The sequence below is a fragment of the Bacteroides sp. MSK.20.82 genome (genome assembly GCF_019052485.1).
Lineage (GTDB): Bacteria > Bacteroidota > Bacteroidia > Bacteroidales > Bacteroidaceae > Bacteroides > Bacteroides thetaiotaomicron.
This window is the reverse complement of sequence record NZ_JAHQUN010000031.1, coordinates 1-57,671: the sequence shown is the minus strand read 5'-3', so window position 1 is coordinate 57,671 and position 57,671 is coordinate 1. Positions and strand designations below refer to the sequence as shown.

The 57,671-nt window shown below is 45.2% G+C and carries 37 protein-coding genes (1 of these 37 running past the window's edge); 24 read left to right on the top strand and 13 right to left on the bottom strand.

The window, feature by feature from the left end:
• From KTR07_RS19825 to KTR07_RS19795, 7 genes are all read left to right on the top strand, one after another.
• Positions 1–928 carry the end of a hybrid sensor histidine kinase/response regulator transcription factor gene (locus KTR07_RS19825; protein WP_117981089.1) on the top strand. It extends 3,110 nt beyond the left edge of the window, so only the last 928 of its 4,038 coding nucleotides appear in the window; the start codon falls outside the window, past its left edge; it ends in the stop codon at positions 926–928.
• A gap of 472 nt (positions 929–1,400) precedes the next feature.
• The gene (locus tag KTR07_RS19820) at positions 1,401–2,765 is read left to right on the top strand and encodes an IPT/TIG domain-containing protein (RefSeq protein WP_022470864.1); all 1,365 of its coding nucleotides are present in this window, start codon (positions 1,401–1,403) and stop codon (positions 2,763–2,765) included.
• A 23-nt stretch (positions 2,766–2,788) separates the two neighbouring features.
• Positions 2,789–5,914 (top strand): TonB-dependent receptor, encoded by a 3,126-nt coding sequence (locus KTR07_RS19815; protein ID WP_022470863.1) that lies wholly within the window; start codon positions 2,789–2,791, stop codon positions 5,912–5,914.
• A gap of 17 nt (positions 5,915–5,931) precedes the next feature.
• The gene (locus KTR07_RS19810) at positions 5,932–7,920 is read left to right on the top strand and encodes a RagB/SusD family nutrient uptake outer membrane protein (protein ID WP_022470862.1); all 1,989 of its coding nucleotides are present in this window, start codon (positions 5,932–5,934) and stop codon (positions 7,918–7,920) included.
• A 22-nt stretch (positions 7,921–7,942) separates the two neighbouring features.
• Positions 7,943–8,911, top strand: coding sequence for a BT_3987 domain-containing protein (locus KTR07_RS19805; protein WP_008766942.1), 969 nt, complete (start codon positions 7,943–7,945; stop codon positions 8,909–8,911).
• A gap of 30 nt (positions 8,912–8,941) precedes the next feature.
• Positions 8,942–10,588: a LamG-like jellyroll fold domain-containing protein gene (locus KTR07_RS19800; RefSeq protein WP_008766941.1), complete on the top strand. Its 1,647-nt coding sequence runs from the start codon at positions 8,942–8,944 to the stop codon at positions 10,586–10,588.
• Positions 10,589–10,607: 19 nt separating this feature from the next.
• Complete coding sequence (locus KTR07_RS19795) at positions 10,608–12,185, top strand: glycoside hydrolase family 76 protein (protein ID WP_008766940.1); 1,578 nt, start codon at positions 10,608–10,610, stop codon at positions 12,183–12,185.
• 131 nt (positions 12,186–12,316) lie between these two features.
• Here KTR07_RS19795 and KTR07_RS19790 read toward each other — a convergent pair whose 3' ends face one another.
• The 5 genes from KTR07_RS19790 to KTR07_RS19770 all read right to left on the bottom strand — a co-directional run bounded on the left by KTR07_RS19790 (position 12,317) and on the right by KTR07_RS19770 (position 19,780).
• Positions 12,317–12,586 carry a hypothetical protein gene (locus tag KTR07_RS19790; RefSeq protein ID WP_008762730.1) on the bottom strand — a complete coding sequence of 90 codons (270 nt, stop codon included), beginning with the start codon at positions 12,584–12,586 and terminating at the stop codon, positions 12,317–12,319.
• Between the two features lie 670 nt (positions 12,587–13,256).
• Positions 13,257–14,813, bottom strand: a complete 1,557-nt coding sequence (locus KTR07_RS19785; RefSeq protein ID WP_117981088.1) for a sulfatase — start codon at positions 14,811–14,813, stop codon at positions 13,257–13,259.
• 17 nt (positions 14,814–14,830) lie between these two features.
• Positions 14,831–16,912 (bottom strand): Sip1-related alpha-galactosidase, encoded by a 2,082-nt coding sequence (locus tag KTR07_RS19780; RefSeq protein WP_117981087.1) that lies wholly within the window; start codon positions 16,910–16,912, stop codon positions 14,831–14,833.
• Between the two features lie 10 nt (positions 16,913–16,922).
• Positions 16,923–18,305 carry an alpha-L-fucosidase gene (locus tag KTR07_RS19775; RefSeq protein ID WP_217315482.1) on the bottom strand — a complete coding sequence of 461 codons (1,383 nt, stop codon included), beginning with the start codon at positions 18,303–18,305 and terminating at the stop codon, positions 16,923–16,925.
• A gap of 5 nt (positions 18,306–18,310) precedes the next feature.
• Complete coding sequence (locus tag KTR07_RS19770; RefSeq protein WP_080979867.1) at positions 18,311–19,780, bottom strand: sulfatase; 1,470 nt, start codon at positions 19,778–19,780, stop codon at positions 18,311–18,313.
• Between the two features lie 233 nt (positions 19,781–20,013).
• Between KTR07_RS19770 and KTR07_RS19765 the strand changes: the two genes are divergently transcribed.
• On the top strand, positions 20,014–24,114 hold the full coding sequence (locus KTR07_RS19765) for a two-component regulator propeller domain-containing protein (RefSeq protein WP_181981918.1): 4,101 nt from the start codon (positions 20,014–20,016) through the stop codon (positions 24,112–24,114).
• Between the two features lies 1 nt (position 24,115).
• Here KTR07_RS19765 and KTR07_RS19760 read toward each other — a convergent pair whose 3' ends face one another.
• Positions 24,116–25,489 (bottom strand): sigma-54 dependent transcriptional regulator, encoded by a 1,374-nt coding sequence (locus tag KTR07_RS19760; RefSeq protein WP_008762735.1) that lies wholly within the window; start codon positions 25,487–25,489, stop codon positions 24,116–24,118.
• Between the two features lie 88 nt (positions 25,490–25,577).
• On the opposite strand from KTR07_RS19760, the gene KTR07_RS19755 reads away from it, so the two are divergent.
• From KTR07_RS19755 to KTR07_RS19740, 4 genes are all read left to right on the top strand, one after another.
• On the top strand, positions 25,578–26,417 hold the full coding sequence (locus KTR07_RS19755) for a peptidylprolyl isomerase (protein ID WP_072066777.1): 840 nt from the start codon (positions 25,578–25,580) through the stop codon (positions 26,415–26,417).
• 5 nt (positions 26,418–26,422) lie between these two features.
• The gene (locus tag KTR07_RS19750) at positions 26,423–27,661 is read left to right on the top strand and encodes a pitrilysin family protein (protein WP_008766931.1); all 1,239 of its coding nucleotides are present in this window, start codon (positions 26,423–26,425) and stop codon (positions 27,659–27,661) included.
• A gap of 84 nt (positions 27,662–27,745) precedes the next feature.
• A complete protein-coding gene (locus tag KTR07_RS19745) occupies positions 27,746–29,104 on the top strand; it encodes an MATE family efflux transporter (RefSeq protein WP_008762738.1) in 1,359 nt (452 codons plus the stop codon).
• Between the two features lie 19 nt (positions 29,105–29,123).
• Positions 29,124–31,481: an ATP-binding protein gene (locus tag KTR07_RS19740; protein ID WP_070750723.1), complete on the top strand. Its 2,358-nt coding sequence runs from the start codon at positions 29,124–29,126 to the stop codon at positions 31,479–31,481.
• On the opposite strand, the gene KTR07_RS19735 is transcribed toward KTR07_RS19740, so the two are convergent.
• Positions 31,473–31,631 carry a hypothetical protein gene (locus KTR07_RS19735; protein WP_155727930.1) on the bottom strand — a complete coding sequence of 53 codons (159 nt, stop codon included), beginning with the start codon at positions 31,629–31,631 and terminating at the stop codon, positions 31,473–31,475. The genes KTR07_RS19740 and KTR07_RS19735 overlap by 9 nt on opposite strands.
• A gap of 176 nt (positions 31,632–31,807) precedes the next feature.
• Between KTR07_RS19735 and KTR07_RS19730 the strand changes: the two genes are divergently transcribed.
• The 11 genes from KTR07_RS19730 to rodA all read left to right on the top strand — a co-directional run bounded on the left by KTR07_RS19730 (position 31,808) and on the right by rodA (position 51,341).
• A complete protein-coding gene (locus KTR07_RS19730) occupies positions 31,808–36,316 on the top strand; it encodes a translocation/assembly module TamB domain-containing protein (protein ID WP_173664680.1) in 4,509 nt (1,502 codons plus the stop codon).
• 2 nt (positions 36,317–36,318) lie between these two features.
• Complete coding sequence (locus KTR07_RS19725; RefSeq protein WP_008766928.1) at positions 36,319–38,685, top strand: BamA/TamA family outer membrane protein; 2,367 nt, start codon at positions 36,319–36,321, stop codon at positions 38,683–38,685.
• Between the two features lie 128 nt (positions 38,686–38,813).
• Entirely contained in the window at positions 38,814–39,725 is a 912-nt protein-coding gene (locus KTR07_RS19720; RefSeq protein ID WP_008762743.1) for a nucleotidyltransferase, read from the top strand.
• 143 nt (positions 39,726–39,868) lie between these two features.
• Positions 39,869–41,824 carry an ABC-F family ATP-binding cassette domain-containing protein gene (locus KTR07_RS19715; RefSeq protein ID WP_117981114.1) on the top strand — a complete coding sequence of 652 codons (1,956 nt, stop codon included), beginning with the start codon at positions 39,869–39,871 and terminating at the stop codon, positions 41,822–41,824.
• 13 nt (positions 41,825–41,837) lie between these two features.
• Positions 41,838–43,874: a M13 family metallopeptidase gene (locus KTR07_RS19710; protein ID WP_008762745.1), complete on the top strand. Its 2,037-nt coding sequence runs from the start codon at positions 41,838–41,840 to the stop codon at positions 43,872–43,874.
• A 151-nt stretch (positions 43,875–44,025) separates the two neighbouring features.
• Positions 44,026–45,549: a bifunctional phosphoribosylaminoimidazolecarboxamide formyltransferase/IMP cyclohydrolase gene (gene purH / locus KTR07_RS19705; protein ID WP_008762746.1), complete on the top strand. Its 1,524-nt coding sequence runs from the start codon at positions 44,026–44,028 to the stop codon at positions 45,547–45,549.
• A gap of 107 nt (positions 45,550–45,656) precedes the next feature.
• Entirely contained in the window at positions 45,657–46,679 is a 1,023-nt protein-coding gene (locus tag KTR07_RS19700) for a rod shape-determining protein (RefSeq protein WP_008762747.1), read from the top strand.
• Between the two features lie 19 nt (positions 46,680–46,698).
• Positions 46,699–47,541: a rod shape-determining protein MreC gene (mreC, locus tag KTR07_RS19695; protein WP_055300351.1), complete on the top strand. Its 843-nt coding sequence runs from the start codon at positions 46,699–46,701 to the stop codon at positions 47,539–47,541.
• Entirely contained in the window at positions 47,541–48,038 is a 498-nt protein-coding gene (gene mreD / locus KTR07_RS19690) for a rod shape-determining protein MreD (protein ID WP_008762749.1), read from the top strand. Before mreC ends, mreD begins: the two co-directional genes overlap by 1 nt.
• Positions 48,039–48,040: 2 nt before the next feature.
• On the top strand, positions 48,041–49,903 hold the full coding sequence (gene mrdA, locus KTR07_RS19685) for a penicillin-binding protein 2 (RefSeq protein ID WP_008762750.1): 1,863 nt from the start codon (positions 48,041–48,043) through the stop codon (positions 49,901–49,903).
• The gene (gene rodA, locus KTR07_RS19680) at positions 49,884–51,341 is read left to right on the top strand and encodes a rod shape-determining protein RodA (RefSeq protein WP_048696106.1); all 1,458 of its coding nucleotides are present in this window, start codon (positions 49,884–49,886) and stop codon (positions 51,339–51,341) included. Before mrdA ends, rodA begins: the two co-directional genes overlap by 20 nt.
• Before the next feature lies 1 nt (position 51,342).
• On the opposite strand, the gene gldH is transcribed toward rodA, so the two are convergent.
• The 6 genes from gldH to KTR07_RS19650 form a co-directional block, all read right to left on the bottom strand.
• Entirely contained in the window at positions 51,343–51,822 is a 480-nt protein-coding gene (gene gldH, locus KTR07_RS19675) for a gliding motility lipoprotein GldH (RefSeq protein ID WP_008766923.1), read from the bottom strand.
• On the bottom strand, positions 51,800–53,335 hold the full coding sequence (gene ricT / locus KTR07_RS19670) for a regulatory iron-sulfur-containing complex subunit RicT (RefSeq protein WP_008762753.1): 1,536 nt from the start codon (positions 53,333–53,335) through the stop codon (positions 51,800–51,802). The genes gldH and ricT overlap by 23 nt, the downstream gene beginning before the upstream one ends.
• Before the next feature lie 14 nt (positions 53,336–53,349).
• Positions 53,350–54,474, bottom strand: coding sequence for a DNA polymerase III subunit (locus KTR07_RS19665; RefSeq protein WP_008766921.1), 1,125 nt, complete (start codon positions 54,472–54,474; stop codon positions 53,350–53,352).
• Position 54,475: 1 nt separating this feature from the next.
• Positions 54,476–55,429, bottom strand: coding sequence for a methylenetetrahydrofolate reductase [NAD(P)H] (gene metF / locus KTR07_RS19660; RefSeq protein ID WP_008762755.1), 954 nt, complete (start codon positions 55,427–55,429; stop codon positions 54,476–54,478).
• A gap of 156 nt (positions 55,430–55,585) precedes the next feature.
• Entirely contained in the window at positions 55,586–56,116 is a 531-nt protein-coding gene (locus KTR07_RS19655) for a hypothetical protein (protein ID WP_008762756.1), read from the bottom strand.
• Between the two features lie 253 nt (positions 56,117–56,369).
• Positions 56,370–56,882 (bottom strand): ferritin-like domain-containing protein, encoded by a 513-nt coding sequence (locus KTR07_RS19650; RefSeq protein ID WP_008762757.1) that lies wholly within the window; start codon positions 56,880–56,882, stop codon positions 56,370–56,372.
• A gap of 164 nt (positions 56,883–57,046) precedes the next feature.
• On the opposite strand from KTR07_RS19650, the gene KTR07_RS19645 reads away from it, so the two are divergent.
• Positions 57,047–57,202 (top strand): hypothetical protein, encoded by a 156-nt coding sequence (locus KTR07_RS19645; RefSeq protein WP_008766918.1) that lies wholly within the window; start codon positions 57,047–57,049, stop codon positions 57,200–57,202.
• Positions 57,203–57,671 lie beyond the last annotated feature (469 nt).

Here is a 57,671-nt window from a genome sequence, read left to right as displayed (position 1 = left end):
TACGCCTGACGGCTGGGTATTGTTTACTTTATCATTGCCTCCGCTGGAAGTGACTACCGGCGTATCGTCTTCTAAACGAATCACTTCGGAATACATTCCAAAAATAGAGTCGCAACTGGTGCTGAAACTTCCTCACTATGAATTTGACAAGATGCGGCCTACATTGCTGGTGATTGATGATGAACTGGAAATGTTGTGGTTCATCGGGGAAATCTTCTCTAACGATTTTAATGTGGTCACCCTGCAGGAGCCGGAACGGGTGGAGCAGGTATTGAATGAAGTTTATCCGAATGTGATCATTTGCGATATCATGATGCCGGGAATTGGCGGTATCGAATTGACGAAACGGATTAAGTCGGTGAAGGAAACGGCACATATACCTATTATTATGGTTTCCGGCCGGCATGAAATGGAACAGCAGATGGCTGCACTTTCTGCAGGAGCCGAGATGTATATCACCAAACCGTTTAATGCGGAATATCTCCGTATCTCTGTTTGTCAGATGTTGGAACGTAAGGAAGTACTGAAGGATTATTTCAGTTCAGCAATCAGCTCTTTTGAAAAGACAGATGGTAAACTGACACATAAGGAATCGAAAAAGTTCCAGCAATCTGTTCTGAAGATTATCAATGACCATATTCAGGAGAAGGAACTGACTCCCCGTTTCATAGCCGATCATTTGGCTATCAGCGTTCGCAGCCTTTACCGGAAAATGGAGGAGATGGGGGAAGAAAGCCCTACGATTATGATTAAGGAGTGTCGTTTGCATGTAGCGAAAGATTTGCTGCTGAAAACGAAAAAGACGATTGATGAAATTGTATTCGAAGCCGGATTCTCTAATAAGGTCACTTTCTTTAAGGTATTCCGTGAAAAGTACGGATGCACGCCAAAAGAATTCCGGACCAAACACTTGGAAGAAGTACAATAATCAGTCCCTTCTATTGACTGTCTGTATAGCATAACGAGAGTTTTCCCTGGAGGTGAAGAGTCTGATTACACTGAGAGAATATGCTCTATAGCAGGTTTGTAAGCGAGTAAATGTCTATGCCAAAAAAGTAAATAAGAAGTTCGTTTTCCTGTTATCGATATTCTGAATCTTATCTCAGTCTTCATTGCGGGGAATTTAACTTTTAAAGAAAACCGGAATATTATCAAATCATGCCAAAATAGTAAATATCCCTGCCGTGTGGCATAAAACACGAAGAAGGAAAACTCAGAATTTTGGCAAACACGCTAATTTTGCTGATGCAATAAAGAAGCAGGAATATATATAATATGTTTAACTAAATATCTCATGAAACTATGAATCAACAACACGATCCTCCGCTTAATTTATTTAAGTATGCAATGATTCCTTTTTACCTTTTATTTCATTTTGTTTGAATTAAATTTAATATCTTATGAAATCCAATTTATTTATGAAGCGTAAGCTTGAAATCGGACTTACCTTATTAATAGGAATGTCTGCCTTTTGGGGTTGCAACAATGACTTGGCTCCGATACGCCAAAATCAAGCCTTACCTCCCGATTTGAGTAAACACTCTGTTTTCGAAAGTTTCTCTCCCGACAGTGGTGGTATCGGAACACAGTTAATCATCCGTGGAAAAAATTTCGGTTCCGATCCAAGTTATGTGAAGGTCACTGTAAATAACAAGGAAGCAGCTATTGTAGGAATGGACGATGAGGTAATCTATGCCATCGTTCCCGCACGTGCAGATACAGGTTATGTTCGTCTGTTTATAGGTAAAGACGAAAATATAGAAGAGTATGCTTCCGAGACAAAATTCCGTTATCAGTTTAAGCGTAATGTGACGACGATGGTGGGACAACATGGTATGAAGGGTCGTGAGGACGGCAGCTATGCTGCTTCCAAGCTGCAAAGAACCTGGTTCTTGCTGACTGATAAAGACGGTTCGGTATTCTTTATAGATGAAGGACGTGGTCAGACACAGAATGGTGCTTTGCGCCGTGCACGTAATGGTGAAGTGGAAACTTTGGTGCAGTGCTCCAGCGGTCCGTTTCAGTCACCTACCTGTCTGGCATTCAGTCCGGCTCAGGACACTCTTTATATCTCTCAGTATTCCTATACGGATGAGAGTAATACCAAGACTGACTTCAATATTATTTATGTAACGCGCGAAGGTGGATTCGTGGATGTAAGAGGACTTTGCAGAGCGAAGAAAGTCGGCACTACAGGACTGGCAGTACATCCCAAAACAGGGGAAGTGTTCTTCTGTAATAAAGGTACTGGCTATGTGTATCGTTTTGACGGACCGAGCTACGAAGACTTTACCCCTCTCTTCCGAATTAACAATGCAACGGAAATTGAAACCCGTATGACTTTCAATACCGAAGGTACGATCCTTTATGTAGCGGTATGTAACCGCCATTGTATCTATCAGGTTCCTTATGATGCTGCTACACACACTTTTGGGAATCCGGTTCTTTTTGTCGGCGCATGGGATGAAAGTGGCTATATCAATGGTACAGGTGCGACTGTCCGTCTGAATAAGCCGGAGCAGATGGCATTTGATGAAGACGGAAATATGTTTGTTCCCGAACGTAATAACCACATTATTCGTAAAATCACACCGGCAGGTTCCGCTTCTCTGTACGCCGGTCAACCCGAGCAGAGTGGATTTGGTGACGGTTTGCCCGAAGAAGCAAAATTCAATCAGCCCGAATGTGTGACGGTTTATCCGGACAACTCGGTCTATGTGGCTGACCGCGATAACCATGTTATTCGTCGTGTGACAGTAGAATAAATAATCTATAAAAAGAATTATCCATGAATAATATTCAAAAATATATCGTATTACTCTTGACGGTAATGCTGCTCGTGCCTGATAGTGCATGGGCACAGGAGAACAAGCAGGAATTTGTAATCAAGGGGGTAGTGGAAGATAATCTTGGTCCTGTTGCCGGTGCGTCGATTGTTGCTAAAAATCAGCCGGGCGTCGGTACAATTACCAACTTAGATGGAGAGTTTACCATAAAGGTGGGAGCTTATGATGTACTTCAAGTGACTTTTATTGGTTATCAGACAGTTGAAATTCCTGTGTTATCGATCAAAGACCGGAATAATCTGAAAGTGAAAATTGTAGAAGATAACCGTAAGATTGATGAGGTGGTGATTACTGCCAGTGGTATCCAGAAGAAAAAGACCTTGACCGGTGCCATTACCAATGTTGATATCAAACAGTTGAATGCTCCGGGAGCTAATCTTTCGAATGCATTGGCAGGTGTTGTACCGGGTATCATAGCGATGCAAACCAGCGGTGAACCGGGTGAAAATATGTCAGAGTTCTGGATCCGTGGTATGAGTACATTTGGTGCCAAGTCAGGAGCTTTAATACTGGTGGATGGGGTAGAACGTAGCTTTAATGAGATTCCGGTAGAAGATATTGAATCATTCTCCGTGTTGAAGGATGCGTCGGCAACTGCCATTTACGGACAACGTGGTGCAAATGGTGTTGTCCTGATTACTACCAAACGTGGTGAAAAAGGGAAAGTGAAGATTAATGTGAAAACCGGTTTCAGCTGGAATACTCCGGTGAAGGTTCCTGAATATGCAAATGCTTATGATTGGGCGAGTTTGGCTAATGAGGCTTTGGAGGGACGTTATGAAAGCCCTCTGTATACAAGTGAAGAGATGAATATTATCCGGTATGGACTGGACTCTGATCTTTATCCGAATGTAGACTGGAGAGACTTGATGCTGAAAAGTGGAGCTCCCAGCTATTATGCCAATATTAATTTCTCCGGTGGTAGCGATAATGTACGTTATTTCGTATCGGGACAGTATACCAGTGAAGACGGACGTTACCGTACTTCCAGTTCTGAAAATAAATACAATACAAATACGACGTATGAACGTTGGAACTATCGTGCGAATGTAGATATGAACTTAACCCGTTCAACGATATTGAAAGTGAGTGTAGGCGGATGGTTGGTTAACCGCAATTCTCCACAGAGCGATGCGGATGATATTTGGAAATCCTTTGCTTACTATACTCCGCTGTCTTCTCCGCGTAAATGGTCTACAGGTCAATGGCCGGTTGTTAATGGCATGACTACGCCTGAGTATCAGATGACTCAAACCGGATATCGCACTATTTGGGAAAGCAAAGTAGAAAGTAGCGTTGCTTTGGATCAGGACTTGTCGTTTATAACGAAAGGCTTGAAATTTTCCGGAGTCTTTGCTTTTGATACCTATAATAAGAATACTATCCGCCGTTCTAAAGCGCAAGAGTTGTGGTCTGCGGAATATTCTCGTGACGCAAACGGTAATCTGGTGTTGAAGAGAGTACAGAATGCTGCTGCAATGTCTCAGAAGAAAATAGTGGAAGGTGATAAACGTTATTATTTGCAAGCTTCTTTGGATTATAGCCGATTGTTCGCTCAGAAACATCGCGTTGGAGTGTTTGCTATGGTCTATCAGCAAGAGACTACTGACGTCAATTTTGATGAGAGTGATTTGATGGGATCTATTCCTCATCGTAACTTGGCTTATTCGGGACGTTTTACTTATGCTTTCCAAGATAAGTATATGGCAGAATTTAACTGGGGTTATACAGGTTCCGAGAATTTTGAACATGGAAAGCAATTTGGCTTTTTCCCGGCCGTATCTGCCGGATGGGTAGTTTCGGAAGAATCGTTTGTGAAGAAAGCGATGCCGTGGTTGGATCTGTTTAAGATTAGAGCTTCTTATGGTGAGGTGGGTAATGACCAGTTGAGAACTAGCTTGACCGATGATAAGACACGCCGCTTCCCTTATATATCTTTGGTAAGTACGGATGATGGAGGATCGTATACTTTTGGTGAATTTGGTACTAACAAAGTACAAGGTTATCGTATTAAAACACTGGGAACATCGAATTTGACCTGGGAGGTTGCCAAGAAGTATGATATCGGTGTGGATTTCAGTATCTTTAATGGGAAAGTCACCGGAACAGTAGATTACTTTGTTGATAAACGGGATGATATCTTTATGCAACGCAATCAAATGCCGCTGACAACCGGTCTTGCCGACCAAACGCCTATGGCCAATGTAGGTAAGATGAAATCAGTCGGATGGGATGGAAATATCGCTTTCACCCAGCAGATTGGACAGGTGAGCCTGCAACTACGTGGTAATTTTACTTATCAGAAAACTGATATTTTGGATATGGATGAGGCCGCCAATGAATTATGGTACAAGATGAATAAAGGTTTCCAATTGAATCAGAGCCGTGGTTTTATCGCCCTGGGTTTGTTTAAAGATCAGGAAGACATTGACAGAAGTCCTTCTCAGGCATCTTTGGCTAACAAAACAATACTTCCGGGAGATATTAAATATAAAGATGTGAATGGTGACGGAGTCATCACAACGGATGATGAGGTACCTTTGGGATATCGTCAGCAGCCGGGACTTCAGTATGGTATCGGCTTGAGCGCCAGTTGGAAGAACTGGAACTTTAGTATGCTTCTTCAAGGAACCGGTAAATGTGACTTTTTCGTAGGCGGCAGTGGACCTCATGCTTTCCATGACGGTCGTACGGGTAATATTCTGCAAGTAATGGTAGATGGTAATCGTTGGATTCCAAAGGAAATTTCGGGCACGGAAGCTACGGAAAATCCGAATGCCGACTGGCCTCGCCTGACTTATGGAAACAACAATATGAACAACCGGGCATCTACATTCTGGTTGAAGGACAGAAAATATCTGCGCTTAAGAAATGTGGAACTTTCTTATGACTTTCCTCAGGTATGGACACGCAAGTTCCTTGTGAGTAATCTGCGTCTTGGATTTATCGGACAGAACTTGTTTACTTGGGCACCGTTTGACTGGTGGGATCCGGAAGGTACAAATGAATCGGGAAGTAGCTATCCGATTAATAAAACTTTCTCCTGTTATCTTCAATTTAGCTTTTAAATCAAAAACTACGAATTATGAAAAGAATACTTTATACCATATTGCTGGCTATAGGTACATTGTCCTTCTCGTCATGTACCGATTATATCAATGTGGACAAATACTTTTATGATCAGGTATCTTTGGACTCCGCTTTCTCCAAACGTGTGTATGTGGAAGGATGGTTGTCGAGTGCATACAGTGTAATGGATTATATTGGTGAATATAGAGAGCCATTTCGCTGGGCTAGTGATGACCTTTACCATCCGGATATGAAGGATTATGTGGAAGGAAACTATAGTGCTGATAATCAGCTTGGAGACGAGGCAGAAGCGCGGAAGGGAGAATCACGTTTATGGAAATATTATGAGGGAATTCGAAAGGCTTCCACTTTCATCGTAAATGTAGATCGCTGTCCGGAACTGACGATGGATGAAATAGCCGATATGAAAGGACAGGCACGTTTCTTGCGTGCTTATTGTTACTGGGCTTTAATACGCGTCTATGGTCCCGTACCTTTGATTCCTTTGGAAGGACTGGATGTGAATCTTTCTTATGAAGAACTTTCCTTGCCACGAGAGCATTTTGATAATCTGGTTGATTTTATAGATCAGGAATTGGCTGAATCAGCCCGTTCACTACCGACTAAAAGAACGGTCAACAATCTTGGACGTCCGACTCGCGGAGCTGCATTAGGACTTCGTTCACGTGTGTTGCTTTATGCGGCCAGCCCGCTTTTCAACGGAAATACGGATTTCTTTAATGTGAAAGACTGCTATGGTAATCAATTAGTGTCTCAGACCTATGATGAAACAAAGTGGGCGAAAGCGGCGGCAGCTGCTAAGGATGTGATTGAATTGGCTAAGGCTTCCGGTCTGTATGAACTGTATGTTGTAGCGCCGAAAGCGACCGTTCTGCCTTCACAACGTCCTCCTCATAATGCACTTTATTCGGATAAGAACTATCCGGAAGGTTGGGCGGACGTAGACCCGTTACTTTCTTATAAGTCCAACTTTGACGGTACGATTCTGGGATCGAAAAATCCGGAACTTATATTTACCCGGACAAGAATTGGAACAGGACATATCAATGACTGGGCTTACCAATCTACGCCAAAGACTTTAAAAGGAAACAATCGGTTGGCTGTTACTCAGAAGCAGGTCGATGCGTATGCGATGAATGACGGACGTTCTATCACAGAGGCGGAAGCTACCGGTGATTACGTAACACAAGGTTTCACGACACAGGCGTATGCTGTGGCGAATCCTTTCCTGCCGGCTAAGGTGAATTTGATGTACAATAATCGTGAACCACGCTTCTATGCGTCCATCGCTTATAATGGTTCGGTTTGGGAAGCTTCCAGTGCTTCTGAATCTGAATTCCGCGATCAACAGATATTCTATTATCGTGGTCTGAACGATGGCAAACAGGGATTTAAGGAAGAATGTCCACTGACAGGAGTTACTTTAAAGAAGTTTTATAATTCGGAAGATTCACGGACTGAAGGCGGATATCTGGTTGATAAAACAGAGATGACCATTCGTTATGGTGAAATTCTTCTGATTTATGCCGAAGCGTTGAATGAGTTGACTTCGGGACAAGTTTACCATCTGACTACCTATACCGGAGCTGATGTAGAGATTCAGCGCAGTGTAGATGAAATGCGTTATGCTATCAAACGTATCCGTATGCGTGCCGGAGTACCTGACTATTCAGAGGAGACTTATAATAACCCGAACGATTTCCGTGTGAAATTGAAAAGAGAACGCCAGATAGAGTTATTGGGTGAGAATAGTATGCGCTACTTTGATTTACGCCGTTGGAAAGATGCTATGACAGAAGAAAACCAGTTATTGCAGGGGTGTAACATTAATATCAGTGATGATGAAACGCGTATTGCTGATTTTTATAAACAGACTATCATCACCTCGGTACACAAAGTGTTTGAACAGAAAATGTATTTGTGGCCTTTCCCGACTTACGAGCTGAAACGTAACGTGAATATGACGCAGAATCCTGAATGGTAAAACTAAATAAAATTGGCTTATTATGAAAAAAATAATATCTATATACGGAATAATGGGAAGTCTGCTGATCGCTATGCTGCCCGGAGTTTCTTCATGCGATAAATTGGAAGATGAATTATTCAAGAAGAATACATATATCATTCATAATGGTTGGCAGGATTACTCATTGGAGGTAGCTGACGATAATACCACCGTACTTCCTGTATATTTCGGAGTAAATGGAACATCGGGAAATGATAAGGAAATTCATATAACGATGGAAGTTGACCCGGATACGCTGGATGCGTATAATAAGGACAAGTATAAGAGTCAGACGGACTTATATTATAAGATATTGCCGGAAGGAACCTATACGTTTGATGCCGATTCATGGAATATTAAAAGTGGAGAATTGAATGCGGCGGCTTATATCCATATCGACCTGAACAAGATCAGAGAAGTAGGCAACTTGTATAATGATTATGTACTTCCCTTGCGCATCACTTCTTCTACAGGAGAAGAGATGGGAGCGAATAAATATACGAAAGTATTGGCACATATCGGTTTCAAGAACGATTATTCAGGTATTTATAGTGGTAAGGGCGTTGTGACACAACAGGGAACAACTTATACGACTGAAACGACCAGCACACAACTTTATGCAATTAATAATAATACCTGCTATATGTTTGTGGGCGAGAAGACACGTTCCAACACTACGGACTATCTGAATTATGTGGTTGAAATAGAACGTGATGATTTCGGAGACATAACGTTAACCAGCCATGTGGATGGATTGAAGTTTAAACCTTATAGTGCCAAACTCAGTCGTAAATATACGTATAACTATACAGACCAACGTTATTATACAGAAATTACTACCATTGAATTGGCTTATGAATATCAGGACTCTGCACAGGGCGAATCATTAATGATGTCGTTCGAAGGTACTTTCTCCATGTCAAGAGATGTATTGAGAGTAGACTATCCTAATGTAGACGTAGAAGAGTAATTTACCTTAGTTATAATATATATGAAAGTGATGAAATACTTCGTTCTCGCATCATTGCTTTGTCTTAGTGCATGCAGCGATGATAACGACAACAAAAATAATGAGACACCCCAGAATCTGGCAGAGCTAACCGTTGACGCCAGTGAAATCAGTATCGCACAGGGGGATACCAGAACCGTAAAAATTACGTCCGGTAATGGCGAATATGAGGTGACTTCGGCAAACGAAGAAGTGGTGACGGCAGAAGTCGATGGTGATATAGTGACACTGACAGCTGTAGAAGGACATAACAATGCTCAGGGTGTAGTATACGTGAAAGACAAGTACTACCAGCGCGCTAAGATTTTGGTTAACACGGCGGCAGAGTTTGATCTGAAGTTGAATAAGACGTTATTTACGCTTTATTCGCAGGTGGAAGGCGCCGATGAAGCTTTCGTTAAAATCTATACAGGAAACGGAGGTTATTCGCTCGAAGTGATAGATGAAAATAATTGTATCGAAGTCGATCAGTCTACACTTGAAGACTCGGAATCATTTACCGTGAAAGGTATCGCCCAGGGAAATGCCGAGGTCAAGATAACCGACCGGAAAGGAAAAGAAGCCTTTGTGAATCTGAATGTGATTGCTCCTAAACAGATTACGACCGACGCTGATGAAAAGGGTGTACTGATCAATGCTAATCAAGGTTCTCAGCAAGTAAAGATTTTGAGTGGTAACGGAGAGTATAAAATACTTGATGCCGGCGATACGAAAGTAGTCCGTCTCGAACTTTATGGTAACGTAGTGACAGTGACCGGAAGAAAAGCCGGCGAAACTTCCTTTACGCTGACTGACGCCAAGGGACAGGTATCGCAACCTATTCAGGTGAAGATTGCACCGGACAAACGTTGGTGTATGAATCTGGGAAGAGACTATGCCGTGTGGACGCATTTCGGAGAAATGACAGGCGAAGGAGTAGAAGCATTGAAAGCTGCGACCAACGATTTCAAATTGAAGAAGATGACCTGGGAGCTGACTTGCCGTATCGATAATACTTATTGGTTGCAGACCATTATGGGTAAAGAAGGTTACTTTATTCTCCGTGGCGGTGACGATGGTGAAAAAGGCAAAGAAGGCGGTAATCAGTGGAAAGTCATTGACCTGGTAGGTACAGGCGATAAATTACAACTGAGAACAGGGCATAATGCGATTAAGCTTGGCGAGTGGATGCATCTGGCTTTGGTGGTAGACTGTGACGTAGCACAAAGTAATCCGAGTGAAAAGTACAAGCTTTATATTAATGGCAGCAGAGTTGCCTGGGGAGAAATAAAGAGGAATGATCTCAATTTCTCAGAAATAGATCTTTGCACAGGAAATGACGGCGGAAAAATCTCCATTGGTAAGGCTAGTGATAATAATCGTTTCTTGGGCGGAGCTGTACTTGAAGCACGTATCTGGTCTGTATGCCGTACGGAAGCGCAACTGAAAGCCAACGCATGGGACTTTGTGGAAGAAAACCCGGACGGTTTGTTAGGACGCTGGGATTTCTCTGCCGGTGCACCGGTTGCTTACATTGAAGATGGTACTGACTCCGATCACGAGTTGTTGATGCATGTTTGTAAGTACGACAGCTTCAATGCTACAGAATTCCCAATGAGCAGATTTGAGGAAGCTCCCATAGTAGTACCTTTTAAGTAATCTCTAAATTCGAAGAAAAATGAAAGCAATATTCAAACTGTTTATATTGAACCTCTTGGCTTTGGCATTACTTCCGTCCTGTAGTGATGATGATCAGTCAAACTCAGAACAGAATGATCCCATCAGTGGAAATATTTCTCCGGTAGGTTCATTTGCGGTAGAAGCTACCAATAACGAGAATGAACTTCTGGTGAAATGGACCAATCCCAGTAATCGCGACGTGGATATGGTAGAACTCTCTTACAGGGACGTGGAAGCGAGCTTGTCTCGTGCTACCGACTTCTCGCCGGGACATATCATCATACAGGTAGAGCGTGATGTTACACAAGAATATCTCTTGAAAGTTCCTTATTTTGCTACTTACGAAGTTTCTGCCGTAGCTATCAGCAAAGCCGGCAAGCGATCGGTGCCCGAAAGCCGTATTATGATGCCTTATCATGAAAAGGTGGATGAGCCGGAACTGAAACTGCCGGAGATGCTGGACCGTGCACATTCTTACATGACTTCTGTCATTGGATATTATTTCGGCAAGAGTTCCAGGAGCTGCTGGCGTGGTAATTATCCATATGATGGAAAAGGTTATTGGGATGGTGATGCGTTGGTCTGGGGACAAGGCGGCGGTCTTTCGGCATTTGTCGCTATGCGTGATGCAACCAAAGAGAGCGAAGTGGAGAATATCTATGGCGCAATGGATGATATGATGTTCAAAGGAATACAGTATTTCTGTCAGCTGGATCGTGGAATCCTGGCTTATTCCTGCTACCCGGCTGCCGGTAACGAACGCTTTTACGATGATAACGTATGGATCGGGCTCGATATGGTCGACTGGTATACGGAAACGAAAGAGATGCGTTATCTGACACAGGCAAAGGTGGTATGGCGCTATCTGATCGATCACGGTTGGGATGAGACTTGCGGAGGAGGTGTACACTGGAGGGAGTTGAACGAACACACTACCAGCAAGCACTCTTGCTCTACCGGACCTACTGCTGTGATGGGCTGTAAGATGTATCTGGCAACTCAGGAACAGGAATATCTCGACTGGGCGATCAAATGTTACGACTATATGCTGGATGTATTGCAAGACAAGTCCGACCATTTATTCTATGACAATGTACGTCCGAATAAGGATGATCCCAATCTGCCGGGCGATCTTGAAAAGAACAAGTATTCTTACAATTCCGGACAGCCGTTGCAGGCAGCCTGTCTCTTATATAAGATTACCGGCGAACAGAAATATCTGGATGAAGCGTATGCGATTGCTGAAAGCTGTCATAAGAAATGGTTTATGCCCTATCGTTCCAAAGAGCTGAATCTTACTTTCAACATCCTTGCTCCGGGACACGCCTGGTTCAATACGATCATGTGTCGCGGATTCTTTGAACTTTATTCTATAGACAATGACCGTAAATATATCGATGACATTGAGAAGTCAATGATTCATGCGTGGAGCAGTAGCTGTCATCAGGGCAACAACTTGCTGAATGACGATGATCTGAGAGGGGGAACGACCAAGACCGGTTGGGAAATACTCCATCAGGGAGCATTGGTTGAATTGTATGCCCGGTTGGCAGTACTGGAACGTGAAAACCGATAGTTGAATGATTCCCGTTCAGGGAAAATAAGAACATAAAAAAGCCATCCCCGGAATAGACGAAGTAGGGATGGCTTTTTTTGTAGTGTGCTTACTATTGTTCGGCAGACTATGTTCCGTGAGTTTTTGGAAGGTTATTCCTTGACAGGCTCAGCCGGTTTGTCTTTGGATGCAGTGTCAGTAACGACTGTATCATTGACAATAGCGGTCGGTGCACTCAGTTCTGTCTTAACAGGTTCCTCGCTCTTGGTTACAGTATCTTTTACTACTGTATCATTAACGATAGCTGTTGCATTAACTTCTGCCAGGGCTGTCGCAGCTTCTGCAGAGTTCTGAGCCTTAACAAGGAATGAACCACCACAAACAAACATAAACATTGCTACTACTAATACTAATTTTTTCATAATCGTTTGCTTTAATGATTATTAAACATATATTTTCAATTCTCTCTTATGTGTTAAGGAATCGGTTGTTGCTTTATCTAACGGCTAATTAAAGATCAAAGTGCGTGCCAAAGACTGATGTACGCTATCAATGTATTGATTATAAGTGAGATATGTGAATGATGTACATTGTCTATTGTGTGGAAACGCATGGGGAATGTGTGGAAAATGGGGTGAGGAGTGTGGAATTATTCCACAATAGTCTGCTTTGTTACGTAAATAATAATAAGTAATGCAAGAATGGTTATGTTTCAATGAACCTATACTTAATGAGTAAAGAACTAAAGCATCTGAAAAACGAAAAGTAATGAACTAATTATCAGATTCCTGCAAAGTCTTTTATTCTCACCGCAATGAGAATAATTTCTCACTGCAATGAGAAAATTTTCTCAAAGGCATGAGAATTTTTTCTCATCGTGGTGAGAATTTTTTCTCAAAGGCATGAGAATACTTTGAGAATATAGTAAACTGTATTTGGCTGTGTATTAATATAATAATAGTTGTAGGCTTTCTGCTTTATACCAGTATTTGAGTAGCCTTAGAAACTATGTATTCGTAAAATGCATAGTTTTTGGTCTGTTTAGCTGGAATATCATGTTACTTGTTTGGAGCTGACTAAACTGGTGAATGATTACTCAATTTCGTCCGGCCAAAGACAAGGTTTACCCGTAGCTTTGACTGTAGGACGTTGGGCATCAACTTTTCTCAAATAGGTTCCTAATTCTTTAGAAAGCCGTTTCACAATATCCGGATGTTGTGCACTGAGATCATTACTTTCGCCTATATCATCGGGGATATTGAATAGTTCTTTTTTACCTGTACCATAGTAATAGATTAATTTCCAGTCACCCTTGCGTACGGCACAGTTAAAGTTGATTCCCGGACCGTCGTTACCCCAGTTGTTGGGCATATTCCAGAAGAGGCTGCGTCCTTTGGAAGGATTCCTGGTCTGTTTCAGTAAAGGCATGAAGCTGATGCCGTCGATAGGCTGAACTGTCTTGTATTTTTTGATGCCCGCCATTTCGAGGATAGTAGGATAGAAGTCTTCTATCAGCAGGTAATCATTGCATTTGCTGCCAGGGGCTACGACACCGGGCCAGCTGACGATCATCGGTTCACGGATGCCGCCTTCATAGGTGGAGCCTTTACCACTGTTGAGAGGATGATTCTGGGTGTGCAGTTTGCCGTCACGCCAATACGATTCGGCGGCAAGTCCTCCGTTGTCGCTCATGAAGATAATAATAGTGTTGTCGGCTTCTCCGCTTTTTTCCAGCCAGTCCATCAGATCGCCCAGACTCTTGTCCATGCCTTCGATCAGTGTGGCGTATGCGGCTTCATGGTCGGTCATGCCTTTTTTCTTGTATTTGTCGTAGAAACGTTTGTCCTTGTCCAAGGGGACGTGGATGGCGTATTGGGACATATACAGGTAGAAAGGCTGGTTGTACTTCTTAGCTTTGTTCAGAGCTTTGATGGCTTCCAGAGTTAATGCTTCGGTGACGAAGGTCTCCGTACCCCAGTACTTTTCAAGTCCGGGAACGGCCATGAGTGATATTGGCTTTCCGTCTTTGTTGTGACCGTAATTCTCTTCTCCCAGATAGCTGGCGAGTCCTCCGGCAGCATGTCCGGCTATGTTTACTTCGAAGCCCCAGTGGTGCGGGTCTTCTCCCGGAGTGTCTATGGCACCGAAATGTGCTTTTCCGCAATGAATCGTATGATAGCCGCTGTCTTTCAGTAGTTGTACGAAGGAGGTTCCTACGAATGTGTTGTTGGTGCCGGGCACTTGGCTTACTCCGTTGTAGTTCCAGTCCGGCACATCCAGTACTTTATCCTTGCGGTCTGTCTTTGTGTTCTTTTGCAGCGTCCAGTTGGTTACCCGGTGGCGTGCCGCGTTCGTTCCGGTGATGAGGCTGCATCGGGTGGGGGAACTGATACTGCTGGCATACGCTTGTGTGAACATCATGCCTTGTTTGGCAAGTCGTTCCATGTTGGGTGTTTCGTACAGCTTATTGTAATCTGTCTTTTGTGTCCAGAAGGGGAGTGAAGTGTCTTGCCATCCCATGTCGTCTACCATGAAAAGGATGATGTTGGGGCGTTTGTCCACACGCTGTGTCTGGGCAGACTTCTGTGTTTGCAGGCCGGTGGCAGCCAGTGGCACGAGTGCGAGGGGGAAAAGTATTTTTTTGTTCATGGATTAATTATTTAGTGTTATTTCATTATTTCAATTCTGCCGGCCTTTTTGATCGGTATGCTCCGTAATTCCTGTTTCCCGTGGGAGTCTGCCCATATTCTTAATGTACCGGTGCAGTGGACATCCAATATCAGCTTCTCGGTAGTACGTTTGAGTATCTGCACGGTAGCAGGCGAAAGGTATTTTTCTTGTATGCCGATCACTGCCCAGCCTTTACGGATGGGGCAAAGATGGAACAGACTATCTATAAATCCGGATAACTTTATTTTTCTTTCAGATGCATTCAATACTTCGGCGCTCTGTTTTTCCCAGTTGAATGCGAGAATGTTGTCGGAAGAAGAATCTGCGGATTTGCCGGTGCTTTCCCGTAACAGGTAATCTTCCTGTTTGACGAAACTTTCTACTTCCCGATAAGCGGGAGAAGTATTCAGATTGTAGCAAATGACTGAGAGCGCTTCGTCTCCTGTAGGGGCAAATACGCGGTAGGCTTTACCGCTTTGCAGGGGATTGGTCAGTATGGATTCCGGAGTCGGGATGGCGGGAGCCGCCGGACGGAATATCTTTCCGGTTTCATCAATCAGGGGGCGGATATTATCGGCAATAAATTCGCTTGGAGAGTCGGACAGGTAAACAGGTCCGCCGGAGATCGCTTTCGAACGTGCCATCAGACTGCCGCAAACGGTATCGCAGGAATGAAACATATCGTGGTCGGGCCAGACGGTCTGCCCCAGTATGAGTGTATTGGTATATGACTGGAACAGATGTGATTTAGCCATATTCTCGTCATATTTCTTATAGTCGATGCTGGCACGGGTTACGCTGCTGTACAAGGTATGGTCAATGTTCAGCACATTTTGTGCCATGCAGTTCATCAGTCCCATTTGCATTCGATGTGTCTGATGTTCCAGGGCAAGGTTGCAGTCTTTAGCCTGTCGGATAACCTGCGTTCCGCCCATATAGAGCGGGAGGGTGAAGGATTGATTGTCTATCTTCAAGAAGTCAAATCCATACTCCTTCATGGTACGGACATAATATTCGTACCATGTTTCTATCTTTTCTGTACTGGTGCCGGGCAGTAAACTGCCGTTGTAGGAGTGTAGAACTTGCCGGATTTCCGGCGGAAAGTCATTCTCGGCAGAGATTCCCATCCAATAGCCGGAAAGGCTGTACCATAGCCCTATCCATCGGATTTTATCTGCTTGTTTGCGCTTCATGATGCGGCTCCATCCGTTCGGAAAACGTTTTTTGTCGGGGACGAGACTGGTCAGTTGCCGGTTCTTGTTCGCTATGTGTCCGTCGTCAATTAATACGTAACGTACCGGTATGCCGGATGCTTCGATGGCATCGATATCGTTCAGTATTTTCGTTTCATCAATGTCATAATGATAATGTTCCCAAGTACACCATCCCAGATAGTCAAAGGCATTGAAATACTCTTTGTCCGCTCTTTTGCGGAGGGCAGATACGGCTTTCTTTGCGATTAACGAATCGTAGGCGTCACTGAATACATGGTAGACGGATGAAGATTTCCGGAAAATCAGGAGGGGGAGTCGGCCGGTCAGTGCATCTTCTCCTAGTGTGGAGACATACAACGTGAGCGTGCCGTCCTGATTAACCTGAAACCAGCTGAGGCTGTTGCTACCCGCAATGGCTTTGGCGAACAGATATTCTCCGTCTGCGAGTTCGAGGAGCAGTGCATCGCCCGATGCGGACGGCAGGGCATTGGAAGGAATGCCTGCATAATCGCTCCGTGTGAGGTCTTCGAGACGGTTGAACATCCAGGGGAGCAACCGATTGGTGTTATTCGGCCATTGATAGTCGCCGGGGCGGGAATCACGGCTGAAGAATATACCACGAACATACAAAGGAAGTGCAACTTTATACGAAAGAGTGCTTTGGTGTTCCGGCACTTGTTGTTCGCATAAGATGGGGGTGGATGGAGTATGGGTGTTCAGGTCGATGATTTCTTCCATCCGATAAGCTGCAACATCTTTGTATGTCTTCCCTTTATGGTAGATAAACGGGTTCTGTGCAGACAGCGATACTTCCGCAAAGATGCCCGTCAATAGCCATAAACAGATGTGGATTATTCTTTTCATACCTCTTGTGTTATTTTACGGAATAGGCGCTGAAGTTGATAATATCCGGCAGTGCGACAGATTCGGATACGGTCAGTCTTAATGCTGTGGCTTCTACCGGTTCAAACTTTTCGATCCGTTTGTGCCCTACAGATTCTCCTTTGCAGACTGTTTGCCATTTGCCGTTCACTTTGGCTTCTATCTGATATTGCCGGATGCGTTCTCCGTTTTTGATGTTTTCCTGGATGATGCAGTAATTGACAGACTGCTCCTTTCCAAGTTTCAGTGTCAGGCTTTTCTTTTGTCCCGAAATGCGGGCTATCGGGGAGGAGAACCGCCGATTGATTTCATCTCCCATTTCTTTCAGGCGCTGTGCGTCTCCGGCGGGGATTAATCCGGTCGGGTCAGGAGTTAATCCGAGAATGAGGGTGGCGTTTCTTCCTACTGACTTTTCATATTTGTCCATCAGCGTGTTTAGCGGATAGATGTTGTTCTCGTCATCCGGTTCCCAGAACCATTCGTGGCGGCCGTTTGCTCCCCGTAGCGGAGTGTCTGCCATTGCCGGTACCCAGTATTTGCCGTTCTTATCACCGTGTTTTAACAGTTCGAGCTGGTCGATACTGCTTTCAATGCGTTTATGGTGTGAGCAGGGGACGGGAAAGGTAGACCAGCAGGGATATTCCACTGTACCTGTCTCCGAACCTCCCCAACGGAAGTCGGCACGGTCGATGTTATGATAGAAAAGGCAGTTTGGCTGATACTTGTTGACAATCGGTTCCACGTCGGGGCCATCGGCACGGGGATCATCGGCTCCGCCGTCAAACCATATCATATATAAATCTCCGTAGCGGGTGCAGAGTTCTGTTACCATTTTCTCGCACAGGCGCTTGTACCATGCCTGGCGGTTGCGGGCGAACGCTCCTTCTCCTTCGGCCTTGAAGTTATGGATGCCCAGCAGGGAGTTCCATCGGATACCGATATAGATGCCCGGTTGCAGACCATATTTGCGGCAGGAGTTGACGAAGTCGCGGACAATGTCTCCTTTCCCGTCTCTCCATTTCACGGCTTTCAGGCAATAAGGGTTGACGTCGCTTTGCCAGAGTCCGAAACCTGTTTCGTGGGTAGCAGTCAGTACGGCAAATTTGCATCCGGCAGCTTTGGCGGCTTGTATCCATTGGTCAGTGTTCAGTTCGGTCGGGTTGAAGATGTTGTAATCTTCGATGGGATTGATACGGTTGTTGCCTTGTCCGTAGCGGATGCCGTCAAACACGTGCAGGTCATAATGGAAGACAGCTTCCATTTCTGCCTCATGCCATTTGAGTTGATGGGGCTTGGGGACGGGGATAGCCTGTTGTTGTGCGAAGCTGCAAACTGAGTATAGGATAAAAAGAGAGAGATAGCAAAGTTTCTTCATGGTGTTTATTTAGTTACGGTTTCGAGATAATGGGCAAATGAATCGTTGGTATGGAGTAGCCATGCCTTGAGTTGTTTGTTGAATTGCCGGACCAGACGGGGGGATTGTCCGGCAATATTATCCATTTGATATGGGTCTTTGGTTCGGTCGTAAAGAACTGTTTCGTCTATTTTTCCATTGGTTGCGTGGACTGCGAATGTGTGGGTTGACGTACGTAACCCGCGGTATCCGGTGGCATGATTGTCAAACTGTACATAATAATAAGGCTGTACCACTTCTTTTTTACTCTTGCCCAGAATATGGCGGGATAAGTCGAAAGTCTGTACCGTTTCGGGTATTTCCTTTTGGAATCCCATCAGGGAAAGGAGGGAAGGATATAAGTCGGCGAAGGCGATCATTAAATGGTCATCTTTGCGTGGCTTTATCTTTGCCGGCCATGAAATAATCATGGGGATGCGCATGGATTCTTCGTAGAAGATATCCTTTCCGGCATTGTTGTGAGCTCCCATGCAGATGCCATGATCGGAAGTAAATACAACGATGGTATTCTCAAAAAGTCCGTTGCTTTTGAGGGTTTCGATGATACGTCCTACCTGTTCGTCTACTCCTGTGATACAGGCGTAATAATTGCGTATGTTATTTCTGAAATAGTTTCCCATTTCGGTGCCTTTGGCAGGTATGTCGGGGCGGTGGGCGCAGAGGGCTTCCACGTCTATGTCCTTATACATGGCTTTGTATTTGTCGGGAACCAGTTCGTAACCGGTATGCGGAGGATTCATCGATACGACCAGTGCGAAAGGCTGTTTATTCTCTTTTTGTGTCTGGATGTATTCGATGGCTTTATCCGCTTCATAAGCAGGGCCCCATTGGTTGACGTAGTAGAAACTGTCACGTGGGGCAGTCGTGTCCCAATACATCGGTCTCAGATGATAATCGTATGTCCCGTAGGCTGTCCAGTATTCAAATCCGTGACGGCGTTCGGGCGGACACCATTCGTTCCACGCTACTTTGCCGCGATTGTTGTAAGTGTCTACATAAGGTTTGTAAGGAGAATCCAGATGCCATTTTCCTATGTATCCCGTACGGTAGTTCATGTCTTTTAGTACATCACTCCAACAGCGGGCCTCCTGTGGAAGCTCCACTCCGTAAGGCGCTGTTTGTGAATTGCAGTTGCCTGTTACTTTATTATGCAGGGGGTACATGCCCGTCATCAGCATGGCACGGGCGGGTGATGAAACAGGATAACTGCTGACTGCATTAGTGAATAAGACTCCTTCGGAAGCCAGATGATCCAGGCAAGGAGTCTTTACAGGTTCTTTGCCCAAACAACCTAGTGCGTCCCCCCGATACTGGTCTGCCATGATGAATACAAGATTCGGAGACGTCTGGGCGGTAAGCGGAAGAACCGGAACGACGAGTGTAGCTCCGATGAACCATTTATGATAATATGTAGTCTTTGGTATGCGTATTATCATAAAAATTTCTCCTTTGTGTCTGACAGGTTAAGATAAACTAAGGTCATTGTATATTATTTAAAAGGTGTACATCAGGTTGTTGTATGGCTGCAAATGTACGCAAACAATGTGGTTCCGAATATGCCTGTTTCTTTCATTCAACATACATGTTTAATTCATAAGTCCATTTCTTTATTCGTTTTTTTGTATGTTCTGACTTAATTTCGTTTATTTGCCCTAAATTATCTAATAGAATGAAGCACTTAAATCTAATCCTGATTATCCTGATTCTGAGTTGTTGCCCGCTGCATCCTGCCTATGCTTTTTTTGATAAAGATATTCGGCTGCTGACAATGAGGGATGGATTGGCGGATAACACGATTCCTTGCATCTATAAGGATGAAGACGGATTTATGTGGTTTGGGACGGATGACGGATTAAGCCGTTATGACGGAAAAACGATTCAGAATTTCAAGCCTGCGGATACGTATGCTTCGGTTGCTGCCATTGTGCGACTGTCAGATGACTTTTTAGGAATTGTATCCGATGGATACCTCTATTATTTCAACCGCAAGCAGGAAACTTTTCTTCCGATACATACTGAATCAGATACTGCCATAGGTGTATTTAATGTCCTGCCCGCCGACAATTCTTCTTTTTGGGGAATATCGGGAAACAGACTGATACTCTGTCAATGGGAGATACGGCAAGGCAAGGAAGAAGAAAAAACGGCTGTTCGGGTACGCATACAAAAGACCTTTCAGTTATTGGAAGAAAAAGGAGAAGTCTTTTCTTCTCTGTGCTATCATGAAAAAGCCGGGAACGGAATATGGCTGACAACTAACCGGGGCAATCTGATCCTGTTTCATCCGGATACTCCGGAGGCGTATCAGAAGATACCGCTGACAGACGGAAAACCATTACAAGTCACTTCCATCTTGAACAGAGACGGAGTTGTCTGGATTTCTACCATCGCCAAAGGCATTGTCCGTTATCACACGAAGTCGGGGCATATGGACCGGATTTCGTACGGCGGGACAGGAAAAGAGAATCTCCTTTCTCATACAGATGTTTATCAGACTATATTTATCGGCAATAACCGCTATCTGGCAGTGACATGGGGTGGCTATACACTGTTGATGCCGGATGAAAAGCAGCCGGAAGAACTGACGTCGGAGATATATAACAATACACATACACAGATTTACCGAAACCTCGAAACACGTATGATTTCTGCCTGTTACGATCCTAATGGCCTTCTTTGGATTGGTACTAACGGTGGAGGAGTGATGTATTCTGATTTGAGGTCACAGTTTTATGACCGTTACTATCAGGACAGGCATAACGAAATATGTGATATCCTCATGGATGATAGTCATCGGTTATGGTTGGCGACCTATCACAAAGGAATCATGCGAAGTGACATACCGTACGCAAAAGGGAAAAAACTTAGTTTCTCTAAAGTCGATACAGGTAGCGGGAAATCGGAAGAAACGATGTTGTGTGCCTTGAAAGATGTAGACGGCAATCTGTGGTTTGGAAATATAAATGGTACGTTGACTGTTTATCATGTCCGGACCGGTCGTTTCGTGACCCATTCGCTGTTGGTGGACGGTGTTGCCAACAGGGCTTCGGTGTGGGCTTTGTATATGGATGATAAGAACAGGCTCTATGTAGGTACGGGAGACGGGCTTTTATTGTATAACCGTCAGACAGGTGTATGCGCCAAATTATCAGCAGCACACTATTTAAATGAGAAAAGACAACCTTTCATCCGTGCGATTGCTCAGACAAAAGATGGAACGATATGGCTGGGGACCAGCAATATGGGAGTTTGCAGAGTGGTTGAATCCGCTTCCGGAGGTATCTCCGTAGAAAATGGATATGAGCGGAAGATGAATATGGAATATCGTTCGGTACGTTCGCTGCTGGCATCCTCGGATGGGAATTTATATATAGGTTATACGGACGGCTTTGCCATCCTGTCTCCACAACAAAACAGGATCAGTGCCCGTTATACCACGAATGACGGACTGTGCAGTAACTTCATCGGCTGCATAGCGGAAGACAGTGAAGGGCATATCTGGTTGGGAAGCAACTCCGGCATATCGCGGTATGGTCGTCGGCAGCATCTCTTTTACAATTACTACATAGCAGGTAGTAACCGCTCTGCCGTATTCAGTGACAAGACTTTGTTCTTCGGAAATAATCAGAGCCTGACTTATTTCAATCCGGAGGATATAAATGCCTATCCGACCAACGGACGGGTGTTGATAACCGGTTTGGAAGTGGATAACCATCCTGTCGGGACCGGAGAAAAGATTAATAATCAGATCATCCTCAATCGGGTCATCTCTTTTACGGATCACATTGTACTGGATAATGATAACAAAGATTTCTCCTTGACTTTCAATAACCTGTCCTACTCGGACGAACAACAAAAATATAATTACCGGCTTTTGCCTTATCAGGGGAATTGGCTGATTTCTGATGAGGGAGAGAAAGCCTCGTATACCAACCTCCCAGCCGGTGAGTATGTATTTGAAGTGAAGAATATACATCCGAACGGTCAGACAGGGGCGGTGACTTCTCTGAAGATCGTAATTCTTCCTCATTGGAGTCAGACTTTTGCTTTCCGGCTTTTCGTTTCCCTGTTATTGTTGGGAGGAGTGGCTTATGGAGTACGGTTGATCAGAATACGGCAGAAACGGATGGAACACGAAATGCAGATGAAACATGAACTGTTGACGGTCAGTATGGAGCGTGAGAAAGAACGTCAGATACGTGTGGAACGCGAGAACTTTTTCACGGGCGTTGCCCACGAACTGCGTACTCCGCTGACTTTGATCCTTGCCCCGTTACAGGAATTGATGAAACAGTGCAATCCATTGGAAGACTTTTATAAGAAATTGCAGGTCATGTATAAGAATGCGGCCTCACTGCATACCTTGGTCGATCAGTTGCTTTATGTACAAAAGATAGGGGCCGGGATGGTCAGACTTCAGTTATCCGAGATTGATTTGGTGCAGCTGGTCTGCAATGTGTCGGAACCGTTCCGGCAGATGGCCGAAATCAAAGGCTTGCAATTTGATGTTGATTTGCCCGAAGGGAAGTTCCTGTATTGGGTAGATGAGGGAAAGATCGCTTCGGCCGTGCAAAATCTTCTTTCAAATGCGTTTAAGTATACCCCATCGGGAGGTCGTGTCCTGCTTTCCGTCTCTCATCTGATGAAAAGTGGGCAGGGTTATTGCCGGATCACCGTTTCGGATACAGGCGCAGGGATTCCGGAATGGTTGCAGAAATATGCTTTTGAATCGTTCGTAACGGGAGATAATGTACCTGAGATGTCAACGAAGGCAGGAATTGGACTGCATATTGTGAAGAACACGATGGACTTGCATCATGGCTTGGTAACGCTGAAGAGTGTGCCGGACGAAGGAAGTACCTTTGCCCTTTATATTCCCGAAGGCAAAGCGCATTTTGCAAAAGATTCTTATGAACTTATTGACAGCCGTCAGGAAAAGACAAAGCAAAATGAAGAATTGAAACCGGAATCGTTTCTTTCGATAACGGAAAACAAAACACGGGAAACAGCGGCTAAAAAAAGTCTGCTGATTATCGAAGATAATGAGGATGTCCGCGAATATATTCGGAGCTTATTCATTTCCAGATATGTAGTCAGTGAAGCCTGCAATGGTGAGGAAGGGGTGCGGATAGCCAAAGAACAGTTGCCCGATCTTATTATCTCGGATGTAATGATGCCCGTAAAGGACGGCTTTACTTGTTGCAGGGAAATTCGTATGCAGCAGGAAACCGCGCATATTCCTATCTTGATACTGACTGCCAGAGCAGAAGATGCTGACATCCTGCAAGGCTGTAATAGCGGAGCGGATGATTATATGATGAAACCCTTTAATCCGGAGATATTAAAGACCAAAGTGGATAACCTGATTTTGCAGCGTGAGCGATTGAAGCGGATTTATACGAAAGCCCTGATGCTGAAACAGGAATCGGAAGAGGGGGAGAAAGAAGATGCCTTCTTGCAACAACTGATTCATATCATAGAAGCTAACCTTTCCAATGCGGACTTTAATGTAAAAATGTTGGCGGAGCAACTGAATATGAGTCAGCCTACCTTGTACCGGAAGGTGAAACAGCGCAGTGATTTGTCTGTTATAGATATGATTCGCAGTATACGTATAAGCAAGGCGGCGACATTGATTCTGGAGAATCGCTATTCTATTCAGGAAATTTCGGAAATGGTTGGTTATTCCGATACCCGTACTTTGCGCAAGCACTTCATGGAGCAGTTCGGCGTATCTCCTTCTAAATATATGGGTAGTACTGATCGATAACCTACAAGTCGATATTATATAGTTTCAGCTTATTATATAATGTCTTCCGGTCGATATTCAGTAATTGTGCCGCTTTGCTCTTGTTATTTCCGGTTTGGCGCAATGCCTCCAGAATGTGTTCTTTCTCTGTTTCTTCGTTGCGTAGCGCCATGCTTGCGGAACAAACGGTACTTGTTTCCAGTAATTCGGTCCCTAATTCAAGAAGAGTGATGAAACTTCCTTGTGCCAGTAAAGTCGCTCTTTTTACGATATTCTTCATTTGGCGTAAGTTGCCCGGCCAGTGATAATTGAGTAAGGCTTGTGAGGCTTTCGAGTCAAAACCGATCAGATGCTTGTCCAGTTCCTTGTTTGCCTGATCGAGGAAGAAGTTGGCAAACAACAGGATATCCTCTTTCCGTTCTTTCAGGTCGGGCATCCGCAGGGTAAATTCATTGATGCGATGGAAAAGGTCTTCACGGAAAGTACCTTTCTCGATAGCCTGTTCCAGATTCTCGTTGGTGGCGGATACCAGACGGATATCAACCGATACCTCTTGCGTGGAACCGACCGGACGAATCTTTCTCTCTTGCAAGGCACGGAGAAGTTGTATCTGTACCTCGTAACTGAGATTTCCTATTTCATCCAGGAAGATAGTGCCTCCATTGGCGGCAACGAACGCTCCGGTCTTGTCCGTCAGTGCTCCTGTAAAAGAGCCCTTCACATGGCCGAAAAACTCGGATGCAGCTAATTCTTTGGGGATCGAACCACAGTCTACCGCGATAAACGGCTTGTCATTCCGTTTGCTCAGTTGATGGATGCGGTGCGCCACATACTCTTTTCCCGTTCCGCTGGAACCGTTGATCAGTACGGACATATTGGTAGGAGCTACCAGACCTACATAATTATAGAGTTGCTTGGCGGCATCACTTTCTCCTTCCAGATAAGCATGATGGGTTTCGGTGGCGTTTCCGGACGAAATGGAAGAACCTTTCTTTGCAGAAGTTTTGGCTGCGGTATGCGTAGTCGGCGCTTCTTTCGCTTGCAAAGCTTCCGACATCTTTTTAAGTAGTTCCTCCGGATTCACCGGTTTGGCAACATAGTCGCGTGCTCCCAGTTTCATCGCTTGTACTGCCGATTGGATATCGGCATAACCGGTCATGATGATCAAAGGAATATCAATTCCTTTTTCGTTCATCCATTTCAGAAGATCGATTCCGTCGTGATCCGGCAGGCGTAAATCGGACAGGATTAAGTCTGCCCCTTGTCCTTCAATGTGCTTCTGGGCACGGGCAATGTTACTGACTGACGACACCTCAAACCCTTTTTTACTTAGCCAGGTTTTCAGCATCATTCCGAAAGTGATATCGTCTTCTATTATCAATATGGATTTCATCATACTCTCTTTTGCCTCTTTTAATGCTACAAAGGTAAGAGGATTTGGGCGAAAGTAGTATATTTGCAAACTTAAATTAAATAAAAGTGTTATGAAAAAGATTGCATACTTACTATTAACCATATCGTTTTGCGGACTTACGGCCTGCAAAACCGGAACAAAAAAAGGAGGAAATATGGACAACGAAACGTTGGTAAAGATTGAAACAACCTTGGGAAACATCAAGGTTAAGTTGTATAATGAGACGCCGAAACATCGTGATAATTTCATTAAGCTGGCAGAAGACGGCGTTTATGAAGGAACGCTGTTCCACCGTGTTATCAAAGACTTTATGATTCAGGCAGGTGACCCGGATTCAAAGAATGCACCGAAAGGAAAGATGCTGGGTGCAGGAGATGTGGGTTACACCCTTCCGGCCGAATTTGTTTATCCGAAGTATTTTCACAAAAAAGGCGCTTTGTCTGCTGCCCGTCAGGGAGACAATGTAAATCCGAAGAAAGAATCATCCGGTTGCCAGTTCTACATTGTGACAGGCAAGGTGTACAACGACTCTACATTGCTGGGCATGGAAAGCCAGATGAATGAGAATAAGATCAATGTTATTTTCAATACGTTGGCTCAGAAGCACATGAAAGAAATCTATAAGATGCGGAAGGAAAACGATGAAAACGGTTTGTATGAATTGCAGGAGAAGCTTTTTGCAGAGGCGGAAGCGGAAGCTGCCAAGCAACCGGAATTTCACTTTACGCCGGAACAGATCGAAGCTTATACGACTGTAGGAGGTACTCCTCATCTGGACGGTGAGTATACGGTTTTCGGTGAAGTAATCGAAGGCATGGACATCGTGGATAAGATTCAGCAGGTGAAAACCGATCGTAGCGACCGCCCCGAAGAGGACGTGAAGATTGTAAAAGTAGAAGTACTGGATTAAGTAGAATGAAGATTAACAGGCATATTTTGGACAATGGGTTACGTCTGGTACATTCGCAGGACGAAAGTACGCAGATGGTAGCTCTTAATGTATTATATAATGTGGGAGCCCGCGACGAACATCCCGAGCATACAGGCTTTGCTCATTTGTTCGAACACCTGATGTTCGGAGGTTCGGTGAACATCCCCGATTATGATATGCCGCTGCAACTGGCAGGCGGCGAGAATAATGCCTGGACCAATAATGACATAACCAATTACTACCTCACTGTACCCCGGCAGAATGTAGAGACCGGCTTTTGGCTGGAATCCGACCGTATGCTGAGCCTTGATTTCAGTGAACGGAGTCTGGAAGTACAGCGTGGAGTAGTAATGGAAGAATTCAAGCAGCGTTGCCTGAACCAGCCTTACGGAGACGTCGGTCATCTTTTGCGTCCTCTGGCATATCGGGCGCATACTTATCAGTGGCCTACCATCGGAAAAGATTTGTCGCACATAGCCAATGCGACGCTGGAAGAGGTGAAAGCATTCTTCTTCCGTTTTTATGCGCCGAACAATGCAGTGCTCGCCGTAACGGGAAATATCTCTTTTGAAGAAGCAGTCGCATTGACGGAAAAATGGTTCGGTCCCATCCCTCGCAGGGAGGTTCCTCAACGGAATCTGCCGCAGGAACCGGAGCAGACAGAAGAACGACGGTTGACAGTAGAGCGTAACGTACCCCTTGATTCACTATTCATGGCGTATCATATGTGCAGTCATGATCATCCGGATTATTACGCTTTTGATATATTGTCGGATTTGTTGAGCAACGGACGTTCCAGTCGTCTGAATCAACGCCTGGTACAGCAAAAACAACTGTTTTCGAGTATCGACGCTTATATTTCCGGTAGTGTGGATGCCGGATTGTTCCATATCTCGGGCAAACCCGCGGCAGGTGTTTCGCTGGAACAGGCGGAAGCGGCCGTACGTGAAGAACTGGAACGTTTGCAGCAAGAACCTGTTGACGAACAGGAACTGGAAAAAGTGAAGAATAAATTCGAATCGACGCAGATATTCGGCAATATCAATTATTTGAATGTCGCTACCAATCTTGCTTGGTTTGAACTGTTGGGCAGGGCGGAAGATATGGAAAAGGAGGTAGAGCGTTATCGCGCTGTTACTGCCGGACAATTGCAAAAGGTAGCTCAGTCTGCTTTCAGGAAGGAGAATGGAGTGATACTTTATTATAAGAAACAAATATCCTGACTTCTCCTTACCGGCGGGATATTTATTGGAGGCAACGGCAGGATGCGGAGTTGCCGGAATATGCGATTAACTACGGAAAAATAAATGAGAAATATCTATAGTATATATAAGGAGCATTACAAAGCACTGATTTCTCTCGGATTGCCCATTGTAATCGGGCAAATAGGAGTTATTGTGCTGGGGTTTGCCGATACGTTGATGATCGGTCATCATAGTACGATAGAACTGGGTGCTGCTTCCTTCGTCAATAATGTATTCAATCTGGTGATTATTTTCAGTACAGGCTTCTCGTACGGGCTGACTCCTATCGTGGGAGGTTTGTATGGAACTCATCAGTATGCTTCGGCGGGGCAGGCGTTGCGTAACAGCCTGCTGGCAAATTTGTTGGTGGCATTCTTGCTTACCATCGGTATGACTGTCCTTTATTTTAATGTGGGAAATCTGGGACAGCCGGAAGAACTTATTCCCCTGATAAAACCTTATTATCTGGTTCTGCTGGCTTCGCTCGTCTTTGTGATGCTGTTCAATGGCTTCAAGCAGTTTACGGATGGAATTACGGATACTAAGACCGCTATGTGGATATTGCTCGGCGGAAATGTGCTGAATATTATCGGCAATTATATCCTGATATACGGAAAGCTGGGCTTGCCGGAAATGGGCTTGCTGGGAGCAGGTATCAGTACGCTGTTCTCGCGTATCATGATGGTAGTCGTATTTATCATAGTCTTTATGCGGAGTCCGCGTTTTCTTCGTTTTAAGCTCGGCTTCTATCGTCTGGGATGGTCGAAGGCTATATTCGGACGATTGAATTCGCTGGGTTGGCCGATTGCTTTTCAGATGGGAATGGAGACAGCTTCGTTCAGTCTGAGTGCGGTGATGATTGGCTGGCTGGGTACCATTGCGCTGGCTTCTCATCAGGTCATGCTGGCTATTTCTCAGTTTACGTTTATGATGTATTACGGGATGGGAGCAGCTGTGGCTGTCCGTGTGAGTAACTTTAACGGGCAGGGCGATATACTCAATGTACGTCGTTCGGCTTATGCCGGTTTTCATTTGATGATGGCGTTGGGTGTTGTGCTTTCTTCCATCGTATTCCTCTGCCGCAATTATCTGGGAGGTTGGTTTACCGATAGTACCGAAGTGGCGGCTATGGTAACTTCGCTTATCCTTCCGTTCCTTGTATATCAGTTTGGAGATGGATTGCAGATAACCTTTGCCAATGCCTTGCGTGGAATCTCAGATGTAAAACTGATGATGCTGATTGCCTTCATTGCTTATTTCCTTATTTCGCTTCCGGTCGGCTATTTTTGCGGATTCGTGTTGGAGTGGGGGATCATAGGTGTCTGGATGGCATTTCCTTTTGGGTTGACCAGTGCCGGTCTGATGTTATGGTGGCGTTTCCATCACAAGACGAAACTACCGCCTTCCATTCAAAATTCATAATTTAAAATCTTAATTGCCTATGGCTTCCTTTCGCTCCACCAAACTGAAAATAACCATCGGCTATATATTGCTGCTGGCGATTCTTCTTTTTTCTCTGGTGTTTGTGCATCAGGAGATGGAGACGCTGTCGGCTGCGGACGATCAGCAGAATCTGCGGACAGACAGTCTGCTGAGTCTTCTCCATGAGAAAGATCAGAATACCCTTCAGATGCTGCGGGTGCTGAGCGAGGCGAATGATAGCTTGCTTTCCGCCTCGGAGATTGAAGAAATCATATCAGAACAGCAGGACTCGGTGATTACTCAGCAACGGGTACAACACCGGGTTATTACCAAACGCGATTCTCTGATCACTACCCCGAAGAAGAAAGGCTTCTTCAAACGATTGGGGGAAGTGTTCGCGCCTTCTAAGAAAGATACTGCCGTGCTGGTCAATACTTCTCTGGAAATTGCCACCGATACGATATTGGAACCTGTCAAGTCGGCGGACTCCCTTCAGCATAAGATTCGCATGGCTACCGAAGAGAAACGGTTGCAGCGGAGGCGAACGATCCGGCGTACCAGTACGAGGTATCAGCGGATGAATACACAGCTGACCGCAAGAATGGATAGTCTGATAAAAGGATACGAGGAGGAAATGTCTGCGCGTGCCCGTCAAGATGCGGAACTTCAGCAAGAGGTGCGGATGCGTTCGGCTAATATCATTGCCGGAATTGCCATTGGTGCCGTATTCTTATCCGCCTTTTTCCTGATCTTAATTATGCGGGATATTACTCGTAGCAACCGTTATCGGCGTCAGCTCGAAGAAGCGAATAAGCGGGCGGAAGACTTGCTTGTTGCCCGTGAGAAACTGATGCTTGCCATTACCCATGACTTTAAGGCGCCATTAGGCTCGATAATGGGATATACGGAACTCTTGTCCCGCCTGACCGAAGATGAACGGCAGCGATTCTATCTGGACAACATGAAAAGTTCTTCAGAGCATTTACTGAAGTTAGTAAGCGATTTGCTTGATTTCCACCGTCTTGACCTCAATAAAGCGGAAGTGAACCGGATTGTTTTTAATCCTGCTCAGCTGTTTGAAGAAATCCGTGTTTGCTTTGAACCTCTGACGGCGGCTAAAGGCTTGGTCTTGCAATGTCATATCGCTCCGGAATTGTCGGAGAAATATATCAGTGATCCTTTACGTATTCAGCAGATAGTGAATAATCTCTTGTCCAATGCGGTGAAATTCACTCAGCAGGGCAAGATCACATTAACTGTTGGTTATAACGCTTCGAAGCTGACAATAGCGGTTGCGGATACCGGCAAAGGGATGGCATCGGAAGATCGGGAACGCATCTTCCAGGAATTTACCCGCCTCCCCGGTGCGCAGGGAGAAGAAGGATTCGGACTGGGATTGTCCATTGTGCATAAGCTGGTTCTTCTGCTTGAAGGTACGATCGATGTACAAAGCACGTTAGGAAAAGGAAGTTGCTTTACTGTCGTGTTGCCACTCTTTCCGGTGGGCAAGTCAATAGTGGAAAATAAACCTTTCGGGAGCAGAATTAAGAAACCATCGAAAGATACGGATGTTTCTCCGGAAGAGACAGATGCCGTACCGGCCATGAAGGTGATCCGTGTGCTTCTGATTGATGATGATAAGATTCAGCTGAACCTGACTGCTGCCATGCTGAAACAGCACAACATCGATGCTGTTTGCTGCGAGCAGTTGGAAGAACTGATAGAGCAACTGCGCTCTTCGACGTTTGATGTACTGCTGACCGATATACAGATGCCTGCTATCAACGGTTTTGATCTGGTCAAATTATTGCGTGCCTCTAACATTCCGCAAGCCCGCAATATTCCTGTTATTGCTGTCACGGCACGTAGCGAAATGGATGAGAAGGCTTTGCATGAACATGGCTTTGCCGGATGCCTGCACAAACCTTTTACGGTGAAAGAATTGCTGGTAACTCTGAATGAAGGACAAATGTCAGCTGATGAGGCGCATATAACACATGATATGCAATTGATTGCAGATGCGCTGCCTGAAGATACTTTATTCAACTTTTCTGCACTGACTGCCTTCTCGGAAGATGATCCGGAAGCGGCGTGTTCTATTATCCGGACTTTTATCGAAGAGACCGGCAAGAATGCCGACCGGATGCAACAGGCATTAACTGACAGGGAGGTGGATGGAATAGCCGCTATGGCTCATAAACTCCTTCCGCTTTTCACCTTGATCGGAGCTTCTGAGTCTGTTGCTTCATTAAGATGGCTGGAGTCTTGCCGGGGGGAAGAATTCTCCGAAGAAATAGAAAAGACTACGTTGGAGACTTTGGAGGCGGTGCGTAAAGTTGTTCGTGCTGCTGAGGAGTATAGTTTCGGTTTACATTAAATCTCTCTCGGCAGCTCCTTTGGAACAGCCTATATAGTGCCATGCTTGTGCCACCCTGTTGGCACAGTTGTGCCAAAGGCATGTCACAGTCGTGCCACTGCGGTGGCACAAGCGTGCCAACGTAGTGGCACGGGCATAAGCTCGTAGCATAGTGAGAAGGTGCTGCCTTGACAAATATCTCACCTTCCGAATGAACGGAATGAACGGGATGAAATTGCGCTAAATGCAACCATAACCTCCGGCTTTTTCACATTTTAGCTTTTGGACAAACCTTTTTTCAAAGTAATTTGTTTACTTTGTATCACTTTTACACTGACACATCCTGCATGAAACGAAAATGGATAAGACGGGTGGGCTGGATATTGCTTACTCCTATAATACTTTTTGTAATACTGATGGTATTACTTTATATACCTCCTGTTCAGAATCTTTTGCGACGGGAGGTTACTGCGTATGCTTCTAAAGCAACCGGAATGCAGATTCAGGTGGAACGGATAGACCTTCGTTTTCCGCTTAATCTGCTGGTACGAGGGGTGGAGGTCATACAGCAGCCGGATACCTTATTGTCTTTGGAAAGCCTGAATGTCCGCGTACAGGCATGGCCATTGCTCAAAGGAAAAGTAGAAGTTGACGAGGTTACCTTAAGTCAGGTGGCGGTCAATTCTGCCAATCTGATAGAGGGGATGCAGATAAAAGGCGTTTTGGGACGCTTCTTTCTGCAAAGTCATGGAGTCGATTTATCGAACGAAACGGCAGTTGTCAATCGGACAGAGTTATCCGATACTCATATACAACTTCTGATGACTGATACCACGACCACTCCCAAAGATACGACGGCATCTGCTCCTGTGAACTGGAAGGTGAACCTTCATCAACTGAAGTTGAAGAATGTATCATTCGGTATGAAACTGCCTGCCGACTCCATGAAGATGGCGGCATACATAGGCGAAGCGACCATTGATGACGCCAAAGCGGATTTAAAGAACCAGTTTTATGGATTGAAGCAATTCCTTTTGTCGGGTGCCTCTGCCAGTTATGACACTGGAGAGGCCCAACCGTCGGAAGGTTTTGACGCCTCTCATATAGCAGTCCGGAATATCCGCATCGGATTGGACTCTCTGCTCTACGAAGGCAGAAATATGAACGCTGTGATTCGTGAAATAACGATGGAAGAGCGTTCGGGACTGAGTATTACTTCACTGACAGGGCGGCTCTTTTCGAATGATTCTATCATCCGCATTCCTGAACTGAAGCTGCAAACCCCACATTCTGAAATAGACCTGTCTGCCCAGACTTATTGGGAACTCGTAAATATTCCGACGACAGGACGTTTATCCGCCAGCTTTAACGCGCATATAGGCAAAGAGGACGTGATGCTTTTTGCCGGCGGACTGCCTCAAACGTTTAAAGAAGCATATCCGTTCCGTCCGTTAGTGATCCGTGCCGGTACGGATGGAAATCTGAAAGAAATGCAGATTTCGCGCTTCACAGTAGACTTGCCGGGAGCTTTCTCGCTAAAAGGGGGAGGAATCCTTGAAAACCTGACGGACAGTCTGACTCGTTCGGGAACTATTGGGCTGGATATGGTTACCCGGAATCTGAACTTCCTGACAGGATTGACCGGAGTCACACCCGATGGCTCTTTGGTAATTCCCGACAGTATGAGTCTCAAGATGAAGATGGAGATGAACGGCCCGCAGTATAAAGCAAAACTCGATCTGAAAGAAGGCAAGGGCAGCATGAATGTAAATGCCGCATTAAACAGTTCGACAGAAGTTTATACGGCCGATCTGAAAATAAACGATCTGCAACTGCATCATTTTCTCCCGAAAGACTCGATTTATGAACTATCTCTTTCGGCAGATGCCAAGGGCAGGGGACTGGATGTCATGTCCTTCCATTCTTTAGCCAATCTGAATCTTTCTTTGGACCAGCTTCATTACGCCCGCTATCATCTTTCGAATGTTCATTTGACGGGAAATCTTAAAGGAGCTTTGGCAACGGCTCAGCTTACGAGTGACAATGAACTTTTGAAAATGACGGCGGATGCAGAATATAATTTAGCTCATAGCTATCCGGACGGTAAAGTGACAGTTGACGTTACTCAGCTTGATTTGTACGAACTGGGACTTATGCCCAAGCCGATGAAGCGTCCGTTGGCATTCAATTTAAGCGGAGAGGCACGGCAGAATCGTGTTTTCACTCATTTCACCGCCGGTGATATGAAACTGAATCTGAGTGCCCGTGCCGGTGTATATCCTCTGATTCGTCAGTCTACCCATTTTGTAGATGTGTTGATGAAGCAGGTGGATGAAAAACTCTTGGATCATGCTGCTTTGCGTGAAGCATTGCCGTCGGCTATTTTCTCTTTTTCGGCAGGAAAGGAGAATCCGTTGGCATACTATATGGCAATGAAGAATATATCGTTCCATGATGCTTCCATGAAATTCGGCACTGCTCCCGATTGGGGAATCAACGGCAAAGCAGCCATCCATGCTTTGAAAGTGGATACCTTGCAACTGGATACGGTCTTTTTCACCGTCAAACAGGATACTACCCGTATGAATCTCCGTGCCGGAGTAATCAACGGACCGAAGAATCCCCAGTTTTCCTTCTCCACTATTCTGACAGGCGAGATTCGCGACCGCGATGCCGAGCTGCTGGCAGAATATAAGAACGAAAAGGGGAAAACCGGTGTGTTGCTTGGAGTCAATGCCCGTCCGCTGGTTGGAGGACGTGGAAAAGGGGATGGACTGGCTTTTACACTGATTCCGGAAGAACCGATTATTGCGTTCCGTAAATTCCACTTCAACGAAGATCATAACTGGATTTATCTGCATAAGAATATGCGCGTGTATGCCAATGTGGATATGTGGGATGATGAAGGTATGGGCTTCCGTGTGCATTCGGTACAGGGAGATACGGTTTCTTTGCAGAATATCGATGTCGAAATCCGGAGAATCCGCTTGGATGAAATAACGAGCGTACTGCCTTACTTCCCCGAAATCACCGGATTGTTCTCGGCAGAAGCACACTACATACAGACCGAAAAGGACCTTCAGCTCTCTGCGGAAGCATCCATTGATGAACTGACTTATGAACGCCAGCGCATTGGTGATATTACTTTGGGGGCTACATGGCTGCCGGGCGAACAGGGAAAACAATACCTCAACGCTTATCTGAATCATGATAAGGTAGAAGTGCTGATAGCAGATGGCAAGCTGCTCCCTACCTCGACGGGAAAGGATAGTCTGGAAGTAAATACGACGTTGGAACACTTCCCGCTTCGTATTGCCAACGCCTTTATTCCCGACGAGCTGGTTACGCTTGCCGGTGATATGGACGGTGACCTGAATATAACAGGCAGTACCGAGCAGCCATTGATAAACGGTGAACTGATACTGGACAGCGTATCTGTCCTGTCACGCCAGTATGGTGCTAACTTCCTGTTTGATAACCGCCCTGTGCAGTTGAAGAACAATCGTCTGATATTTGATAAGTTCGCCATTTACACCACGGGAAAGAATCCGTTTACGATCGACGGTTATGTCGATTTCCGTGATATGTCCCGACCGATGGCGAGTCTGAATCTGCTGGCGGAAAACTATACCTTGTTGAATGCGAAGCGTACTCGCGAAAGCCTTGTCTACGGAAAAGTCTTTGCGGACTTGCGGGCAACCATAAAAGGCCCGTTGGACGGGTTGAATATGCGTGGAAACTTGAATCTGCTGGGCAATACGGATGTCTCGTATGTACTGACCGATTCACCGCTGACCGTGCAGGATCGTTTGGGAAGTCTGGTGACATTTACTTCATTCAGTGATACCACCACAGTTGTCCGTCAGGAAGTGCCTACCGTATCTTTAGGTGGATTGGATATGCTGATGATGGTTCATATCGACCCTTCAGTCAGGGTGAAAGTGGACTTGGACGCCAGTGACAATCGTATCGAACTGGAAGGAGGTGGCGATCTTTCGATGAAATACACTCCGCAGGGAGACCTGACATTGACCGGACGTTACACACTGAGCGGTGGACTGATGAAGTATTCTCTGCCTATCATTGCAGTCAAGGAATTTGCCATCGATAACGGCAGCTATGTAGATTGGACCGGAAACCCGATGGACCCCATGCTGAACTTCAAGGCAACTGACCGTATCCGTGCTTCCGTATCCGAAGGAGAGAACGGAGGAACGAGAATGGTTAACTTTGACGTTTCCATTGTCGTAAAGAACCGGTTGGACAACCTGTCTTTTGCTTTCGACGTAGCGGCCCCGGAAGATGCGACCATACAGAATGAACTGACAGCAATGGGAGCGGAAGAACGTGGAAAACAGGCACTTTATATCATGTTGATGAAAACCTATCTCGGCACCGGACCGATCGGCGGTGGAGGCGGCGGACTTGGCAAGCTGAATATGGGTTCTGCCCTGAACTCCGTACTGAGCAGTCAGATAAATTCACTGATGGGTAACCTGAAGAATGCCAGCGTCTCTGTGGGTGTCGAAGATCATGACGCCTCGGATACTGGCGGCAAGCGTACGGATTACAGTTTCCGTTATTCGCAGCGCCTCTTCAATAACCGCTTCCAGATTGTAATCGGCGGTAAGGTATCGACGGGCGAAAATGCGACGAATGATGCCGAATCCTTCATTGACAATATCTCTTTGGAATATCGTCTGGACCGTACGGGAACCCGTTATGTCCGTTTGTTCTACGATAAGAACTATGAGAGTGTACTCGAAGGGGAGATTACGGAAACCGGAGTCGGTCTGGTACTTCGCAAGAAACTGGATAAGCTCAGTGAACTGTTCATCTTTAAGAAAAAGAAGTAAGAATGAAAGATATACGTATTAACATATTAGCAGGCTGTCTTATAGGTATAGTGTTGTTTTCGGCGTGTTCGGTGACGAAACATCTGCCCGAAGATGAAATACTCTATACCGGAGGAAAAACGGTGATAGTCAATAAATCATCGACACGGGTTGGTGAAACTGCTTTGACGGAAATCAATGCAGCGCTTGCCAAAACTCCCAGTACTACTCTGTTGGGAGGTTTTCTGCCTATTCCTTTTAAAATGTGGATGTATAACGACTTCGTGAAATACAAGAAAGGATTCGGTAAGTGGATGTTTAACCGCTTTGCCGCCAATCCGCCCGTATTTATTTCTACTGTCAATCCCGAAGTACGTGTCAAGGTAGCCACTAACCTGCTCCGTGATTACGGATATTTCAATGGAAAGGTGACTTACGAGACTTTGGTCGATAAGAAAGATAGTCTGAAAGCAAGTCTGCTCTATACGGTAGATATGAAGAACCCTTATTTCATTGATACAGTGTATTATCAGCGTTTCACTCCCCAGACTCTGAAGATCATGGAACGCGGACGTCGTATGTCTTACATCACCCCCGGCGAACAGTTTAATGTGGTGGATTTGGATGAAGAACGTTCCCGTATCAGTACCCTTTTGCGTAATCGGGGATATTTCTACTTCCGTCCGGACTATATGACCTATCAGGCAGATACAACCTTGGTTCCCGGCGGACATATCAGTCTTCGTCTGATTCCTCTTCCGGGATTACCGGCTGCCGCTCAACGTTCTTACTATGTAGGAGATGCTTCGGTCTATCTCTTCGGAAAGAATGGCGAGGCACCTAATGACAGTATCTTGTACAAGAATCTGAATATTCACTATTATGATAAACTGCAGGTCCGTCCGAATATGCTCTATCGATGGATGAACTATCAGCAGTTTGTACGGAGCAAACAGATGAGGGCTTCCAACCGTACCCGTCTTTATAGCCAGTACCGGCAGGAGCAGGTGCAGGAGAAATTGAGTCAGCTCGGTATATTCAGCTATATGGATATGCAATATGCTCCCCGAGATACGACAGCGGCTTGTGATACACTGGATGTCACTATGCAGGCTACATTTGCCAAACCGTTGGATGCAGAACTGGAACTGAATGTAGTAACGAAGAGTAATGACCAGACCGGTCCCGGTGCATCTTTCGGTGTCACTCGTAACAATGTATTCGGAGGTGGTGAAAGCTGGAACGTAAAACTGAAAGGCTCTTATGAGTGGCAGACCGGAGGCGGTGAGAAGAGCTCACTGATGAACAGTTGGGAAATGGGGCTTTCTACCTCTCTGACTTTTCCGAGAGTCGTGTTCCCGCATCTGGGTAAACGGGAGTTTGACTTCCCGGCCACGACGACCTTTCGTCTGTATATCAACCAGCTGAACCGGGCAAAGTATTATAAACTGCTGTCCTTTGGCGGCAATGCTACATACGATTTCCAGCCCTCCCGTACCAGCCGGCATAGTATTACTCCTTTTAAACTGACATTTAATGTCTTGCAGCATCAGTCTGAGGATTTTAAAGAGATAGCTGAAGCTAATCCTGCATTGTATGTCAGTCTTAGGAACCAGTTTATTCCGGCGATGGAATATACGTATACGTATGACAATGCTTCGGGTCGTCGGATAAAGAACCCTATCTGGTGGCAGTCTACCGTCACTTCGGCGGGTAATATCACTTCCCTTATTTACCGTGCTTTTGGCAAGCCGTTCAATGAAGAGGATAAGAGTTTGCTGGGGGCTCCGTTTGCACAGTTTGTGAAGTTGAATACAGAGTTGCGTCATTTGTGGAACATAGATAAGAATAATGCGATAGCCAGCCGCATGGCAGTAGGTGCACTGTTTACTTATGGCAATGCTACGATAGCTCCCTATAGTGAACAATTTTATGTAGGTGGTGCCAATAGTATCCGTGCTTTTACAGTGCGCAGTGTCGGTCCGGGCGGTTATCATCCGGAAGAGGGAAAATATTCCTACCTGGATCAGACAGGAACCTTCCGCTTTGAGGCGAATGTGGAATATCGTTTCCGTATTTTCAAGAGCTTTTGGGGAGCTACCTTTCTGGATGCAGGAAATGTGTGGTTGTTGCGCAAAGACAGAAAGCTTTTGGCTGATGGAAAAGAAGCACGTCCCAATTCACAACTGCGTCTGAAGACTTTCCCTAAACAAATAGCTTTGGGAACGGGTGTCGGTATCCGTTATGACATGGATATTCTCGTATTCCGTCTCGACTTCGGTATTCCTCTGCATCTGCCTTATGATACGGAACGTAGCGGCTATTATAATGTAACCGGAGCTTTCTTCAAGAATCTGGGAATACATTTTGCTATCGGTTACCCGTTCTAATGAATGATTTTTGTACGATTTTAGTGAATAATGATTGATATTTGTCCTGTTGGATTCAACTATTTTTGTAAATTTGCAACGAAATCTGATGCCATTGACATCACTAACCTTTTAATATTACACAATTTATGAAACCAACTTTATTCTTATTGGCTGCTGGTATGGGTAGCCGTTATGGAGGCTTGAAGCAATTGGACGGACTGGGTCCTAACGGCGAAACTATTATGGATTACTCTATCTATGATGCTATCAACGCAGGATTTGGTAAGCTTGTATTTGTAATCCGCAAAGATTTTGAACAGGATTTCCGCGAAAAGATTATTTCTAAATACGAAGGCCACATTCCTTGCGAACTGGTATTCCAGTCTATTGATGATCTTCCGGAAGGATTCACTTGTCCGGCAGACCGTACAAAACCATGGGGTACAAATCATGCGGTAATGATGGGAGCTGATGTGATTAGTGAACCGTTTGCGGTAATCAACTGCGATGACTTCTATGGTCGTGACTCGTTCCAGGTAATGGGCAAATTCCTGTCTGCTCTTCCCGAAAATTCCAAGAATGTTTATTCAATGGTAGGTTTCCGTGTGGGAAATACGTTGAGCGAGAGCGGTACGGTATCTCGTGGTATCTGCAGTACAGATGCTAACAACTTGCTGACTTCCGTAGTGGAACGTACGAAGATTCAACGTCTGGACGGCGAAGTAAAATACATCGATGATAACGGTGAATGGACAGCTACTCCTGATACGACTCCGGTAAGTATGAACTTCTGGGGCTTTACTCCCGACTACTTTGCTTACAGTGAAGAGTTCTTCAAGACTTTCCTGAGCGATCCGAAGAACATGGAGAACCTGAAGAGCGAATTCTTTATCCCGCTGATGGTGGATAAATTGATTAACGACGGAACTGCAACTGTAGAAGTTCTGGATACTACCAGCAAATGGTTTGGTGTAACTTATCCGGAAGACCGTCAGAGCGTAGTGGATAAGATTCAGGCATTGGTAGATGCCGGTGAATACCCTGCTAAATTGTTCTAAAGAAAAGCTTTTGATAAAGACCAGGAAGCAGTCATTCATGAGAATGACTGCTTTTTTTGTCTTTCATAACGGATAATACTGCCCTTTATCCAATAATTATTCATTATCTTTGCAATCCAAAATCTTATAAATCAGAGACAGACGTGATTTCAGTAGAAGGATTATCAGTAGAATTTAATGCGACACCGCTCTTTGCGGATGTCAGCTATGTTATCAATAAAAAAGACCGCATCGCTTTGGTCGGCAAGAATGGTGCGGGCAAATCGACTATGTTGAAAATATTGGCAGGTCTGCAAAACCCGACCCGTGGAGTGGTAGCCGTCCCTAAAGATGTAACAATCGGCTATCTGCCGCAAGTCATGATCCTTTCGGATGTCCGCACGGTGATGGAGGAAGCAGAACTCGCTTTCGAGCATATTTTCGAACTTCAGGCAAACCTTGAACGGATGAATCAGCAGCTTGCCGACCGCACCGACTATGAATCCGAAGAATACCACCAGTTAATAGACCGCTTCACACACGAAAACGACCGCTTCCTGATGATGGGAGGAACCAATTTTCAGGCGGAAATAGAACGTACCCTGTTGGGATTGGGCTTTAGCAGGGAAGACTTTAACCGTTCGACTTCCGAATTCTCCGGCGGCTGGCGTATGCGTATCGAACTAGCGAAGCTCTTGCTCCGTCGTCCGGATGTGCTGCTCCTTGATGAGCCGACTAACCATCTGGATATCGAGAGTATACAATGGCTGGAGAACTTTCTGTCTACCCGTGCCAATGCTGTTGTGCTGGTCAGCCACGACCGTGCTTTCCTTAATAATGTAACTACCCGTACGATCGAGATTACCTGCGGTCAGATTTATGACTATAAAGTGAAGTACGATGAGTTTGTCGTATTACGTAAAGAACGTCGTGAGCAGCAGCTCCGTGCCTATGAGAATCAGCAGAAGCAGATACAGGATACGGAAGACTTTATCGAACGTTTCCGCTATAAGGCAACCAAAGCCGTACAGGTGCAGAGTCGTATCAAACAACTGGAAAAGATAGACCGTATCGAGGTCGATGAGGAAGACAACTCTTCCCTCCGTCTGAAATTTCCTCCTGCCAGCCGCAGCGGGAATTATCCGGTTATCTGTGAAGACGTACGCAAGGCATACGGACAGCACGTTGTTTTCCATGATGTGAATCTGACGATCAACAGAGGAGAAAAAGTCGCATTTGTCGGAAAGAACGGAGAAGGTAAATCTACGTTAGTGAAATGTATCATGGGCGAGATTGATTTTGATGGTAAACTGACGATCGGGCATAACGTGCAGATCGGTTACTTTGCACAGAATCAGGCGCAGATGCTGGATGAAAACATGACGGTATTTGATACGATCGACCGTGTGGCGACAGGAGATATCCGGTTGAAGATATGTGACATTTTGGGTGCATTCATGTTTGGCGGAGAGGCTTCGGATAAAAAAGTGAAAGTACTTTCCGGTGGAGAGCGTACTCGTCTGGCTATGATTAAGTTGCTGCTGGAACCGGTGAACTTCCTGATTTTGGACGAACCTACCAATCATTTGGATATGCGTTCCAAAGATGTACTGAAAGAAGCTATCCGCGAATTTGACGGAACAGTGATACTTGTCAGCCACGACCGTGATTTTTTGGACGGACTTGCGACTAAAGTATATGAGTTCGGTGGTGGAACAGTGAAAGAACATCTTGGCGGTATCTACGATTTCCTGCAAAAGAAGAAGATCGACAGCCTGAATGAACTTCAGAAAGGAGTTTCTCTCTCTACTTCTCCTACCGCATCTGCCAAAGGAAACGAAGCGGATACAGAGCAACCTTCGGAGAACAGACTCTCGTATGAAGCGCAGAAGGAACTCAATAAGAAGATAAAGAAGTTGGAACGCCAGGTGGCGGACTGTGAGGCTTCGATTGAAGAAACGGAATCGGCAATCGCCATTCTGGAAGCAAAGATGGCAACCCCGGAAGGAGCATCGGATATGCAACTGTATGAACGGCATCAGAAGCTGAAACAGCAATTGGATACCACCGTTGAAGAGTGGGAACGGGTTTCGATGGAGCTGGAAGAAGTGAAAAACTAATTTATTATATAATATGAAAGTAACCAAGTATTTACCAATTCTTGCCGTATGCCTTATGACAACAGGATGTAATAGCAAGAAAGAGGCCGTACTAACGTCCGGTATCGACCTTGCTAATCTGGATACCACGGCAATGCCGGGTACAAGTTTTTATCAGTATGCCTGCGGTGGGTGGATTGAAAGTCATCCGCTGACAGACGAGTATTCACGCTTCGGCTCTTTCGATATGCTTCACGAGAAAAGCCGCGAACAGTTGAAAGAACTGATTGCAGAACTGGCTGCAAAGAAAGACAACGCTCCGGGCAGTGCTGCCCAGAAAGTGGGTGATCTTTATAACATCGCTATGGACAGCGTGAAGCTGAACAAAGAAGGAGCAGCTCCGATCAAAGAAGAAATGGCGGCTATCGATGCGCTCAAAGATAAAGAAGAGATTTACACTTACATTGCCGAAAGTCAGAAGAAAGGAATACGTCCTTACTTTACCATGTTTGTTAGTGCGGATGATATGAACAGCTCTATGAACATGGTTCAGACCTATCAGGGCGGTCTCGGAATGGGACAGCGTGATTACTATCTGGAGAATGACGAGCAGACAAAGAGTATCCGCGATAAATATAAGGAGCACCTCGTTAAAATGTTCCAGTTGGCCGGCTATGACGAAGCTACCGCACAGAAAGCAATGGTGGCTGTGATGAACATCGAAACACGTCTTGCCAAAGCTGCCCGTTCACAAGTAGAATTGCGTGATCCGCATGCCAACTATAATAAGATGGACATGGAAACGCTGAAAAAGAACTTCCCTACTTTCAACTGGGATGCTTATTTCACTACTTCGGGACTGAATGACTTGAAAGAAGTGAATATCGGTCAGCCTGCAGCCATGAAGGAAGTTGCCGATGTTATTAATACAGTGCCTCTTGAAGACCAGAAGTTCTATCTTCAATGGAATCTGATCGATGCCGCAGCCTCTTTCCTTAGTGATGATTTCGTAGCACAAAACTTCGACTTCTATAGTAGAACAATGTCTGGCAAGAAAGAAATGCAGCCTCGCTGGAAACGTGCGGTAAGCACTGTAGACGGCTCTTTGGGTGAAGTAGTAGGACAGATGTATGTCGAGAAATACTTCCCTGCCGCTGCCAAAGAACGTATGGTTGGATTGGTGAAGAATTTGCAGACTTCTTTGGGCGAACGCATCAAAGCGCTGGAATGGATGAGTGAACCGACAAAGGTGAAAGCATTAGAGAAACTGGCTACTTTCCATGTAAAGATCGGTTACCCGGATAAATGGAAAGATTACTCTGCTCTGGAGATCAAAGACGACTCTTATTGGGCAAATATCGAGCGTGCCAGCCAATGGGACTTCAATGACATGATTGCGAAAGCCGGTAAGCCGGTTGACAAGGACGAGTGGTTGATGACACCTCAGACGGTAAATGCTTACTATAACCCGACAACCAACGAAATCTGTTTCCCAGCCGCTATCCTGCAGGCTCCGTTCTTTGATATGAACGCTGACGATGCGATGAACTATGGTGCTATCGGTGTGGTTATCGGCCATGAAATGACTCACGGATTCGACGATCAGGGCCGTCAATACGACAAGGATGGTAACCTGAAAGACTGGTGGACAGAAGAAGATGCTAAAAAGTTCGAGGAACGTGCTCAAGTGATGGTTAACTTCTTTGACAGCATAGAAGTGGCTCCCGGTGTGCATGCAAACGGTGAACTTACTTTGGGAGAGAACATTGCCGACCACGGTGGCTTGCAGGTTTCTTTCGCGGCTTTCAAGAAAGCAATGGAAACAGCACCGCTGGAAGTTGTTGACGGATTTACTCCCGAACAACGTTTCTTCCTTGCTTATGCTAATGTATGGGCCGGACACATCCGCCCGGAAGAGATTCTCCGACTGACCAAACTCGATCCTCACTCTTTAGGAAAATGGCGTGTGGACGGAGCATTGCCTCATATCCAGAACTGGTACGAAGCATTCAATATCACAGAACATGATCCTATGTTCGTAGCGAAGGACAAACGAGTGTCTATCTGGTAATAGATTTTGATTAGAAGCTCTATATGCGAAGGAGCGTTGACTTTCCAACAGGAACAGTCAACGCTTTTTTTTATTAATTCACACCTTATTTATTACGTACGATAAACAATATTTCGTAACTTTGCGCATCAAATACTTAATAAGCAATTCAATGTCAGAGTCTAAAAGAATAAAAACTGCATTGGTATCTGTATACCATAAGGAAGGTTTGGATGAAATTATTACCAAACTTTACGAAGAAGGAGTAGAGTTTCTCTCAACAGGTGGAACTCGTCAGTTTATTGAATCACTAGGATATCCTTGTAAGGCAGTGGAAGATTTGACCACTTATCCTTCAATCCTCGGTGGTAGAGTGAAGACATTACATCCGAAGATTTTCGGAGGTATCCTTTGCCGTCGTGACCTGGAACAGGATATTCAACAGATTGAAAAGTATGAAATCCCCGAAATAGATTTGGTTATTGTCGACCTGTATCCGTTTGAAGCTACCGTAGCTTCCGGTGCATCCGAAGCAGACATCATTGAAAAAATCGATATAGGTGGAATCTCTTTGATTCGTGCTGCTGCCAAGAACTATAACGATGTCATCATCGTGGCTTCTCAGGCACAATATAAGCCATTGCTGGATATGCTGATGGAACATGGTGCTACTTCTTCACTCGAAGAACGTCGCTGGATGGCAAAAGAAGCGTTTGCCGTTTCTTCTCACTACGACTCAGCTATCTTCAATTATTTCGATGCCGGCGAAGGTTCTGCTTTCCGTTGTTCGGTAAACAACCAGAAGCAACTCCGTTACGGTGAAAACCCTCATCAGAAAGGTTATTTCTACGGAAATCTGGACGCCATGTTCGATCAGATTCACGGTAAGGAAATCTCTTATAACAACTTGTTGGACATCAATGCTGCCGTTGATCTGATCGACGAATACGAAGATTTGACTTTCGCTATCCTGAAACATAATAATGCTTGTGGCCTGGCTTCTCGTCCAACTGTACTGGAAGCATGGACAGACGCGTTGGCCGGTGATCCCGTTTCCGCTTTCGGAGGCGTGTTGATTACTAACGGAGTGATTGACAAAGCAGCAGCTGAAGAGATCAACAAGATATTCTTCGAAGTGATTATCGCGCCGGACTATGACGTAGACGCGCTCGAGATTTTGGGACAGAAAAAGAACCGCATCATCCTGGTTCGCAAAGAAGCCAAACTGCCTAAGAAACAGTTCCGTGCTTTGTTGAACGGTGTATTGGTGCAGGACAAAGATATGAATATTGAAACGGTTGCCGATCTGAGAACTGTGACAGACAAAGCTCCTACTCCGGAAGAAGTGGAAGATCTGTTGTTTGCCAACAAGATCGTTAAGAACAGTAAATCAAACGCTATCGTGCTGGCAAAAGGCAAACAGCTTCTTGCAAGCGGTGTGGGACAGACTTCACGGGTAGACGCCTTGAAACAAGCGATTGAAAAAGCCAAATCATTCGGATTCGATCTGAACGGTGCGGTAATGGCTTCAGATGCTTTCTTCCCCTTCCCGGATTGCGTGGAAATAGCAGACAAAGAAGGTATTACGGCAGTCATCCAGCCGGGCGGCTCGGTGAAAGACGATCTTACTTTTGCTTACTGCAACGAGCACGGTATGGCGATGGTGACCACCGGTATCCGTCATTTTAAACATTAAAAACAGGTATTGAGTATTAGGTATTAAGTATTAACCTTGCGGATAAGGCAGTCTACTTTATACCTAATATTTAATACCTAATACTTAATACTTAATACTTTATATTAATGGGATTATTCTCTTTTACACAAGAAATAGCGATGGACTTGGGGACAGCCAATACCATCATCATCACAAACGGGAAAATTGTGGTGGATGAGCCTTCGGTTGTGGCCTTGGATCGCCGTACAGATAAGATGATCGCCGTTGGGGAAAAGGCGAAGTTGATGCACGAAAAGACCCACGAAAATATACGTACTATTCGTCCGTTGAGGGATGGAGTGATCGCTGACTTCTATGCTTGCGAGCAAATGATGCGCGGTTTGATTAAACAGGTAAATACTCGTAATCACTTGTTTTCGCCGTCACTTCGTATGGTGATCGGTGTGCCGTCGGGAAGTACGGAAGTAGAACTCCGTGCCGTTCGTGACTCGGCCGAGCATGCCGGTGGGCGTGACGTCTATCTGATATTCGAACCGATGGCTGCGGCGATCGGTATCGGTATTGATGTAGAAGCGCCCGAAGGAAACATGATCGTGGATATAGGTGGTGGGTCTACGGAAATTGCCGTTATCTCTTTGGGAGGTATCGTTTCCAACAACTCTATCCGTATCGCCGGTGATGATCTGACTGCGGATATCCAGGAGTACATGAGCCGTCAGCATAATGTGAAAGTCAGCGAACGTATGGCAGAACGTATTAAGATCAACGTAGGTGCTGCACTGACCGAGCTTGGCGATGACGCTCCGGAAGATTACATCGTTCATGGACCGAACCGTATTACAGCTCTTCCGATGGAAGTGCCCGTATGTTATCAGGAAGTGGCTCACTGTCTGGAGAAATCCATCTCCAAGGTTGAAACAGCCATCCTGAGTGCATTGGAAAATACGCCGCCCGAACTGTATGCGGATATTGTACACAACGGTATTTATCTTGCCGGTGGTGGTGCATTGCTTCGCGGACTGGACAAGCGTTTGACAGATAAAATTAACATACCTTTCCACATTGCTGAAGATCCTTTGCACGCAGTAGCCAAAGGTACGGGTGTGGCATTAAAGAATGTAGACCGTTTCTCTTTCTTGATGAGATAAATAATACGGATCATTATTCATGCGGAATTTAATAAACTTCCTTTTGAAATACAATTACTGGTTCCTCTTCATCGTATTAGAGGTAGCCAGTTTTGTTTTGTTATTTCGGTTCAACAACTACCAGCAGAGTACTTTCTTTACATCTGCCAATGTCGTTGTGGGGGCAGTTTATGAAGTTTCGGGAGGAATAAGCTCTTATTTCCATCTCAAATCGGTCAACGCAGACTTGCTGGATCGTAATATGGCGCTCGAACAGCAGATCACTAATCTGGAAAAGGCGTTGCGGGAGCATCAGGTTGATTCGGCCACTGTAAACAGCATCAGGGAGATACCTCTGACAGATTATCGGTTGTTCAAGGCACACGTCATTAAGAACAGTCTGAATCAGGCGGATAATTATATAACGCTCGATCAGGGTTCTTCTTCCGGCATCCGTCCCGAAATGGGAGTGGTGGACGGAAACGGAATAGTGGGCATTGTCTATGAAACCTCCTCTTCGTATTCACTCGTGATTTCGGTATTGAACAGCAAGTCAAATATTAGTTGCAAGATTGTCGGAAGTGACTACTTTGGTTATCTGAAGTGGGAGCATGGAGATTCCCGTTATGCGTATCTGAAAGATTTGCCTCGTCATGCAGAGTTTAATCTGGGTGATACGGTGGTGACAAGCGGCTTCTCTACCGTATTCCCTGAAGGAATTATGGTAGGAACAGTCGATGATATGTCCGATTCGCACGACGGATTGTCTTATTTGTTGAAAATCAAGTTGGCTACCGATTTCGGCAAGGTGAGTGATGTGCGGGTGATAGCCCGGAACGGTCAGCAGGAACAGAAAGAACTGGAAAATAAGGCTGTGAAATAATGATAATTACCTATATACATAGAATCGGATGGTTTATCGGGCTGGTACTTCTTCAGGTACTGATCCTGAATAACGTACATATTGCCGGATATGCTACTCCCTTTCTCTACATTTACTTTATACTGAAATTCGCTTCCGGAACTTCCCGGAATGAGTTGATGTTGTGGGCTTTCTTCTTCGGACTAACCATTGATATCTTTGCCGATACTCCGGGGATGAATGCTGCGGCAACCGTGCTGCTGGCTTTCCTTCGTCCGTCCTTGCTGCGCCTGTTTACTCCGCGTGACAATCTGGACAGTATCATCCCTTCTTTCAAGAGCATGGGCATCACTCCTTTCCTGAAATATACCACGGCAAGTGTTTTTGTCCATAGCCTGGCATTACTCAGCATTGAGTTCTTCTCATTTACCAGCATCTGGCTGTTGTTATTGCGGGTGATTTCGTGCACCCTTCTGACTTTAACCTGCATTCTTGCTGTAGAAGGAATAAGGAGATAGGAATGGCAAAAGACTATAGATTAGAAAAGCGGAAATTTGTTATCGGGGGGATTGCTTTAACTATTGTGTTGATTTATCTGATACGCCTCTTTGTATTGCAGATAACGACAGACGACTACAAGAAGAATGCCGACAGCAATGCTTTCCTGAATAAAATTCAATATCCCTCACGGGGTGCTATTTACGACCGTAACGGCAAACTGCTGGTATTCAACCAGCCGGCCTATGACATCACTCTTGTCCCGAAAGAGGTCGAAAATCTGGATACACTCGATTTATGTGAGTCGTTGGGCATTACTCGTGCTCAGTTCCTTAAGATCATGAGTGATATGAGAGACCGCCGCCGCAATCCGGGATATTCCCGATATACCAACCAGCTGTTCATGTCACAACTCTCTGCGGAGGAGTGCGGTGTCTTCCAGGAGAAACTGTTCAAGTTTCCCGGTTTTTATATTCAGCGGCGTACGATCCGGCAATATTCATACAATGCTGCCGCCCATGCTTTGGGGGATATCGGTGAGGTATCCGTTAAAGATATGGAGGCGGATGAAGAGGGATACTACATCCGCGGAGATTATGTAGGAAAACTGGGAGTTGAAAGATCGTACGAGAAATACCTGCGTGGAGAAAAGGGAGTAGAGATTCTGTTGCGCGATGCGCATGGACGTATCCAGGGACGTTATATGGACGGAGAGTATGACCGTCCTTCCATTCCGGGCAAGAATCTGACTCTGAGTCTCGACATCGATTTGCAGATATTAGGCGAACGGTTATTGAAAAATAAGATTGGAAGTATCGTAGCTATCGAACCGGAAACCGGAGAAATCCTTTGTCTGGTTTCTTCTCCGAATTATGATCCGCATCTGATGATTGGTCGTCAGCGTGGCAAGAACCATCTGATGCTGCAACGCGATAAACAGAAACCGTTGCTCAATCGTGCGTTGATGGGAGTCTATCCTCCGGGGTCAACTTTCAAGACGGCACAGGGACTGACCTTCCTGCAAGAAGGAATCATTACCGAGCAAAGTCCTTCTTTCCCCTGTTCTCGTGGTTTCCATTATGGGCGTCTGACAGTGGGATGTCATGCTCACGGCTCACCTTTGCCATTGATTCCGGCTATTGCGACTTCTTGCAACTCCTATTTCTGTTGGGGGCTGTTCCGTATGTTCGGCGATCGCAAGTACGGTTCACCGCAGAATGCCATCACAGTTTGGAAAGATCACATGGTTTCTCAGGGATTCGGCTATAAGTTAGGAGTTGATTTGCCCGGAGAGAAACGGGGCTTGATACCGAACGCGCAATTTTATGACAAGGCTTATCGTGGACACTGGAACGGACTGACGGTCATCAGTATCTCCATCGGACAAGGTGAAATTCTGTCTACCCCTCTTCAGATAGCTAACTTAGGGGCAACGATTGCCAATCGCGGACATTTTACAACACCACATATTGTGAAGGAAATTCAGGATGCGCAGTTGGATAGCATTTATCGACATCCACGCAACACAACCATAGAGCGAAGACATTATGAATCTGTGGTAGAAGGAATGCGTGCTGCTGCCACCGGAGGTACTTGCCGTATGCTGTCCGTGATGGTGCCGGAACTTGAAGCCTGCGGAAAGACAGGAACAGCGCAGAATCGCGGACATGACCATTCGGTGTTTATGGGCTTTGCTCCGATGAACCAGCCTAAGATCGCCATTGCCGTATATGTAGAGAATGGAGGTTGGGGAGCGACTTATGGAGTGCCGATCGGTGCATTGATGATGGAACAATATATGAAAGGGAAGTTGTCGCCCGAGAATGAGTTAAGAGCAGAAGAAATCAGTAACAGAATCATCTTATATGGTAACGAGGAACGATAGTTTGTGGAAAACACTGGATTGGGTAACGATTGGTATCTATCTGCTTTTGATTGTCGGCGGATGGTTCAGCGTTTGCGGTGCCAGCTATGACTATGGCGATCGTGACTTCTTTGATTTCTCTACCCGTGCCGGAAAGCAGTTTGTATGGATTATCTGCTCCTTTGGTTTGGGATTTGTTTTGCTGATGCTGGAAGACCGGATGTATGATATGTTCGCGTACATTATATATGTAGGGATGATTGTGCTGCTTATTGTTACCATCTTTATCGCACCGGATACGAAAGGATCGCGTTCTTGGCTGGTGATGGGACCGGTCAGCCTGCAACCCGCCGAGTTTGCCAAGTTTGCTACGGCACTGGCGCTGGCGAAATATATGAACTCATACTCATTCAGCATAAAGAAAGAAAAGTGTGCCTTCGTCTTGGGCTTTATCATTCTTCTTCCGATGCTCCTGATTATCGGACAGCGGGAGACGGGGTCAGCATTAGTCTATCTTGCCTTCTTTTTGGTGCTTTATCGGGAAGGAATGCCCGGTGTAGTGCTTTTTGCCGGTTTGTGTGCAGTGATTTACTTTGTTGTCGGCATCCGTTTTGACGAGGTCTTTATTGCCGATACTCCCACACCGTTGGGCGAATTTATCGTGTTGTTATTGATTCTGTTGTTTGCCGGAGGAATGGTATGGGTGTACCCCAAAAAGTGGGAACCCACACGGAACATTATCGGAGGAAGCCTGATCATTCTGCTTATCGCATATTTAATATCGGAATACGGAATACACTTCAGTCTGGTATGGGTGCAATGGGGGCTTTGTGTTCTTGTGGTAGGTTATCTGCTCTATCTGGCATTGAGAGAGCGTCAACGTTCCTATTTCCTGATTGCCCTGTTTGCCATCGGCTCTATCGGCTTTCTGTATTCCAGTAACTACGTATTTGATAACATCTTGGAATCCCATCAGCAAATCCGTATCAAGGTTGTACTCGGTATGGAAGAAGACCTGACGGGAGCAGGATATAATGTCAATCAGTCAAAGATAGCCATCGGTTCCGGTGGATTGACCGGAAAAGGCTTTCTGAATGGCACACAGACGAAACTGAAATATGTGCCCGAACAAGATACTGACTTTATCTTCTGCACAGTGGGAGAGGAGCAGGGATTTGTCGGTTCGGCTGCTGTTCTGTTGGCTTTCCTTATATTGATTCTGAGACTGATTGCTTTATCCGAGCGGCAGACTTCCACTTTTGCACGTGTCTATGGATATTCCGTTGTCAGTATTTTCCTTTTCCATCTTTTTATTAATGTCGGGATGGTGCTTGGGCTGACTCCGGTAATTGGTATTCCTTTGCCGTTCTTCAGTTACGGAGGTTCTTCCTTGTGGGGATTCACCATTTTATTGTTTATCTTCCTGAGGCTGGATGCCGGAAGAGGCAGAAGGCTTTAATCTATTCTCCTTGTTTTTCAATCCGGATACCGACGTCATTGAGTCCGGTTAATTTCTCATCCTGCATTCCGTGCACAATCTTAACTGTGTAGTTTCCGGGATGCAGCGGGCGGACAGATTTGACAAAAACTGCTGTTTGATAGATACTTCCCCACCCATTGCCTGTCCATCTTCCTGTGGAATCAGCCAGGTTGACCGCTATCGTGTCAGTGCGCCATACTGTGGAGTCGAGCAGATTCTCATGAATGAATAAGTAAAGGTTGCGGTAAGGGTATTCACTTCTGTTGCGAACTTCCGCAAATAATCTGAGTGTACCAGGAATACTGTCCGTAACAGGACACTGAAAAGAGAGTGTATCACTCTTTCCCCATCCCTCATTGGGCAGGGACTGGTAGGAGTGATACACGGTATTTTCATTACAGGCTGCCATGAGGCAGGCACCGAATAAACAAAATAAGCTATTCCTGAGCAGGCTTTTCATTATTTTGCGGTTTCTCTTGATTCGAATTTCTTTCAGGTCTGGGAATACGTTCCTGGTTGGGTTGTCTTCCTTGTTCCTGCGGGCGTTCCTGATTTTGAGGACGTTCCTGTTTGGGTTGCCGTTCTCTATTCTGCGGACGCTCTTGATTCTGCGGACGGTTCGGATTCTGTGGACGTTCCTGATTCTGTCCTCTTTCCGGACGTCTGTTCTCATTATTCCGTCCTTGATTCTGTCCTCTGTTCCGGTTATTATTGTTATTGTTTCTCGGACGATTTTCTCTGTCTCCTCTTTCTCCTCTGTTGCCGTTCTCTGACGGTTGGGGACGATTCTCGTTCTCCCCCCTCTGAGGTTGCTGCGGACGATTTCCACCTTCGGCCTGTGCCTGCGGGCGGTTGTCATTATTTCCTTTTCTCTTCTTCTTGTTCCGGTTACCGTTGTTTCCGTCCTTATTATTTCGGTTACGGTCGAAGCGGGTGAGGCTTTCCTGTTCCAGCAAGTCAATCGGCTTTTTGGATTCTTGCTTCACTTCAGCTTCGAGCAGACTATCCGGTTTCATTCCTTTCTTGTTCATGGCAATTACCTCAAAGGCACGTTTTCCACTGATTGTTACCAGATTGGCGGGGAAGTTCTTGTCCGTAGAGTAAGAAACATGATTACTCAGAATATCAGCCTTGAAGAAGTAGAAAGTGCCGTCCTTTGTTTCCAGTTCGATTTCTTTGGAAGGGAGGCGCTTCTGAGCTTCCACATAGCAGTCCACCTCATAGTTGAGACAACACTTTAACTTTGCGCACTGTCCGGCAAGCTTTTGAGGATTCAGTGAAATGTCCTGAAAGCGGGCGGCACTTGTAGATACCGATACAAAGCTCGTCATCCAAGTAGCGCAGCAAAGCTCCCGTCCGCAAGGACCGATACCTCCGATACGTCCTGCTTCCTGTCGTGCACCGATTTGTTTCATTTCAATACGGACACGGAAAGCTTCGGCAAGTACCTTAATCAGTTGGCGGAAGTCCACACGTTCGTCAGCAATGTAGTAGAAGATGGCCTTATTGCCGTCGCCCTGATATTCCACATCACCGATTTTCATATCCAGGTTCAGGTTCAGTGCGATCTGGCGGGCACGGATCATGGTCGCATGTTCCTTTGCTTTCGCTTCGTTGAATTTCTCCATATCCACCGGTTTTGCTTTCCGGTAGATTCTCTTTATTTCAACATCAGTCTTGAAGTTGGCCTTCTTCATTTGCAGCGGGACGAGTCTTCCCGTCAGGGTCACGACGCCGATGTCATGGCCCGGAGCAGCTTCTACGGCAACGATGTCTCCCTTTTCCAGTTTGATCTTATTGCTGTTGCGGTAATAGCCTTTTCGGGTGTTTTTAAATTGCACTTCCACCATATCACACTCTTCCGCGTTGCCTGGTATGTCTGCCAGCCAATCGTAAGTGTTCAGTTTCTTATCTTGTCGGGAGCATCCTTTGCAGCAAAGACCGCCGCTCCCATTATGAAGCTTATATTCCATAGTTTATATATTTATTATTGCTTCAACAGTACGATCATCTTCAGAGAGAAGTCGAAAAATACCATCTTGGCATTTACATTTTGTTCTATATGCAGTTGCGCTTCGCTTAGTTCATCCATGATGCCTATTACGTTCCTTTCGTTGACGAAAGGAGCAAAGCGAGAGGCGAAATTCTGTTCGTTGATTGTCATGTATGTCAGATCACGCTGATGGAGATTGAATATAAAGTTTTCGCGGATCATGCGCTGGCAGTATTCCAGAAAGTTCTTCTGGCGTTCACGTCCCATGCCGGCAACCTGTTCGCTCCAGAGCTTCATTTCCCTGATTTTCCGTTGATAGGACAATCGCATCAGGCTGACAAATAAGTCGAAGAAGAGCTGATTCTCTTCATTCAGATGAATAGTTTCCAGTGCTTTGATAAAGTTCCCGTTTGCCAGATGGGCAATGGAAAGGCTGTCGGCAGGCTGGATACCGTATTTGGACTGCAATACGCGGTCGATGGCCGGCTCGTCTATTTTTCGCACGTTCATGCGTTGAGTACGGCTCAGAATGGTAGGCAGAATCATTTCCGGAGCTTCCGATACGAGCAGGAAGATGGTTTTCTCAGGTGGCTCTTCGAGCAATTTCAATAATTTGTTGGCACATACCGGATGCATCTTTTCGGGCAACCAAAGAATCGTGATCTTGAATCCTCCTTCGCTCGATTTGAGGCTGAGTTTCTTCAGGATTTCATCGCTCTCTTTTGCGTAGATGATGGCCTGTGCATTCTCGGCATCCATTTCTCTCAGCCAGTGATTCAGGTTGAAGTACGGATTCTTCAGAACGAATGGTCTCCAGTCGGCGATATAGTCGTCGCACACTTCCCGTTTTCCTTTAGAACTTTTCACGATGGGGAATACGAAATGTACGTCCGGATGTACCAGTTTGTTGAATTTCACACACGACGGACATACTCCGCAGGCATCCGTCTCACCCCGGTTGGTGCAACTGATGTAGCGGGCATAAGCGATAGCCAGCGGCATTTTACCGACTCCTTCGGGGCCACAGATCAGTTGGGCATGCGGTATGCGCCCTTCACTCACTTCCTGAATGAGTCGTTGCTTGATTTCTTCTTGTCCGATTACGTCTCTGAAAAACATATCAATAAATGATTTTAGCCACTTCTTTGATACTGTCCACTGCTCCGATGGAGTAGAAGTGGATGCTTGGCACTCCATGTGCCATTAACTCTTTGCATTGGGCGACGCACCATTCGATACCAACCTGTTCGGCTTCCTTGTCGTTCTTGCATTTCAAAACCTCCTTGACCAAATCTTCCGGCAAGTCTACTTTGAATGTCTTGGGCACCATACTGAGTTGAGACAACTTCTTGAATGGCTTGATGCCCGGAATGATAGGCACATTGATACCTGCTGCCTTCGCTTGCTCTACAAATTCGAAGTATTTCTTATTGTCGTAGAATAACTGTGTCACAGCATATTCCGCCCCTGCTTCTACTTTCTTTTTCAGCCAGAAGAGATCGGATTCGATGTTGGGAGCCTCCTCGTGCTTCTCCGGATAGCAAGCCACACCGTAGGAGAACGGACTGTTGGTTACTTTCATCTCCGAGCCGTCTACAAAGATTCCCTTATTGAAGTTATTGATTTGTTCCTGCAACTCGATAGCATGATGGTACCCGTCGCCCTCGGGAGTGAATACTGATTCATGTTTGGCCTTATCTCCCCGAAGTACCAGCAGATCGGTGATATTGAGGAATTGCAGGTCGAGCAGTACATATTCGGTTTCTTCACGGGTGAAGCCGCTGCACAGTATGTGCGGAACCACCGTTATATTATACTTGTTCTGGATAGCGGCAGCTACGGCAACAGTCCCCGGGCGTCTTCTCAGCCGGTTTCGCTGGAAAAGTCCGTTGCCCAGATCCTTATATACGTATTCGCTGCGATGCGTGGTGATATTGATATATTTCGGATCAAACTCCCGAAGGGTATCGACAGTCTGATACAGCTTTTCGATGCCTGTACCTTTCAGTGGAGGAAGGATTTCGAAAGAGAAAGCTGTTTTTTCGCTGTTATGTATTAAATCAATTACTCTCATTCTTTTTCGTTGATGTTCGTTGTCTACTTGAATTAAACGTGCATATTGGGACAAAAATACGAAAAAAGAAAGATTTCTTCTTGATTTGTTTGAAAATAGTTTGGTTTTTATCGCACTATTACATAAAAGTGGGGATGGATAAAATAAAACGGACCCTTATTTAGAGTGTTCCAGGAAATTCTCCAGAGCGGCGATCTTGTCATTCCGCAGATATTGCATATCCATGACCGGAATGTAGCTGTAAGGGATAAACTGTAACAATCTCACTGCTGCGAATTTCTTGTCAGCCGACATGAGGACATCCAGCCGAAGATTTCCGCCTGTTCCTTTCTCAATATTGATATTGTTAGAAAAATTGCCTGATTCGATCATCTCTTTCAATGGTTCAAGGTATTTCAGATTGAAAGAATAGTTTTTCTCTTTGACTACGCTTTTAGTCGGCAGATATCTCATTTCCCTGGAACGGAATTTAAGTTGGTATATGCCAAGCAGACAGAGTAATATATTGCCGATAAGATACAATATGCTATCTAAAGAAATGCCGTCCATAATGAGGAGGATCGCTTCAGGTAAGTGAAATAATCCTATTAATAAAACAATAACTCCGATGATTGTTTTTTTTACGTTGAATCGTTGTCTGATATCCTGATTGGATGAACTATCAGTTCTTGATAATTGATTTGCCATAGTCTTTTCTTTTTATACTCTTTATACCTGTTTTCTATGCACTTTATGATTAAGTGTGGTTGCAAAGGTAGGAGGAATCAACTGAAATGCGGTGTTCCAATCAGGACGAAAATTGTTCAAAAGGAGTTTAAAGGAGTATAAACTTTGGGGGCGTTTTCGCATATATTTGTGAAAAAAGGCAATCTTGAAGAGAGAATGTTTTGATATTCTCTTTTTAAGACTGCCTTTCGTTCATTCTCTGACGAGTCGGAAATTACTTGTCGAGAAATGATTTTTTCATTCTGGCAATGTCAGTCAGGTAATCCTGAAGATCTTGTTCATGCTCTTCTTCTTCAGCAAGGATATGCTTGGCAATGTCGCAGGTAGTGAAATCTTTTCCATTGGTAAAGTCAGCAATTTCCTGATAACGCAGTATTGCGCAACGCTCAGAAGCTACATTATCTTTTAGCAGACTTACAGAATCAAATCCTTGGGGAGCATCATATTTGCACCTTGCCAGTTCGAACCATTTCTTCGGGTCCAATACGGGTACTCCTTCTAGTTCGATAATGCGGTCGGCAAGCAGTTGCGCATGTCTGCGTTCTTCTTCTGCATGTTCTTCGAACTCGCCTTGTACGTCTGCACGCATAGCGCCTTCTACTACTAATGCACCTACCCAGTATTGGTAATATGCCAACCATTCTTCGGACAATGCTGCATTCAACTGTGAAATCAAGCTTTCTACATCAAGCTTTCCTTGTAAGATTTTTACGCTTTCTCTAGCCATAATTTAAAAGTTTAGGTTACTATATTCAAGTCGGGTATGTAACAGACGGGAGATGTTTTTGTTTGAGAGTTAGCAGTGATTTAACAGTGATTTTATATATGCATGGTATGCAAGCGTTGAAATGAGATTTCTCCTGTAATATATAAAGATAGAAAAATGCCAATATGGCAGATAGATTGATTGATTTAGGGGTGGATGTTCGTGTGCCATTTGGTATTCTTTTTTTTGTGTTCGGTAACCGGGAATGCTTGCTTCATGCTGAATCAAGCACAACCGGTTTGCTAAGACAAATGATTGAAGCATCAATAGCAGGCAAATAATAAGAGTAGATTCAAGGCGAGTATATTTTCTGCTTACTATGAATTAAACACGTGTTTTGCTCCCATGCTCTCACTTTTTGCTTGTATCGTCTTATTCATCGTTGTTACAGCTGTTGTAGCAAGTGTTGTAGCAGTGTGGGAGCAGGCATTTGCTCTCACTCTATATCCATGCTTTAATACACTTTTTACTTGATGTTGTGGTTTGATATTCAGCGTGTTAATGTCTGATAGCCCCTCTTTTGTTGTCTGTACTGTATTGGATTTAGTTGACAACCTCGATGAAGCGTTAGTTTCCTCGGAGGAAACGGCAGTTCCCTTTAAAAGGAACGGTCGTTTCCATTAAAAGGAACGCCCGTTCCCTCACCGGGAAACGACAGTTTCCATTCCAAGAAATGATAGGAAACTATAAGTTATTGATGTGTACTGGTTTTAGTTGACAACTTCGTTTGTTATAACTGAATTAGTTTAC

Coding starts and splice junctions, on each gene's coding strand:
- KTR07_RS19820 (WP_022470864.1), top strand. CDS start 1,401: ATGAAATCCAATTTATTTATGAAGCGTAAGCTTGAAATCGGACTTACC.
- KTR07_RS19815 (WP_022470863.1), top strand. CDS start 2,789: ATGAATAATATTCAAAAATATATCGTATTACTCTTGACGGTAATGCTG.
- KTR07_RS19810 (WP_022470862.1), top strand. CDS start 5,932: ATGAAAAGAATACTTTATACCATATTGCTGGCTATAGGTACATTGTCC.
- KTR07_RS19805 (WP_008766942.1), top strand. CDS start 7,943: ATGAAAAAAATAATATCTATATACGGAATAATGGGAAGTCTGCTGATC.
- KTR07_RS19800 (WP_008766941.1), top strand. CDS start 8,942: ATGAAATACTTCGTTCTCGCATCATTGCTTTGTCTTAGTGCATGCAGC.
- KTR07_RS19795 (WP_008766940.1), top strand. CDS start 10,608: ATGAAAGCAATATTCAAACTGTTTATATTGAACCTCTTGGCTTTGGCA.
- KTR07_RS19790 (WP_008762730.1), bottom strand. CDS start 12,586: ATGAAAAAATTAGTATTAGTAGTAGCAATGTTTATGTTTGTTTGTGGT.
- KTR07_RS19785 (WP_117981088.1), bottom strand. CDS start 14,813: ATGAACAAAAAAATACTTTTCCCCCTCGCACTCGTGCCACTGGCTGCC.
- KTR07_RS19780 (WP_117981087.1), bottom strand. CDS start 16,912: ATGAAAAGAATAATCCACATCTGTTTATGGCTATTGACGGGCATCTTT.
- KTR07_RS19775 (WP_217315482.1), bottom strand. CDS start 18,305: ATGAAGAAACTTTGCTATCTCTCTCTTTTTATCCTATACTCAGTTTGC.
- KTR07_RS19770 (WP_080979867.1), bottom strand. CDS start 19,780: ATGATAATACGCATACCAAAGACTACATATTATCATAAATGGTTCATC.
- KTR07_RS19765 (WP_181981918.1), top strand. CDS start 20,014: ATGAAGCACTTAAATCTAATCCTGATTATCCTGATTCTGAGTTGTTGC.
- KTR07_RS19760 (WP_008762735.1), bottom strand. CDS start 25,489: ATGATGAAATCCATATTGATAATAGAAGACGATATCACTTTCGGAATG.
- KTR07_RS19755 (WP_072066777.1), top strand. CDS start 25,578: ATGAAAAAGATTGCATACTTACTATTAACCATATCGTTTTGCGGACTT.
- KTR07_RS19750 (WP_008766931.1), top strand. CDS start 26,423: ATGAAGATTAACAGGCATATTTTGGACAATGGGTTACGTCTGGTACAT.
- KTR07_RS19745 (WP_008762738.1), top strand. CDS start 27,746: ATGAGAAATATCTATAGTATATATAAGGAGCATTACAAAGCACTGATT.
- KTR07_RS19740 (WP_070750723.1), top strand. CDS start 29,124: ATGGCTTCCTTTCGCTCCACCAAACTGAAAATAACCATCGGCTATATA.
- KTR07_RS19735 (WP_155727930.1), bottom strand. CDS start 31,631: ATGCTACGAGCTTATGCCCGTGCCACTACGTTGGCACGCTTGTGCCAC.
- KTR07_RS19730 (WP_173664680.1), top strand. CDS start 31,808: ATGAAACGAAAATGGATAAGACGGGTGGGCTGGATATTGCTTACTCCT.
- KTR07_RS19725 (WP_008766928.1), top strand. CDS start 36,319: ATGAAAGATATACGTATTAACATATTAGCAGGCTGTCTTATAGGTATA.
- KTR07_RS19720 (WP_008762743.1), top strand. CDS start 38,814: ATGAAACCAACTTTATTCTTATTGGCTGCTGGTATGGGTAGCCGTTAT.
- KTR07_RS19710 (WP_008762745.1), top strand. CDS start 41,838: ATGAAAGTAACCAAGTATTTACCAATTCTTGCCGTATGCCTTATGACA.
- purH (WP_008762746.1), top strand. CDS start 44,026: ATGTCAGAGTCTAAAAGAATAAAAACTGCATTGGTATCTGTATACCAT.
- KTR07_RS19700 (WP_008762747.1), top strand. CDS start 45,657: ATGGGATTATTCTCTTTTACACAAGAAATAGCGATGGACTTGGGGACA.
- mreC (WP_055300351.1), top strand. CDS start 46,699: ATGCGGAATTTAATAAACTTCCTTTTGAAATACAATTACTGGTTCCTC.
- mreD (WP_008762749.1), top strand. CDS start 47,541: ATGATAATTACCTATATACATAGAATCGGATGGTTTATCGGGCTGGTA.
- mrdA (WP_008762750.1), top strand. CDS start 48,041: ATGGCAAAAGACTATAGATTAGAAAAGCGGAAATTTGTTATCGGGGGG.
- rodA (WP_048696106.1), top strand. CDS start 49,884: ATGGTAACGAGGAACGATAGTTTGTGGAAAACACTGGATTGGGTAACG.
- gldH (WP_008766923.1), bottom strand. CDS start 51,822: ATGAAAAGCCTGCTCAGGAATAGCTTATTTTGTTTATTCGGTGCCTGC.
- ricT (WP_008762753.1), bottom strand. CDS start 53,335: ATGGAATATAAGCTTCATAATGGGAGCGGCGGTCTTTGCTGCAAAGGA.
- KTR07_RS19665 (WP_008766921.1), bottom strand. CDS start 54,474: ATGTTTTTCAGAGACGTAATCGGACAAGAAGAAATCAAGCAACGACTC.
- metF (WP_008762755.1), bottom strand. CDS start 55,429: ATGAGAGTAATTGATTTAATACATAACAGCGAAAAAACAGCTTTCTCT.
- KTR07_RS19655 (WP_008762756.1), bottom strand. CDS start 56,116: ATGGCAAATCAATTATCAAGAACTGATAGTTCATCCAATCAGGATATC.
- KTR07_RS19650 (WP_008762757.1), bottom strand. CDS start 56,882: ATGGCTAGAGAAAGCGTAAAAATCTTACAAGGAAAGCTTGATGTAGAA.
- KTR07_RS19645 (WP_008766918.1), top strand. CDS start 57,047: ATGGCAGATAGATTGATTGATTTAGGGGTGGATGTTCGTGTGCCATTT.